Annotated in this window: 61 protein-coding genes (1 of these 61 running past the window's edge); 41 read left to right on the top strand and 20 right to left on the bottom strand. The window is 58.4% G+C overall.

Annotated features, from left to right (window positions below; genetic code table 11):
- The 3 genes from RBB76_RS17880 to RBB76_RS17870 form a co-directional block, all read left to right on the top strand.
- Positions 1–853 carry the 3' portion of a dienelactone hydrolase family protein gene (locus RBB76_RS17880; RefSeq protein ID WP_433963451.1) on the top strand. The gene continues 104 nt to the left of window position 1, outside the view, so the window shows 853 of its 957 coding nt (coding positions 105–957); the start codon falls outside the window, past its left edge; its stop codon occupies positions 851–853.
- 2 nt (positions 854–855) lie between these two features.
- A complete protein-coding gene (locus RBB76_RS17875) occupies positions 856–1,545 on the top strand; it encodes a peroxiredoxin-like family protein (protein ID WP_429629050.1) in 690 nt (229 codons plus the stop codon).
- A 191-nt stretch (positions 1,546–1,736) separates the two neighbouring features.
- Complete coding sequence (locus RBB76_RS17870; RefSeq protein WP_429629049.1) at positions 1,737–2,600, top strand: IclR family transcriptional regulator domain-containing protein; 864 nt, start codon at positions 1,737–1,739, stop codon at positions 2,598–2,600.
- A gap of 26 nt (positions 2,601–2,626) precedes the next feature.
- Here the strand turns inward: RBB76_RS17870 and RBB76_RS17865 are convergent, their stop codons facing one another.
- Entirely contained in the window at positions 2,627–3,187 is a 561-nt protein-coding gene (locus RBB76_RS17865) for a DUF1697 domain-containing protein (protein ID WP_429629048.1), read from the bottom strand.
- Between the two features lie 12 nt (positions 3,188–3,199).
- Positions 3,200–4,111 (bottom strand): type I phosphomannose isomerase catalytic subunit, encoded by a 912-nt coding sequence (locus RBB76_RS17860; protein WP_429629047.1) that lies wholly within the window; start codon positions 4,109–4,111, stop codon positions 3,200–3,202.
- Positions 4,112–4,240: 129 nt separating this feature from the next.
- On the opposite strand from RBB76_RS17860, the gene RBB76_RS17855 reads away from it, so the two are divergent.
- From RBB76_RS17855 to RBB76_RS17840, 4 genes are all read left to right on the top strand, one after another.
- Positions 4,241–5,230, top strand: a complete 990-nt coding sequence (locus RBB76_RS17855; protein WP_429629046.1) for an acyl-CoA desaturase — start codon at positions 4,241–4,243, stop codon at positions 5,228–5,230.
- A gap of 159 nt (positions 5,231–5,389) precedes the next feature.
- Entirely contained in the window at positions 5,390–5,890 is a 501-nt protein-coding gene (locus RBB76_RS17850) for a DUF3011 domain-containing protein (protein WP_429629045.1), read from the top strand.
- 60 nt (positions 5,891–5,950) lie between these two features.
- Positions 5,951–6,727 carry a HipA family kinase gene (locus RBB76_RS17845; RefSeq protein WP_429629044.1) on the top strand — a complete coding sequence of 259 codons (777 nt, stop codon included), beginning with the start codon at positions 5,951–5,953 and terminating at the stop codon, positions 6,725–6,727.
- Positions 6,705–7,091 carry a DUF3037 domain-containing protein gene (locus tag RBB76_RS17840; protein ID WP_429629043.1) on the top strand — a complete coding sequence of 129 codons (387 nt, stop codon included), beginning with the start codon at positions 6,705–6,707 and terminating at the stop codon, positions 7,089–7,091. The genes RBB76_RS17845 and RBB76_RS17840 overlap by 23 nt, the downstream gene beginning before the upstream one ends.
- A 22-nt stretch (positions 7,092–7,113) precedes the next feature.
- On the opposite strand, the gene RBB76_RS17835 is transcribed toward RBB76_RS17840, so the two are convergent.
- Positions 7,114–7,833: a class I SAM-dependent methyltransferase gene (locus tag RBB76_RS17835; protein WP_429629042.1), complete on the bottom strand. Its 720-nt coding sequence runs from the start codon at positions 7,831–7,833 to the stop codon at positions 7,114–7,116.
- Between the two features lie 126 nt (positions 7,834–7,959).
- On the opposite strand from RBB76_RS17835, the gene RBB76_RS17830 reads away from it, so the two are divergent.
- The 4 genes from RBB76_RS17830 to RBB76_RS17815 all read left to right on the top strand — a co-directional run bounded on the left by RBB76_RS17830 (position 7,960) and on the right by RBB76_RS17815 (position 11,077).
- A complete protein-coding gene (locus RBB76_RS17830) occupies positions 7,960–8,886 on the top strand; it encodes a sensor histidine kinase (RefSeq protein WP_429629041.1) in 927 nt (308 codons plus the stop codon).
- Between the two features lie 85 nt (positions 8,887–8,971).
- Entirely contained in the window at positions 8,972–9,658 is a 687-nt protein-coding gene (locus RBB76_RS17825; protein WP_429629040.1) for a MarC family protein, read from the top strand.
- A gap of 45 nt (positions 9,659–9,703) precedes the next feature.
- Complete coding sequence (locus RBB76_RS17820; RefSeq protein ID WP_429629039.1) at positions 9,704–10,447, top strand: response regulator transcription factor; 744 nt, start codon at positions 9,704–9,706, stop codon at positions 10,445–10,447.
- Positions 10,448–10,546: 99 nt separating this feature from the next.
- Positions 10,547–11,077, top strand: a complete 531-nt coding sequence (locus RBB76_RS17815) for a GNAT family N-acetyltransferase (protein ID WP_429629038.1) — start codon at positions 10,547–10,549, stop codon at positions 11,075–11,077.
- Between the two features lie 22 nt (positions 11,078–11,099).
- Here RBB76_RS17815 and RBB76_RS17810 read toward each other — a convergent pair whose 3' ends face one another.
- Complete coding sequence (locus RBB76_RS17810; RefSeq protein WP_429629037.1) at positions 11,100–11,582, bottom strand: response regulator; 483 nt, start codon at positions 11,580–11,582, stop codon at positions 11,100–11,102.
- Positions 11,583–11,785: 203 nt separating this feature from the next.
- Between RBB76_RS17810 and lptF the strand changes: the two genes are divergently transcribed.
- Positions 11,786–14,173, top strand: coding sequence for an LPS export ABC transporter permease LptF (gene lptF, locus RBB76_RS17805; protein ID WP_429629036.1), 2,388 nt, complete (start codon positions 11,786–11,788; stop codon positions 14,171–14,173).
- A gap of 254 nt (positions 14,174–14,427) precedes the next feature.
- Positions 14,428–14,967 (top strand): hypothetical protein, encoded by a 540-nt coding sequence (locus RBB76_RS17800; protein WP_429629035.1) that lies wholly within the window; start codon positions 14,428–14,430, stop codon positions 14,965–14,967.
- A gap of 65 nt (positions 14,968–15,032) precedes the next feature.
- Here the strand turns inward: RBB76_RS17800 and RBB76_RS17795 are convergent, their stop codons facing one another.
- A complete protein-coding gene (locus tag RBB76_RS17795; protein ID WP_429629034.1) occupies positions 15,033–15,530 on the bottom strand; it encodes an SRPBCC family protein in 498 nt (165 codons plus the stop codon).
- A complete protein-coding gene (locus RBB76_RS17790; protein WP_429629033.1) occupies positions 15,496–15,846 on the bottom strand; it encodes an ArsR/SmtB family transcription factor in 351 nt (116 codons plus the stop codon). Before RBB76_RS17790 ends, RBB76_RS17795 begins: the two co-directional genes overlap by 35 nt.
- 156 nt (positions 15,847–16,002) lie before the next feature.
- Between RBB76_RS17790 and RBB76_RS17785 the strand changes: the two genes are divergently transcribed.
- On the top strand, positions 16,003–16,719 hold the full coding sequence (locus RBB76_RS17785; protein WP_429629032.1) for an FKBP-type peptidyl-prolyl cis-trans isomerase: 717 nt from the start codon (positions 16,003–16,005) through the stop codon (positions 16,717–16,719).
- 34 nt (positions 16,720–16,753) lie between these two features.
- Positions 16,754–18,586 (top strand): ABC transporter ATP-binding protein, encoded by a 1,833-nt coding sequence (locus RBB76_RS17780; RefSeq protein WP_429629031.1) that lies wholly within the window; start codon positions 16,754–16,756, stop codon positions 18,584–18,586.
- Positions 18,587–18,691: 105 nt separating this feature from the next.
- On the opposite strand, the gene fliS is transcribed toward RBB76_RS17780, so the two are convergent.
- From fliS to RBB76_RS17765, 3 genes are all read right to left on the bottom strand, one after another.
- Entirely contained in the window at positions 18,692–19,156 is a 465-nt protein-coding gene (gene fliS / locus RBB76_RS17775) for a flagellar export chaperone FliS (RefSeq protein ID WP_429629030.1), read from the bottom strand.
- Positions 19,157–19,169: 13 nt separating this feature from the next.
- On the bottom strand, positions 19,170–20,549 hold the full coding sequence (gene fliD, locus RBB76_RS17770) for a flagellar filament capping protein FliD (protein WP_429629029.1): 1,380 nt from the start codon (positions 20,547–20,549) through the stop codon (positions 19,170–19,172).
- A 145-nt stretch (positions 20,550–20,694) separates the two neighbouring features.
- Complete coding sequence (locus tag RBB76_RS17765) at positions 20,695–21,534, bottom strand: flagellin (protein WP_429629028.1); 840 nt, start codon at positions 21,532–21,534, stop codon at positions 20,695–20,697.
- A gap of 265 nt (positions 21,535–21,799) precedes the next feature.
- On the opposite strand from RBB76_RS17765, the gene RBB76_RS17760 reads away from it, so the two are divergent.
- From RBB76_RS17760 to ogt, 4 genes are all read left to right on the top strand, one after another.
- Entirely contained in the window at positions 21,800–22,078 is a 279-nt protein-coding gene (locus tag RBB76_RS17760) for a flagellar FlbD family protein (protein WP_429629027.1), read from the top strand.
- Between the two features lie 26 nt (positions 22,079–22,104).
- On the top strand, positions 22,105–22,890 hold the full coding sequence (locus RBB76_RS17755; RefSeq protein ID WP_429629026.1) for a flagellar motor protein: 786 nt from the start codon (positions 22,105–22,107) through the stop codon (positions 22,888–22,890).
- Positions 22,887–23,645 carry a flagellar motor protein MotB gene (locus RBB76_RS17750; protein ID WP_429629025.1) on the top strand — a complete coding sequence of 253 codons (759 nt, stop codon included), beginning with the start codon at positions 22,887–22,889 and terminating at the stop codon, positions 23,643–23,645. Before RBB76_RS17755 ends, RBB76_RS17750 begins: the two co-directional genes overlap by 4 nt.
- Positions 23,646–23,859: 214 nt before the next feature.
- Positions 23,860–24,408, top strand: a complete 549-nt coding sequence (gene ogt, locus RBB76_RS17745) for a methylated-DNA--[protein]-cysteine S-methyltransferase (RefSeq protein WP_429629024.1) — start codon at positions 23,860–23,862, stop codon at positions 24,406–24,408.
- A 216-nt stretch (positions 24,409–24,624) separates the two neighbouring features.
- Here the strand turns inward: ogt and RBB76_RS17740 are convergent, their stop codons facing one another.
- Positions 24,625–24,771 carry a hypothetical protein gene (locus tag RBB76_RS17740; protein ID WP_429629023.1) on the bottom strand — a complete coding sequence of 49 codons (147 nt, stop codon included), beginning with the start codon at positions 24,769–24,771 and terminating at the stop codon, positions 24,625–24,627.
- Between the two features lie 132 nt (positions 24,772–24,903).
- Between RBB76_RS17740 and RBB76_RS17735 the strand changes: the two genes are divergently transcribed.
- The 11 genes from RBB76_RS17735 to fdhA all read left to right on the top strand — a co-directional run bounded on the left by RBB76_RS17735 (position 24,904) and on the right by fdhA (position 35,908).
- A complete protein-coding gene (locus RBB76_RS17735) occupies positions 24,904–26,382 on the top strand; it encodes a hypothetical protein (protein WP_429629022.1) in 1,479 nt (492 codons plus the stop codon).
- A 597-nt stretch (positions 26,383–26,979) separates the two neighbouring features.
- The gene (locus tag RBB76_RS17730; RefSeq protein WP_429629021.1) at positions 26,980–27,552 is read left to right on the top strand and encodes a hypothetical protein; all 573 of its coding nucleotides are present in this window, start codon (positions 26,980–26,982) and stop codon (positions 27,550–27,552) included.
- 98 nt (positions 27,553–27,650) lie between these two features.
- Positions 27,651–28,283 carry a non-canonical purine NTP pyrophosphatase gene (locus tag RBB76_RS17725; protein WP_429629020.1) on the top strand — a complete coding sequence of 211 codons (633 nt, stop codon included), beginning with the start codon at positions 27,651–27,653 and terminating at the stop codon, positions 28,281–28,283.
- A gap of 9 nt (positions 28,284–28,292) precedes the next feature.
- Positions 28,293–28,679 carry a VOC family protein gene (locus RBB76_RS17720; RefSeq protein WP_429629019.1) on the top strand — a complete coding sequence of 129 codons (387 nt, stop codon included), beginning with the start codon at positions 28,293–28,295 and terminating at the stop codon, positions 28,677–28,679.
- Between the two features lie 166 nt (positions 28,680–28,845).
- Positions 28,846–29,649: a succinate dehydrogenase gene (locus RBB76_RS17715; RefSeq protein ID WP_429629018.1), complete on the top strand. Its 804-nt coding sequence runs from the start codon at positions 28,846–28,848 to the stop codon at positions 29,647–29,649.
- A gap of 317 nt (positions 29,650–29,966) precedes the next feature.
- Positions 29,967–31,742, top strand: coding sequence for a succinate dehydrogenase flavoprotein subunit (gene sdhA, locus RBB76_RS17710; RefSeq protein ID WP_429629017.1), 1,776 nt, complete (start codon positions 29,967–29,969; stop codon positions 31,740–31,742).
- 277 nt (positions 31,743–32,019) lie between these two features.
- A complete protein-coding gene (locus tag RBB76_RS17705) occupies positions 32,020–32,220 on the top strand; it encodes a hypothetical protein (RefSeq protein WP_429629016.1) in 201 nt (66 codons plus the stop codon).
- A 96-nt stretch (positions 32,221–32,316) separates the two neighbouring features.
- Positions 32,317–33,066 carry a succinate dehydrogenase iron-sulfur subunit gene (gene sdhB / locus RBB76_RS17700; RefSeq protein ID WP_429629015.1) on the top strand — a complete coding sequence of 250 codons (750 nt, stop codon included), beginning with the start codon at positions 32,317–32,319 and terminating at the stop codon, positions 33,064–33,066.
- A gap of 391 nt (positions 33,067–33,457) precedes the next feature.
- A complete protein-coding gene (locus RBB76_RS17695) occupies positions 33,458–33,943 on the top strand; it encodes a nuclear transport factor 2 family protein (RefSeq protein WP_429629014.1) in 486 nt (161 codons plus the stop codon).
- A 264-nt stretch (positions 33,944–34,207) separates the two neighbouring features.
- A complete protein-coding gene (locus tag RBB76_RS17690; RefSeq protein WP_429629013.1) occupies positions 34,208–34,603 on the top strand; it encodes a GlcG/HbpS family heme-binding protein in 396 nt (131 codons plus the stop codon).
- A gap of 108 nt (positions 34,604–34,711) precedes the next feature.
- Entirely contained in the window at positions 34,712–35,908 is a 1,197-nt protein-coding gene (gene fdhA / locus RBB76_RS17685; RefSeq protein ID WP_429629012.1) for a formaldehyde dehydrogenase, glutathione-independent, read from the top strand.
- Between the two features lie 91 nt (positions 35,909–35,999).
- On the opposite strand, the gene RBB76_RS17680 is transcribed toward fdhA, so the two are convergent.
- Positions 36,000–36,200 carry a hypothetical protein gene (locus RBB76_RS17680; protein WP_429629011.1) on the bottom strand — a complete coding sequence of 67 codons (201 nt, stop codon included), beginning with the start codon at positions 36,198–36,200 and terminating at the stop codon, positions 36,000–36,002.
- Positions 36,201–36,543: 343 nt separating this feature from the next.
- Between RBB76_RS17680 and RBB76_RS17675 the strand changes: the two genes are divergently transcribed.
- Positions 36,544–37,776 carry a dipeptidase gene (locus tag RBB76_RS17675; protein ID WP_429629010.1) on the top strand — a complete coding sequence of 411 codons (1,233 nt, stop codon included), beginning with the start codon at positions 36,544–36,546 and terminating at the stop codon, positions 37,774–37,776.
- 13 nt (positions 37,777–37,789) lie between these two features.
- On the opposite strand, the gene RBB76_RS17670 is transcribed toward RBB76_RS17675, so the two are convergent.
- Positions 37,790–38,089, bottom strand: a complete 300-nt coding sequence (locus tag RBB76_RS17670; protein ID WP_429629009.1) for a putative quinol monooxygenase — start codon at positions 38,087–38,089, stop codon at positions 37,790–37,792.
- A gap of 248 nt (positions 38,090–38,337) precedes the next feature.
- Here RBB76_RS17670 and RBB76_RS17665 point away from each other — a divergent pair, with 248 nt between their 5' ends.
- Both RBB76_RS17665 and RBB76_RS17660 read left to right on the top strand, forming a co-directional pair.
- The gene (locus RBB76_RS17665) at positions 38,338–39,087 is read left to right on the top strand and encodes a peptidylprolyl isomerase (RefSeq protein ID WP_429629008.1); all 750 of its coding nucleotides are present in this window, start codon (positions 38,338–38,340) and stop codon (positions 39,085–39,087) included.
- Positions 39,088–39,167: 80 nt separating this feature from the next.
- Entirely contained in the window at positions 39,168–39,689 is a 522-nt protein-coding gene (locus RBB76_RS17660) for a peptidylprolyl isomerase (RefSeq protein ID WP_429629007.1), read from the top strand.
- A gap of 67 nt (positions 39,690–39,756) precedes the next feature.
- On the opposite strand, the gene RBB76_RS17655 is transcribed toward RBB76_RS17660, so the two are convergent.
- The 6 genes from RBB76_RS17655 to RBB76_RS17630 form a co-directional block, all read right to left on the bottom strand.
- Positions 39,757–40,020, bottom strand: coding sequence for a hypothetical protein (locus tag RBB76_RS17655; RefSeq protein ID WP_429629006.1), 264 nt, complete (start codon positions 40,018–40,020; stop codon positions 39,757–39,759).
- Positions 40,021–40,362: 342 nt separating this feature from the next.
- The gene (mdh, locus tag RBB76_RS17650) at positions 40,363–41,292 is read right to left on the bottom strand and encodes a malate dehydrogenase (RefSeq protein WP_429629635.1); all 930 of its coding nucleotides are present in this window, start codon (positions 41,290–41,292) and stop codon (positions 40,363–40,365) included.
- 161 nt (positions 41,293–41,453) lie between these two features.
- Positions 41,454–42,854: an NADP-dependent isocitrate dehydrogenase gene (locus RBB76_RS17645; protein WP_429629005.1), complete on the bottom strand. Its 1,401-nt coding sequence runs from the start codon at positions 42,852–42,854 to the stop codon at positions 41,454–41,456.
- Between the two features lie 87 nt (positions 42,855–42,941).
- Positions 42,942–43,709, bottom strand: coding sequence for an SIMPL domain-containing protein (locus RBB76_RS17640; RefSeq protein ID WP_429629004.1), 768 nt, complete (start codon positions 43,707–43,709; stop codon positions 42,942–42,944).
- An 83-nt stretch (positions 43,710–43,792) separates the two neighbouring features.
- Positions 43,793–44,686, bottom strand: a complete 894-nt coding sequence (locus RBB76_RS17635) for a hypothetical protein (RefSeq protein WP_429629003.1) — start codon at positions 44,684–44,686, stop codon at positions 43,793–43,795.
- Between the two features lie 96 nt (positions 44,687–44,782).
- Complete coding sequence (locus tag RBB76_RS17630) at positions 44,783–46,213, bottom strand: glutamine synthetase family protein (RefSeq protein ID WP_429629634.1); 1,431 nt, start codon at positions 46,211–46,213, stop codon at positions 44,783–44,785.
- A gap of 253 nt (positions 46,214–46,466) precedes the next feature.
- Between RBB76_RS17630 and RBB76_RS17625 the strand changes: the two genes are divergently transcribed.
- From RBB76_RS17625 to RBB76_RS17615, 3 genes are all read left to right on the top strand, one after another.
- Entirely contained in the window at positions 46,467–47,525 is a 1,059-nt protein-coding gene (locus tag RBB76_RS17625) for an aldo/keto reductase (protein ID WP_429629002.1), read from the top strand.
- 217 nt (positions 47,526–47,742) lie between these two features.
- Positions 47,743–48,690, top strand: a complete 948-nt coding sequence (locus RBB76_RS17620; RefSeq protein WP_429629001.1) for a carbon-nitrogen hydrolase — start codon at positions 47,743–47,745, stop codon at positions 48,688–48,690.
- A 130-nt stretch (positions 48,691–48,820) separates the two neighbouring features.
- On the top strand, positions 48,821–49,594 hold the full coding sequence (locus RBB76_RS17615) for an SDR family NAD(P)-dependent oxidoreductase (protein ID WP_429629000.1): 774 nt from the start codon (positions 48,821–48,823) through the stop codon (positions 49,592–49,594).
- 36 nt (positions 49,595–49,630) lie between these two features.
- Here RBB76_RS17615 and RBB76_RS17610 read toward each other — a convergent pair whose 3' ends face one another.
- A complete protein-coding gene (locus RBB76_RS17610; protein WP_429628999.1) occupies positions 49,631–50,032 on the bottom strand; it encodes a tautomerase family protein in 402 nt (133 codons plus the stop codon).
- Positions 50,033–50,460: 428 nt separating this feature from the next.
- Here RBB76_RS17610 and RBB76_RS17605 point away from each other — a divergent pair, with 428 nt between their 5' ends.
- Genes RBB76_RS17605 through RBB76_RS17590 form a run of 4 tightly spaced genes read left to right on the top strand, consistent with a single transcriptional unit; the run spans position 50,461 to position 53,871 of the window.
- Positions 50,461–51,510 carry an agmatine deiminase family protein gene (locus RBB76_RS17605; protein WP_429629633.1) on the top strand — a complete coding sequence of 350 codons (1,050 nt, stop codon included), beginning with the start codon at positions 50,461–50,463 and terminating at the stop codon, positions 51,508–51,510.
- Entirely contained in the window at positions 51,507–52,160 is a 654-nt protein-coding gene (locus tag RBB76_RS17600; RefSeq protein WP_429628998.1) for an HD domain-containing protein, read from the top strand. The genes RBB76_RS17605 and RBB76_RS17600 overlap by 4 nt, the downstream gene beginning before the upstream one ends.
- 37 nt (positions 52,161–52,197) lie before the next feature.
- Complete coding sequence (gene tadA / locus RBB76_RS17595) at positions 52,198–53,088, top strand: tRNA adenosine(34) deaminase TadA (RefSeq protein ID WP_429628997.1); 891 nt, start codon at positions 52,198–52,200, stop codon at positions 53,086–53,088.
- 9 nt (positions 53,089–53,097) lie between these two features.
- Positions 53,098–53,871: an SDR family NAD(P)-dependent oxidoreductase gene (locus tag RBB76_RS17590; protein WP_429628996.1), complete on the top strand. Its 774-nt coding sequence runs from the start codon at positions 53,098–53,100 to the stop codon at positions 53,869–53,871.
- 112 nt (positions 53,872–53,983) lie between these two features.
- Here the strand turns inward: RBB76_RS17590 and RBB76_RS17585 are convergent, their stop codons facing one another.
- The gene (locus RBB76_RS17585; protein ID WP_429628995.1) at positions 53,984–54,484 is read right to left on the bottom strand and encodes a DinB family protein; all 501 of its coding nucleotides are present in this window, start codon (positions 54,482–54,484) and stop codon (positions 53,984–53,986) included.
- Positions 54,485–54,546: 62 nt separating this feature from the next.
- Here RBB76_RS17585 and RBB76_RS17580 point away from each other — a divergent pair, with 62 nt between their 5' ends.
- Complete coding sequence (locus RBB76_RS17580) at positions 54,547–54,801, top strand: glutaredoxin family protein (protein ID WP_429628994.1); 255 nt, start codon at positions 54,547–54,549, stop codon at positions 54,799–54,801.
- Positions 54,802–54,967: the final 166 nt, after the last annotated feature.

Below are 54,967 nucleotides of genomic sequence, written 5' to 3'. Positions count from 1 at the left end.
CGAAGCCTCCCCGCGCCATCATGAATACGTCCCTCTCAAGCACGGTGACCGCACCGTCCAGGCCTTCGTCGTATACCCCGAAGTCAAAACCAAAGCTCCCGTCGTCATCCTCATCCATGAGATCTTCGGCCTCAGCGACTGGGCCAAAGAGATGGCAGACGAATTAGCTGCGCAAGGCTTCATCGTCATCGCCCCTGACCTCCTCACTGGCTTCGGCCCCAACGGCGGCGGCTCTGAGGCCTTCCCCGATCAGGACGCCACCGTGAAAGCCGTCTCAGGCCTCGATGCCGCCGTCGTCAACGCCGACCTAGACGCAGCAGCGGACTACGGCAAGAAGCTCCCCGCAGCCAACGGCAAAATCGCCGTCACCGGCTTCTGCTGGGGAGGAGGGAAATCCTTCGCCTTCGCCGCACATCGCAAAGATCTCTCCGCCGCCTTTGTCTTCTACGGCCCCGGTCCATCAGACGTGACCACAATCACCGCACCCGTCTATGGCTTCTACGCCGGCAACGATGCACGCATCGGCGCCACCATCCCCGCAACCACAGCCGCGATGAAAGCCGCTGGCAAAAAGTATGAACCCATCACCTACGACGGTGCAGGTCACGGCTTCATGCGCGCCGGCGAAGATCCCGGCAACACCGTGCCCGGCAACAAAACCGCCCGCGAACAGGCCTTCGCCCGTCTCGTCACTCTCATCAAGGAGATGAAGGCCGCCCCCGTAGCCGCCAACGCCAGTCACAACAAAACCGTAGCGCAGCAGTCACAACCCGCCACTTCCTGCCACGCCAAAACGAACGTTGCTGAAAGCCCGACCACCACCAAAAACCTCGAGACAGCTGCAATAATGTAGTTGTGACCGCTGCTCTCAACATCTCGCTTCAGGACCAACTGGACCGCATCACGCAAAATACACGCGCCCTCGTTCAGCCCGAGCGCCTCGCCATCTCCGAAAGAGCAACCGAGGATCTCTTCAACACCGGCATTGAGGACCGAACACTGAAAGCCGGGGCGCAAGCTCCGGCTTTCACTCTCGAAGATGCTCTCACTCACAAACCTGTCCGTTCCTCCGACCTACTGGCCCTCGGCCCACTCGTTATCAACTTCTTCCGTGGCCGTTGGGATCCTTACTGCGTCACCGAACTCGAAGCCTGGCGCGATCTGCACACCGACCTCCGCAAGCGCGGCGCCATCTTCGTCGCCATATCCCCTCAAACCACTCGCCAAAACGCTTTCACTCTCGAGCAGCACGGCCTGCAATATCCTCTGCTCGCCGACCCCGGCGCTACCATCGCAGACCAATTTGGCATAGCCCACACCATTCCTCAAGAGCTCCGCAGCTACTATCAGTCCATTCTTATCAACATCCCCTTCAACAACTCCGGCCTCAGCTATCACAACGCCACCGAGGCCAGTTGGCGCCTTCCGCTCCCCGCCGTCTTCGTAATCGACCAAACCAACACCATCCTCTTTGCAGAAGCCCACGCTGACTTTCGGGTTCGCCCCGAACCAGCCGATGTGCTAGCCGTTCTCGACCAGCGTTAGACCCTCCTGTCGGAGAACCCCACAAAAGGTCCGTCGCTCTGCCCCCCATGCTTGCGATAAATGGAGAAATGCCGCTTCAATATCGAAGCCCGATTCTCGCAGCATCTTGCGATATCGAATCCGTGCGTTTATCGTAGTAATAGTCCGTCTATCGAACATTGCGTTTGATAACGTCACGGAAAGGGACCCGCATGAGCCTCACCCCCCGCCAAACCCTCGCATCGCCCGACTCCTCCCTCCCGCCCGCTCCTCCGGCAACACCCAAACCCACACCCGCTTCATCCCTTGATATCTTCACAGGCGACCCCAACTTCATGACCTCGCTCGCCCGCGGTCTCATTGTCATCCAGGCGTTCACTCAGCAGTCTCCGCAGATGACCATCTCGCAGCTCAGCGTGAAAACCGGTCTCTCTCGCGCCGCAGTGCGCCGTTGCCTCTACACCCTCACCAAGCTTGGCTTTGCCGGCGCAGAAGACGGTTCACGCTACTCTCTCCGTCCGCGCATGCTCACCCTCTCCCACACCTACACCGCATCGAACACCCTCTCCGCCGCTGCCCAGCCCATCCTCGAGCGCATGTCCGCCGCCCTCCGCGAGTCCTTCTCTGTCGCCACTCTCGACGGCGAAGACATCGTCTACATCGCTCGCACCCAGGTCAACCGTGTCATGGCCGTCGACCTGCACATCGGCAGTCGTCTTCCCGCCTACTGCACCAGCATGGGCCGCGTGCTCCTCGCCTACCTCCCCACCGAGCAGCTCGAGCAGTACCTCGCCAAAGCCGCACTCACCCCGCACACCACCCGCACCATCACCTCAGTCGAAAAGCTTCGCCTCGCCCTGCGCAACGTCCGTCGCAACGGATATGCGCTCGTCGATCAGGAGTATGAAGTCGGCCTACGCTCCCTCGCCGTCCCCGTCTATGCCGCCTCGGGCCGCGTCGTCGCCACCCTCAATCTCAGCGGCAACGCCCCGCGCCTCTCCGTCCTCGAGATGCAGAGCCGTTTCCTCAACCATCTTCGTAACGCCGCCAACGAGTTAAGCGTCTTCCTCAACTAGCTCTCGACTCGACCAGCGCAACCGAATCAGGACGACATCTCCGCAAGCTTCAAAACCGTGCGCCAGTTCCTCATCGTGCTCACGGTCTTCAGCTTCGAATCGAAATAAGCGTTCGTCAGCTTCGTCTTTGCCGCCCCAGTCACCAGCTTTGCGTAAATATCTCTTCCCACCACCACGTACTCATCCGGCGCCGACCGCGCAGGATCCAGCCCGGCAACTAAATCCGCACTTGGCCGATCTGCCAAAAATAAAACATGCAGCATCTCTTCCCCAGCCCCAGCCTTCAAAAATGGATTTCCGCGGACCACTGCATCCAGCTCTGAGGCAGTCCGCAACACCACCGGCACCTTCAACCCGAACCGATCCTCCACCTGCTTGGCAATCACGCGATCGAGTTGCTTCACCACCTTGTCCTCCGCGCAGAAGACAATATTCCCACTCTGGATATACGTCACCACTTCGCCGCATCCTGCCGCCGAAAAGAGTCCCACCAACTCTTTCATCGGCAGCATATTCTTCCCTCCAACATTGATGCCGCGCAGTAGAGCAACGTATTTTGCAGGAGTCTTTGCGCTTCGGCTGGTCATAACATCACCCTTCTAAACCGGAGCCACACATCGTGCGAACGACACTCCGGAATTCGTCTCCACAACAACATTGTCGTCTCCCATCGGAACGACCACAGCCTTCCCGGGAATCAACTCCAACTCACCATCGGGCGTCCTTACCACTCCTCTGCCGGTCAGCCCAACCAGGCATCCAACTCCATCGAGCGACACAGTCTCTTCCTTCGTCGCGCCAAGCTCAAACCGATCCACAACAAAATATCTCTGCTCGATCAGCCGCGTAAACCCATCCATCTTTCGCGGCGCAACCTTCCCCGCCTGTGTCTTAGGCTTGATCACCTGCAGCCCCTTCTCCAGATGCAGCTCCCGCGGTCTCCCGTAGTCATACAGACGATAGGTCACATCGCTCGTCTGTTGCGTCTCCAGCAACACCACACCCGGCCCAATGGCATGCACCGTTCCCGCATCCACAAAGAGCATGTCTCCTACCGACACAGGCACATGCTCGAGCAGCGTCTCCATCGTCCCGCTTTCTACCGAAGCCGCAACTTCCTTCGCCCCGACGCCCGGCTTCAATCCCAACGCGACCGTTGCCCCCGATTCCGCCTCCAGCACATACCAGCACTCGGTCTTTCCCCGAGTCTCTCCCATCGCCTTCGCCTGCGCATCATCCGGATGCACCTGCACAGAAAGCTTATCCGCCGGGAACAAGATCTTCACGAGAAGCGGAAATTCGCCACCCATCTTTTCCCCAACCGAAGCCAGCGTTTGCCCTTTAAAAGGTCCCGTCTCCACCAAACACTGCGGCCCCGTCAGCCAAGCCTCGCCTACCAACTCGTTCGTCCCGGTCTCGTCATACCAGGGCTTCAGATCGCTCTTACCCCAAACTCTTTCGCTAAACCACGGCTTTAAGCTAAACGGTGCAACTTTAGTCCCAATTGTCATACTTCAAGCCTATCAACTCCCACCTTTGGGTGGCATTACAAAAGTCTTACACCACGTCTCCCGTTACCCCTGATAGCGTCAGTATCAGCAGCTGAGAAATACCCGAAACACAAGGACAGCGACCAAATTATGACTCCCATCACCACCATCGAAGAAGCCCCGGTAAAAGCGCCCAAACTCGCCGCCGCCGTTCCAGCCGTCGCCGAAGTCACCCAGAAGGTCAAACAGGACCTCCGCATGGGCCGCGAACACCAGCAGGGCCGCATCAACTGGATCACCACCATCGCCATGGGGCTCTTCCACGTCGGAGCGATTGCTTCCCTCTTCTTCTTCTCATGGAAAAATCTGGCCGTCTTCTTCGTCATGTACTTCTTCGCGATCAACATCGGCATCGGCGTGGCTTATCACCGCCTCCTCACCCATCGCGGCTACAGGGTTCCCAAGTGGGTCGAGTACTTCGTCACCATGTGCGGCTGCCTCGCGCTTGAGGGCGGTCCAATCTTCTGGGTAGCCACCCACCGCGTTCATCATCAGAACTCCGACCACGAAGGCGACCCCCACACTCCGCACGACGGCACCTGGTGGGCTCACGCCGGCTGGATTCTCTCCGGCCGAGCCCTGCACTCTGAAACTGCCCTCCTCGGCCGCTACGCTCCCGATCTCACCAAGGACCCCGTCCACGTCTGGTTCAGCAAGTATCACTACGTCCCTCTGGTAGTCACCGGCCTGCTCCAGGTCGCCCTCGGCGCAGCCCTCGCGCCCGCAGGTCACCACTTCGCAGGCGCCCTCGGCATGGTTCTCTGGGGAACATTCCTCCGCGTCACCATCGGCCTTCACGCCACCTGGCTCGTCAACTCCGCCACTCACCTCTGGGGCAAGCGTCGCTTCGAAACCAAGGACGACTCCCGCAACAACTGGTGGGTGGCCATGCTCACCGGCGGCGAAGGCTGGCACAACAACCACCACGCCCATCCTGTCAGCGCACGTCACGGCCTCGCCTGGTACGAGTTCGACATTAACTACTACTGCATCTGGGTTCTCAGTAAACTCGGCCTCGCCGAAAAGATTCAGATCGCCAAATTTGATCCCCAAAATCCCAAACCAGCCGGCGTGATCTAACCGACCGATCAACAAAAATTGAAAGGCCGTCATCCTCACAGGTGACGGCCTTTCAATTTAACGCATCCAACCTCGACAAGCATTCAAGGCCGGGATATCCTCATCCCGAAACGCAATCGCTTCAAGGGCCCTGACAATCCAAATGTCGAAAGAGGCAAGATGACGCGCACAATGAATCTTCTCGTCGTAGCTGCAACTCTCATCGTAGCCGCTTGTATCGCCCCCAAACAGGCATCCGCACAGCCTGGCTATGGTCCTCCGCCGCGCATCACCTGCTCCTCCAATGACGGCAACAGAAACTGGTGCGACATCGGCCCCAGCCGCGACGTCCGCCTCGTGCGCCAGATCAGCGGTTCTGCTTGCGTCAAGGGCAGCACCTGGGGCACCGACCGCCGCGGACTCTGGGTCGACCGTGGATGCCGCGCTGAGTTTGTCGTCGCCGCTGGCGGCCCACCCCCGCCGCAGTATGGAGCGCCGCGCATCGTTACCTGCTCCTCCAATGACGGCAACAGAAGGTGGTGCGATATCGGCCCTAGCCGTGACGTCCGACTCGCCCGACAGATCAGCGGTTCCCCCTGCATCCAGGGCAGCACCTGGGGCACCGACCGTCGCGGCCTTTGGGTTGACCGCGGATGCCGCGCCGACTTTAAAGTCCGCTAAACCATCCTCCGAGGGAGCCGCTTTCACTCAGAGCGGCTCCCCCGGCTACACTAAGCAGCAATGCTTCGCACCATCCGCGCCACTCAGTACGTCACCGCTCTTCGCGAAGGCGGCTCTCTTCCCGCAATTGTCGAGGCTGACGACCTCGGCCTCTACGTCATTAAATTTCGCGGTGCCGGCCAGGGCCCACTCGCTCTCGTCGCCGAGCTCGTCGCTGGCGAAATCGGTCGCACCCTCGGCCTCAATATTCCTGAACTAGTCTTCGCCCAGGTCGACCCAGCCCTCGGACGCAACGAACCCGACCAGGAGATCCGCGACCTCCTTCGCGCCAGCGTCGGACTCAACCTCGCTCTCGACTATCTCCCCGGCTCCTCGATGTTCGATCCCGCAGCCGGCAACAAAGCCGACTCGCACACCGCCTCCCTCGCCGTCTGGTTCGACGCCTTCGTCCTGAACGTAGACCGTACCGCTCGCAACGCCAACCTCTTGAACTGGCACACTAAGCTCTATTTCATCGACCACGGCGCAGCGCTCTACTTTCACCACAACTGGCCCGATGCCGACCGCCTCGCCGACTCCCCCTTCGCCGACGTCCGCCACCACATCCTCCTGCCATGGGCCGCAGGCCTTGAGCAATCCGCCGCTCACGCAATCAGCCGTCTCAATCCCGAGGTCATCGGCGAAATCCTCGCGCAAGTCCCCGACGAGTGGCTCCAATCAAGCCATCCCACCCCCACAGAAGCTCGCGCTGCCTACCTCAATCTCCTCACCCGTCGTCTCGCCGCATCCCCCATCTTCACCCAGGAGGCTATCCGTGCTCGCGCCCATCTCATTTGACTACGCAGTCATTCGCGTCGTCCCTCGCGTCGAGCGCGAAGAGTTCATCAACGCAGGCGTCGTCGTGTTCTGCCTGCAGCAGCGCTTCCTCGAAGCCCGCATTCACCTCGACGATCAACGACTCCTCGCACTCTGGCCGGAGATCGATCTCGATCTGGTTCGCAACCACGTCGAAGCCTTCCCTCGCATCTGTGCCGCAGACCCGACAGCGGGTCCCATCTCGCAGCTCAGTCAACGCGAGCGCTTCCACTGGCTCGTCTCTCCCCGCAGCACCATCATCCAGGTCTCCCCCGTCCACACAGGCCTATGCGACGCTCCCGAAAACCTGATGGACAATCTAGCGCGCCGTTATCTGAACCTCTAGAACCGGCAAATACACTCAAACATCACGAGGCACGGTGCAACCTGTACGCCCGACTCTCATCCTTCGGGTCTGCCACCAGCTCCGCCACCCGATCCTCCTCTGACATCGCAATCGCCTCACACCACACCATCTCAAATCCGTCTTCAAAGACCGCCGCCTGCTCCGGCTTTTGATAGACCACTTCGAGATCGCATGGGCTCTCGGCAAATCGACTCCTCAGCCTCTCAACCAGCTTCCGCATCACCTGCCCTTGAAACGGGTTGTATAGATACACCAGGCAAGGCCCCGCCGGCCACTCCAGTTGCAACGCATCACCACATACAATCCGTATCGGCGACAGCGCCTTACCAGCCTTCGTCCAAACCTCTACATTTTCCTGTGCGAGTTCAGCCAGTCCCGTATTCAACTCCACCCCGACGACCTCGCGAAATCGCATCTCCGACGCAAGCAGCACCGCGCGTCCCTTCCCACATCCGAAGTCGATAAACGTGTAATCCCCGACATCATGCGCAGGCCGTGATTCAAGCCATTTCTTCATCGCTCCTCGAAAGCGTGAAGGTGGGACCGCCGCGTATCCCGCAATGAATCTGTCGTTGGCATGCCCGACCGCCAGATCATGCCCGGGAATCACTCCATCGGTCATCGTTCCGTGATGTACATCAAACGGATGAGCCCCCCGCACCTCAGGCCGCCTCAGCTTGCGCCCCATGCTCTTGGCCGCCGATGTCACCGTTCCTGCCACTCCACGATTTTCCAACGACCACCGAACCTTGTCCAAGACTCGCACTGCCACCTCGCCTAAAACATCGCTCTCCACAAACCAGGCCGCACCCAGCCCAGAGACTCACCAGTTATATTCTCATGTAGCATGAACATCACCCGACGCCGCGGAGCCATCGCCACCTTCATCACCCTGGGCGTCCTCACCGTCGGCCTCGCCGTCACCCTCAACATCACCTGGATCGTCCTCAACAAGCGCACCCTTGCCATCGCCGTCCTTGGTGTCATCCTCTTCTCCGCGCTCATCGCTTTGGTCGTACTCAACACCGTCTTCCTCATCCGCGAAATCCGCCGCAACGAGCGACAGGACACCTTCCTCAACGCCGTAACTCACGAGCTCAAAACTCCCATCGCGAGCATCCGCCTCTATCTCGAAACCCTCCAGCGCCGCCCCATCGAAGAGACCCAGCGCCAGGAGTTCTACAAGATCATGCTCTCCGACTCCGATCGTCTTCTGGCCACCGTCGAGCAGGTCTTGAAGGCCGGCCAACTAGGCCAGCGCCACCGCCAGCAAAACCGCACCATCATCAACATGCACTCGCTCGTCGCCGACTGCATCGCCATCACCCTCCAGCGCCACCATCTCTCCTCAGAAAGCATCGTCCTCGAGCCTGTTCCAGGCGCGATCCGCCTCTACACCCAGGGCATCGCCGAAGACCTCCGCACCGCCGTCATCAACGTCCTCGACAACGCCGTGAAGTACTCCCCTGACGGCGTCGAAATCCGCTGCTCTCTCGCCATCACCAACTACACATGGGTCGCGCTCAAGGTCACCGACACAGGAGTCGGCCTCCCTGCCAACCAGTTCAAACGCATCTTCAACCGCTTCTACCGCGTCCCCGGTCGAGCCATGGCCAAGATCAAAGGCACGGGCCTCGGTCTTTTCCTCGTCCGAAACATCGCCCGCCAGCACGGTGGCGAAGCCATCGCAACGAGCCCCGGACCAGGCCTGGGAACCACCATCACCATCACGTTGCCCCTGGCCACCCCCAATTCTTCCGCTGGCAGCATTTAACTCAAGCGAGCGACACGACCTCCATCGATGGCTCGACGTACAATCCATAAAAGCTCGTAGTTATCCCAAAACTTCGTGATCTCCCATGCCTATAGTCTGGAAATACTTCGCCTTGGGATTCAGCGCGCTCCTGCCACTCATCAACCCTCTCGGTTCCGCGCTCATCTTCCTCGGTCTCGTCGGCGCTGCTCCCATCGACATCTACCGCGGCCTTGCCCGCCGCGTCGCCATCAATACCATCATCTTCTTAGCCGTTATCGAACTCATTGGTTCGTATCTGCTCGGCTTCTTCGGCATCTCTCTTCCCATTGTTCAGGTCTCTGGAGGCATCGTCATCGCAATGATCGCCTGGGACCTCCTGAATCAAAAGGACAGCAGCGCCCCCAACCCGGAAAAAACCCAGGCCGCTCTTCCCGCTGTTACCTCCGAAGAAATTTACAGCCTCCGCCAAAAAGCCTTCTACCCCTTTACCTTCCCGATCACTGCCGGTCCAGGTTGTATCGTGGTCATGCTCACCCTCAGTGTTCACAACCAACAGACGAGTATCGAGGATAAGGTTCTCGCCCATGTAGGCCTGTTTATTGCGGCAGTCTTCCTCGCTGGCCTCATCTATTTTTGCTACGCGTACGCGCCCAGAATCGCCCGCACCATCTCCCCCTCCACCGCCCACGGAATCCTTCGTGTCGTCGCCTTCATCCTTCTCTCCATCGGAGTTCAGATCGCATGGAACGGCCTCAGCAGCCTGATCGAAACGCTTCTACATAAATCGTGACCAGAAAAGTAACAAATAGATCCAAGTCAGCAAACCGGAAGACTCATGACCGAACCCAACGCCCCCCTCATCGTCCTCGTTGAAGACGAAGACCATCTCGCTCAGGGACTCCTCTTCAACCTCCAGGCCGAGGGCTACCGCACTCACCACGAATCCGACGGCGACTCCGCCCTCGCGTACCTCCTGACACCGCCAGAAAACATTGCAGCCATCGTTCTCGACGGCATGCTCCCCGGCGCAGACGGCTTCACCATCGTCCGAGCCCTGCGCGAAGCCCAACGCTACACGCCGATCCTTATGCTGACCGCCCGCGCGCGTCCCGAGGAGGTCCTCGAAGGCATCGAAGCCGGCGCCGACGACTACCTGGCTAAGCCCTTCGACCTGAACATCCTCCTCGTTCGCCTCAAATCCCTCCTCCGCCGCACCGCGTGGCAGAAAACCGCAACCCCAGAAACCCCACCGCCAGCCCTCGACGATCAGACCAACGAGTACGCCTTCAATCACCGCACCATTCGATTCGACACCCTCGAACTCATCGCACCCAACCGCACCACCCACCTCACCCTCATGGAGGCCGATCTCCTCCGTTACCTCACCCAACGCGAAGGCCAGATCGTCTCGCGCAAAGACATTCTCGAAGATGTCTGGCGCGTCCACGAGGACACAGACACCCGCGCCATCGATAACTTCATCGTTCGCCTCCGACGCTACATTGAAGACGATCCCGCCGATCCCCAACACCTCGTCACAGTCCGCGGCGTCGGCTACCGCTTCCTCGCGAACACTTAGGGCATCCGCAAACATCTAAACGCTAAGAGAGCCCAGACAATCGTCATAGAAAAAATCGATAGACTGCTTCCGAATCCTCCGTAAAACCAGTCAGGAAAAATGAGCCTTCTTCAAACAGAGAACCCTGTCGACGGTCTGCGACTAGCCACCATCGATGACACCGCCCTGCTGGTCCCGTTCATCAACCGCGCCTTTGCCCCCGACAACTACTTCAAGCGCACCGAACGTACCAATCCCTCGCAGGTCGCAGAGTATCTCCGAAAGGGCTTCTTCCTGCTGCTCGAAGACACAGTCGGGTTGCTCGGTCTGATCTACACCGAACTGCGCGAGGACAACCGTGGCTATATCGGAATGATCGCGATTGACCCGGACCGCCAGGGCGCCGGAATCGGAACGCGTCTACTGCAGATCGGCGAAGAGTTCTGCCGCGAACAAGGCTCCAGCGTCATCGAGATCTCCGTCGTTAATCTCAGACCAGATCTTGTCGCGTGGTATCAGCGGAAGGGATATCGGGTTGTCGGCGAAGCGCCGTACACCCGCCCCGAGATCCTCATCCTGCCCTGCCACTTCATTCTCATGGAAAAAACGCTAGCTCCGACACCGACCGGGGGCACAGGTAACCCCAACTAACGCCACCCGCACCGAAGGAAGCCTACCGCGCCTCCTTCCACCTCCGCGCCTCTACCGGCGCAAGAATCCGATGCACCGTGCTCAGCAGTTCCGGCAGCCGAAACGGCTTCGCCAGAAAGCTCCACCCCTCCTGCTCCAGCCGCAGCTTCTGAGCCGCATCCACCATCCCACCCGAAATCATCAGTACCGGTAGCTCACTCCGAATCTCCTTCAGCTCCTGCGCCAACTCCATGCCTGACCTTCCCGGCATGTACAAATCGGTCACCAGAAGATCGATCTCCGGCACACTCCGAAAGATCTGTGCGGCCCGCTCCGCATCGCCAGAGCTGAAAACTCCATATCCTTCATGTTCTAGAAATGTCCGCGTCAGCGCACGCATATCCGGATCGTCATCCACCAGCAAAATCCTGCTCGGCGAAAGCTCAGCGGCACGACGCTCAGAGGTAAAAATATCTAACGCCATCAGCGAATCATCGTATTCCTGAATCTCGGTTGTAACGTCCATCACGTGTCAAAACACTCATCTCGCACAGGCCGCTCCGGGACGTGCGACGTCCTCTCCTTCAGTACGTGCTCTCTAACATGGACTCTACAACCAGCCCCCGAGTTGCCTCGCCTCAAACTCCTCACTTAACTCCTTCCCTCTCAATCAGCAACTTTCCGCTCCCGCGATACACTTGAAACCAGGCAAGCCAAGCAACAAAACAAATGCGCATCATCACCCGCTACATCCTCCGCGAAGTCACCTCGCACGCCCTCCTCGGCGGAGCCCTCTTTACCTTCATCATCTTCATGCGCGATCTCGGACGCATCCTCGAGTTCGTCGTACGCGACTCCGCCACAGCGGGAGACGTCGCGCGCATCATCGCCTTCACTTTGCCGCCAGCTCTCACCGTCACCATTCCCATGGCGGTCCTGGTAGGCATCCTCCTCGGCCTCTCCCGCCTCGCCGCCGACAGCGAAATCACCGCCATGCGAGCCAGCGGCATGGGCGCCATCGACTTCGTCCGCATCGTCTCCATCGTCTCCGCGGTCGCGTTGGTACTTGGCCTATTCAACTCCCTCTACCTCGCACCCCGCGCCGCCAGCGGCCTCATCGCCCTGGGCGAGTCCCTCAAATCTTCCCAGGCTTCCTTCGAGGTCCAGCCCCGCGTCTTCTACGAAGAGTTCAAGGACCGCGTCCTCTACATCCAGGACGCCACCCCCGCCGCAGGCGCCGCCCTCTGGCACCACGTCTTTCTCGCCGACCTCACCGAACCAACCGATCCCCACATCATCACCGCAGACCAGGCCGTCGTCGTCAACGGCACGCCCAACACTCCAGACGCCCAGACCATCCGTCTCCACCTCATCAACGGCGGTCAGCACGACACCTCCTCCACCGATCCCAACCAATACAACATCTCCACCTTCACCAGCACCGACGTCCCCATTGAGACCGAAGCTCCCGAAGACGCTCACCTCGGCCGCATGAATACGCCCATCCAGGCGCTCTCCCTCGCCGAGCTCTGGCGCAACGCCAACGCCATCAAAGCCACCAGCGGCCGCGAATCCTCCATCTACCGCATCGAGTTCAACAAGCGCTTCTCCTATCCCTTCGCCTGCCTCGTCCTCATGCTCGTCGGCGTCCCTCTCGGCATCTCCTCCAAGCGAGGAGGAAAATCCACGGGCTTCGTCCTCACCATCCTCCTCGTCTTCATCTACTACTTCCTCTCATCAGTAGGAGTAGCCTTCGCCCAATCCGGCAAGCTCTCGCCCTTCCTCGGCGTCTGGGGAGCAAACCTCCTCTTCGCCGCTGCCGGAGCCCTCCTTCTCTATCAAATGTCTCGCGGAGGCATCGCCCTCAGCCTCGTCTCCACCATCGGCATCTGGCTCAGCAAACTCGTCACTCGCCTCACCAGCAACGGTCACGAGTCCGCCAACGTCAGATCAAGGCATGACATCGCCACTCTCCTCCGCCGCTTCCGCAGCATCTCACGCATCCAGTTCCCTCTCCTGCTCGACGACTACGTCATGCGCGAGTACGCCACCAACTTCGCCATCGTCCTCAGCTCCTTCTCCACTCTCTTCCTCATCTTCACCTTCTTCGAACTCATCGGCCCCATCTTCAAAAACCGCACACCACTCATCACCGTGGGCGAATACCTCGTCAGTCTCATCCCATACATCCTCTACAACGTCACGCCACTCTGCGCCCTGGTCGCGGTCCTCGTCACATTCGGCTCCCTCAGCCGCACGTCCGAGCTCACCGCGATGAAATCCAGCGGCATCAGCCTCTACCGCATCATCACGCCAGTTCTGATCGTCACGATCCTCATCTCAGCCGGCCTCTTCATCTTCGACGAGCTCTACCTCCCCGCCGCCAACCGCCGTCAGGAAGCTCTCCTCTCCATCATCAAAGACAAGCCCACCCAGACCTTCTCCCGCCCCGACCGCCAATGGATCTCAGGCCAGACCAACAACGCCGGCGAACCCTACCGCATCTTCTACTACCAATACTTCAACGCAGAAAAAGACACCTTCGCCAACCTCACTGTCTTCGAGTTCGACCCCGCGACCTTCACCCTACAACGCCGCATCTTCGCCGCCTCTGCCCAGTGGGACCCCCACGTCAACAACTGGGTCTTCGACAACGGCTGGCAGCGCACCTTCTCCGGCGAAACCATCGCCAGCTATCAGCCCTTCACCGTTGCCACCTTCCCCGAGATCCGCGAGCAGCCCACCTACTTCAAAAAGGAGTACATCCCCTCGCAGGAGATGAGCTACACCGAACTCTCCCGTTACATCACCGATCTCAAACAATCCGGCTTCGACACCAAACGCCTCAGCGTACAACTCAACAAAAAAATCGCATACCCACTCATCACCCTCGTCATGGCTGTCCTCGCCATTCCCTTCGCCTTATCGATGGGCAAAAAAGGCTCCCTAACCGGTATCGCCACTGCCATCGGCCTTGCGATTACCTATTGGGTCGTCGCCCTTATCTTCGAATCCCTCGGCAACGTAAACACCCTCCCCGCGCTCCTAGCCGCATGGACGCCCGACCTCCTCTTCGGCATAACCGGCGCCTACTTACTCCTCCGCACCCCCACATAGGTCCACTCTTGTTCTCTTGTTGTCATCCGCGAAGGGATCTGCGGTTGTCCCTGTCTCTGCTTTTGTCCTGCTCGCGATCCGCACAGACTCGTCATCTCCACCGAAGCCGTCCACAGTCTCATAGTGAGCATCTCAGTGGAGAGACCCCGCATTTGCGACCGCTTTAGCAGTTCGCACTATCCAGCCTGCTCTGCACCGCTGTAGAATCCTAGCGCGGTTCCGCTCCCAATCTTTGAGTCAGATAAGGAGACGAAATGCGCGCTACCACTGCAATTCTTCTTTTAGGAACCTGCTTTTTCGTGGGCATCGACTGCTACCCGCAGGAGTCGTGCTCTGCTTACTTCGCCAGCGTGAAGATGGAGGAGGTGGTGAAGCCTTTCAAGTCGGCGGCGGAACTCGCCCACCATGTTCTGCTCATAACTCCTTCAGAGAATTGGCGTCACCTTGTCTCCGGTGACGTTGAGTTCGTTCTGAAGTGTGGTTCGCAACAAGACGCAGCAGACTTATTCGCAGCCCTTCGGAATACATCCCTTCATTTAGTTGACGCCACAATTGCAGAAGCAGATCAACACTTTATTCGGGTCCGTTGGGATCAACCCTACAGATTCGACATGCCTCTCACTGCCTATAGATTCAACTTCGATATACCGCTAACCGCGGTACCTCATCCTGGCGAAAAAGTTATCATCGATGGGACATACTCCTCTTACAGCCAGGAGCCATTTCAGATCAACATGACGAACGCGTCAATTCATCCAGTTCCTCCCAAGCCGATCATCCATCCCAAGCAATAAACGTTTGGAACTGTGTCACGCAGCCGCAGCGGACCCACCCATCCGCCGCGCCACGCTCTTTTTCATCAAGCCTCGATCGCCGCGGCCAGCTTGCCGAACAAGCTCTCCCAGCCCATCGCATGACCATCTCGCGAACTCTCCGTAGCGAACTGTTCATGCCGCAACCGAATCTCCGTTCCACCCTCGACATCCCTCAGGAAAACTGTCACCATCGACGTCTCCGCCGGAGCCCAACTTCCGTTCCACGTAAACTGCAGCAGCTCGTTCGGAATGACCCTTAGATACTCCCCGCGAACCGCAACCTGACGCTTTCTGTCTTCCTCGGTCATTCCCTCCTTGGCACACATCATCCCCTGCGATAAAACTTCGTAAGTTCCCCCCTCACGCACATCGAGCGTAGCGCTCACAAAATTCATATCTCCCGGCGCGTGCCATTTCTGCAAGATCTCCGGCCGCGTCCACGCCTCGTACACTCGTGCCCGGCTCGCCCGAATCACTCGTGTCAACTCAAGTTTCAAAGCGCTTCCCTCATTCTTCTTCTGTTCCAGCTCCAGAGTTGCCATTCCGCACATCCTCTCCCGGCGTCTCCGCCGTCTCCAGGTAATTCTGAAGGGCATCCAACTGGCCCGTCCAGAAAGTTTCGTAGTAGGCAAGCCACTCCTGCGCTGCCCGCAAACTATCCGCATTCAACTGCACCATCCGAAAGTTGCCCTTCTTCTCCCGCCGAATCAGATCCGCCCGTTCCAGCACCTGCAGATGCTTCGACACTGCCGCCAGTGACATGTTGTAAGGCTCTGCAATCTGCCCCACCGTCCTGGCCTCCCGGCTCACGTCCCGCAGAATCGCGCGACGCGTAGCGTCCGAAAGGGCATGAAACACGGAATCCAAAGAAGCAACCGACAATTCAACCATGCGGTTGAATATAGCCCAAAACCAAAAACTATTCAACCAAATTATTAAATAGTTTTGGCGCTCAGACGAAAATCCCCTACTGTTCACCTCTGCCAAGCCCAAACGTCCTAAACTGGAACCACAATGATTGCAAAGTTCCCCTCGATCACCCTTCTGGCCGCTTTAGCCACGGTCGCCACAGCCCAAACCACGCCGAAAGCAACCACGACCACCCCGCACCACACCACTACCGCCGCAAAGACCGCAACCACGCCCCCAAACATCCCCAAAGTAGTCGGCATTCCCAAGCCTCTCTTCACCCTCAAGTACATCGACACCAAAATCGGCACCGGCGCTCCCGCCGCCGAGCGCAAGTACTACACCGTCCACTACACCGGCTGGCTCACCAACGGCACCAAATTCGACTCCTCCTTCGATCACCCCGGCGGCGAACCCATCAGCTTCCCCTACGGCGCGCGCCGCGTCATCATCGGCTGGGACACTGGATTCCAGGGCATGCACGTCGGCGGCAAACGCCGCCTCTTCGTCCCTTACCAGCTGGCCTACGGCGAAGCCGGACGCCCCCCCGTCATTCCGGCCAAGGCCGACCTCATCTTCGACGTCGAGCTAGTCGCCATGTCCGACACCCCGCCCCAGCCAAAGACACCTCCAGCTCCAGCCGTACAGCCGAAACCTGCGGACACGCCCTCGCAGCCCACAACGACTGCGCCATCCAAGCCAGCTACCGACACGCCACCCGCGCAACCCACAACTCCACCAGCTCAGCCAACCAGTCCTCCGGCTCAGCCCACCACCCCTCCGGCCTCATCCAACAACCCGCCGCACCCTGAGACCCTATAGCCTCATCTGATCCAAAGGACACTCAGAAACCAAGATGCTGGAACGACTTAAACCGCTAGCACCCTACCTCAGGCGATACCGAAAGAATCTCGCCTGGGGCGGGGTTGCGGTCATTCTCTACAACACCATCAAGGTACTCATCCCCCTCGTCATCGGCCACGCCATTGACGACATGCAGCACGGCATCACCGAAGCCAAGGTCATCCACCACACTCTTCGCCTTCTCGTCATCGCCGTTCTCTCCGCGATCTTCCTTTACATCACCCGCCAGGTCATCATCGGAGCCTCCCGCGAGATCGAGTTCGATCTCCGCAACGATCTCTTCAGCAACCTCGAGCGTCAGGCCCCCAGCTTCTACCACACCCATCGCACCGGCGACATCATGGCGCGCACCACCAACGACCTCAACGCCGTCCGCCAGCTCCTCGGCCCCGCGATCATGTACAGCGCAAACACCATTGTCTTCACCGCGGCCGCGCTGCCCTTCATGTACCGCATCAGCCCGAAGCTCACCTTCTTCGCCTTCGTGCCTCTCCCCATAGCGTCCGTGCTCGTCCAGTACTTCGGCAACCGCATTCATCGCCGATTCGAGCGCATCCAGGCCATGTTCTCCGACATCTCCGCCAAGGCCCAGGAAAACTTCTCCGGCGCACGCCTTATCCGAGCCTTCGCCCAGGAAGACGCCGAAATCGCCTCCTTCGAAACCGCCAACCTCGAATACATCAAGCGCAGTCTGCACCTCGTTCGCCTCATGGCGATGCTCTGGCCCACACTCGAGTTCGTCCTAGGCCTCTCGCTGATGATCACGCTTCTGGTCGGTGGCCATGAAGTCGTCTCCCACCGCATCTCCGTTGGCCAATTCACATCCTTCAACGTCTACATGGTGCAACTCACCTGGCCCATGATCGCAGTCGGCTGGGTCGTCAACCTCTTTCAGCGCGGCACCGCCTCCATCGTCCGCATCGACGAGCTCCTCAAGCAGCAACCCGCCATCGCCGACGACCCCGCACTGATTCACGCAACAAATGACGACCCATCACTGATTCGCGCAACAAACATAGAGTGTCATCCTGAGCGAAGCCCGAAGGGCGAAGTCGAAGGACCTGCATTTGCCATCGCCGGCGAAATCGAGTTCCGCAACCTGACCTTCGCCTACCCGGACGCCCCACCAGTCTTGAAGGACATCAACCTCCGCATCCCAGCCGGATCGTCACTCGCCATCGTCGGTCCCACCGGCTCCGGAAAATCAACACTCGTCGGCCTGATCCCACGCCTCCACGATGCCGCTCCCGGCATGGTCCTCGTAGACGGCGAACCCATCCGCTCCTACCCACTCGCCGACATCCGCAGTCAGATCGGCTTCGTCCCGCAAGAGACCTTTCTCTTCTCGGACACCATTCACCAGAACATTGCCTTCGGCAGACCCGACGCCTCCCAGGAACAAGTCCAGGACGCAGCTAGCATCGCGCACATCGCAACCGAAATCCTCGAGTTCCCGAAGGGCTTCGAAACCATGGTCGGCGAACGTGGAATCACCCTCTCCGGCGGCCAGAAGCAGCGCACCGCAATCGCCCGCGCCGTCATCCGCGAACCGCGCATCCTCATCCTCGATGACGCCCTCGCCAGTGTCGACACCTACACCGAAGAGCGCATCCTAAACGGCCTCCGTCAAGGCATGGACACCCGCACCACCGTTTTCATCTCTCACCGAATCTCTACCGCGCGCAACGCCGATCAGATCGCCGTCCTCGTCGCAGGCCGCATCGCAGAACTCGGAACCCACGAGGAACTCATTGCCCGCAACGGCTACTACACCAGCCTCTTCGAAAAGCAGCGCCTCGAAGAAGAACTCGCCGTAGCCACCTAGCTAATCAGCTGAATCCAGAGCAAGCAACTCAGGCGGCGAGGAGATAAGGCGATCCATCCCACCGACCCGCCGCTGACTCGCTGGCCTACTCAATTCGCCAAAAAACTAAGCTGACCAACCCGAAGCCGCAATCTCACCACCTGGCACATACACCTCCGCCTGCGGCACAAACCTCTCCTCCCGTGTCCGCAACTCTCTCGGCAGAACCCTCCCGGCTTCCGGATCGCGTGCCACAACAACCCACGCCTCGCGAACGTTGCGAACAAATCCAATCACCTCTTCAAACTGCTCCTTCGACTCCAGGTGCGAAGCCTCTAGCGTCATCGTGAACATCGTTGCATAAAAGTCCGCCAGCGACGCAGCAACCGCACCACCAAGATCCGGACGCAACCGCGCCTGAAGATACGTCAGAATATCGAGCACCTTCTTCACCGCGATACGCCGCCCACGCGCATCGTCCTCTTCTACACACTGCACCGAGCGATAGAGGAAGCGTATCGCGCCATCATAAAGAGCGATGATCAGTTCAACACCCGTCGCACCCGACAAACTCTGATCCTGGTAGCCCATCTTTGCTCCTCCGTTACTGCTGTGCATTTGGGTTGAAGCCCGTCAGGGAGTCAAAGACCGAGTTAACCTCATCGAGCTGCTCGGGAATGGACTGCAAAATCTGGTTCGCAGTATTCAACTCATCCGTCAGCTGCGTCTTCTGTGTCGCCAAAATCGCATTTTCATTTGTAATATCCGCATTGAGCGCCGTCTCCTGACTGCTGTTCTGCTGCTGAGCAAGAAAGATCGCTCCATTCGGAGCCTGCGTCCCAAGATTGTCCAGCGCAGTCGACAACGTCTGGCCGAAACTATTCGAGTTCTGCAGAAAACCAGTTACGTCGGACAGATTGGAGTTGAGAACACCGGTAAGCGTGTCCGTATCCAACGTTAGCGTCCCGTCAGTATTGACGGTAAGTCCCAGCTGGGTAATATTGCTGATCGAACCACTTGCCGTGCCCGAGAAGATAGACCCCGTGAGCGACTCCTGCAACTGAGCGATGATGGGACTTCCCAGGAGCGGAGCAGAGCTTCCCCCCGACGCACTTTGCTCCTGCGTATTGATATCTCCTACGACGGTGTTATACGCCGAAACAAAGCTGCTGATCGCCGTCGCGATATCTGTGGTGTCATCCGTAATCTGGACCTGCACCGGCGTCGCAGAGGCAGCCAGCAGTTGAAAGGTCACTCCCGGAATCACATTGGTTACGGTATTGGATGGAGTTGTGATTGACACCCCATCGACCGTCAGTTGAGCATCCTGTCCCGCCTGGCCCGGCTGACCCGCCTGGCCGTCGCTGAATGAGATCGCAGTGCCGCTGGTCGAGTCAGTCAGGGTCCCCGTAATCGCACTGAGCTGCCCCGCCGCGCCGCTGGTTCCGCTGACGATCGACAGTCGCGTCCCCGAAGAGTCCGTGACCACACTCGCCGTGACGCCGATAGCCGCCGAATTGATCGCTGAAGCCAGGCCCGCGAGGGTGTTGCTCCCCGCAGTGCTGGTGTCGAACACCTGACCCTGTATCGTCACCGTGCCGGTAAGCGTATCGCTCGCACTCGATACCGTAGTCGAAACATCGGTCGAGGTCTGCGCTAATTGTCCGACAACGATAGTGTGACTGCCTGCCACAGCCGTCGAGCTGGCAGAGGTAAGACTCAGCAGATCGGTATTCGAGCTGGAGCCCTCCTTCTCCGCGAAGACGCCTTCAAAGTCCGTGAGCTTCTGCAGACTCGTGGAGAGTGTAGAGAGATCGGTTCCAAGCGAAGACAGCGCCGTATCCTGGGCCTTCAGAGCCGTAAGTTGATTCTGCCATGGAGTCTCAATCGCCTGGTTCGCCGCTTGAATCTGCGACACGGTCGTCGCCACGTCGAAACCCTGACCGCTCGTTGCCGACCCAAAACTTAGTCCAACAGTACCCATGTCACCGTTCCGTTCTTTCTTCGCACGGGCAGGAAGCAAGCGCCGTGCCAGAACTGAGCTTCCAAGATTAGAAGCACCTAACAATCACAAAAACGAAAGAACGGCGGCCGCGCCTCTTCGCGTGGCCACCGTCGCTTTCATCCGCTTATTGCAGCAGCTTCAGAATCTCCTGCTGTGAGCTATTCGCCTGGGCAAGAGCGCTGATACCGGTCTGGCTCAGCACCTGGAACTTCGCCAGATCGCTCGTCGCCTGACCGAAGTTGGTCGAAAGAATCGCGCTCTGAGCAGAGGACAGGTTCACCTCTTCCGAACTGGCCACGTTGGCGGCCGCGTTCAGCTGGTTGATGTTTGCACCGATCGCGCCACGCTGTGCCGAAATATCGGCGATAGCCGTCGTGATCTTGCCAAGCGCAGTCGTCGCTGCAGTCTGTGAAGTCAACACCTGAGCCGAAAGATCCACACCGGTTCCGGCACCAACGTTGGCCGTAGTAAGAGCTCCAACGGTCGCCGCAATCGTTGTGGTTCCCGCAGAGGTTCCATCGCTGACCGTGAAGTCAGTCGCAGTTGCGCCGAACACGGCCGTGCTGTTGAAGTTCGTGGTGCTGCCAATGTTGCCGATCTCAGTCAGGATGCTCTGAAACTCGGTGTCGGCAGCAGTCGACTGAGCAGCAGTCAATCCACCGTTTGAAGCCTCAGTCGCCAGCGTAACGGCGCGATCGAGAAGGTTGGTCACCTGAGACAACGCACCATCGGCAGTCTGCAGCAAGCCCACGCCGTTCTGCGCATTCTGCGCAGACTGGGTCAGCGCAGCTTCGTTCGCAGTGAGACCGTCCGCGATCGAAAGACCGGCCGCGTCATCCGCGCCGCTGTTGATGCGCGAACCCGAGGAGAGCTGCTGGAGAACATTCTGGAGACTGTTCTGCGTCTGGTTGAGGTTGTTCTCAGCATAGGTTGCTGCAACGTTTGTAAGAATGCCCAAGGACATGTGGAAACGCTCCTGTACTGCTCGGTTTGAGTTACCGCGACGCCAGCCCCGGGTGTCCGACCGGCGAACTCACCACTCTGTCAAAGCAGATGTGAGATCCGGTTCACCATGCGGTAGGCTCCGCGTTCTCCCACCTCATCGGCGTCCCTCGCGTTGACTTTACGCAAATCTCATTTCGCTCCATCGTCATCGTCACCTGCCTCCTTCTTCCTATTGGCCGCAACTTCCCTGCCGATGAAAGATCCGGGAGGAGTCCTTCACACACATGATCCAACTGACACGCCTCAACGGTAGTCCTCTCGCCGTAAACTGCGACCTCATCAAATATGCAGAAGCCGCACCCGACACTGTCCTTACCTTAATCACCGGCGAAAAGCTCATCGTCCTCGAACCCTGCAGCGAAGTCTCGCAACTCACTCTCGAGTTTCGAGCCGCAATTTTACGCAAGGCCTGGCCCGAAGCCGCACAGGCTCTCGTCGCAAAGTCCGTACACGACGCCGACCTGATTGCTCGTAATCACGACCGCAAAGCCGCACAGGAATAGTCACCTAACCCTGGAAGAGGAGACCCATGGACATCGCCAGCATCGGCGGCATCGCTCTCGCCCTCATCGGCATTCTCGCCGGCATGATGGTGGAAGGCGGCAGCATCGCCCAGATCACCCAGCCCACCGCGGCCATGATCGTCATTGGCGGCACCGTCGGCGCCGTCATGCTCCAATTCCCAATGAACATCTTCCTCGCCGCCATCAAAGCCGCGCTGAAGGTCTTCCTTCATAAAGGATCTAACGGCGAAGCGACCCTCGCCCAGATCGTCACCTTCGCCAACAAAGCCCGCCGAAGCGGTATCGTCTCCCTCGACGCGGATCTACCGTCCGTCTCCGACCCCTTCCTCCGGCAAGCTCTCATGCTAGCCGTCGACGGCACCGAACCCGCAGAGGTCCGCAAGATCATGCAGCTCGAGCTCGACAACAAATCCGAGATCGAAGAAAAAATCCCCGCTGTCTTTGAGGCCGCCGGCGGCTACTCACCAACGGTCGGCATCATCGGCGCCGTCCTCGGACTCATCCAGGTCATGAAAAATCTCTCCAACATCGACGAGGTCGGTCGCGGCATCGCCGTCGCCTTCGTCGCCACCATCTACGGCGTCGCAATGGCCAATCTCATCTGTCTCCCCGCCGCAGGCAAGCTCAAATTTCGCCACCGCGAAGAGCAGATGATCAAGGAGATGATGCTCGAAGGAGTCATCTCCATCCTCGAAGGCATGAACCCGCGCATGATCGAAACCAAGCTCCGCACGTATCTCTTTGAATCGCACCCTCCGAAGTCTGGTAAATCCACTGAGGCGAGAGCATGAGCAAGAAAAAACATCCCGAGCACGTCAACCACGAACGCTGGCTGGTCTCCTACGCAGACTTCATCACGCTGCTCTTCGCCTTCTTCGTCGTCCTGTTCGCCTCCAGCCAATCCGACAAGAAGAAGCAACTCAAGCTTTCCGAGGCTATGCAAACCGCATTCACTCCCCTGGGCACCTTCGACGCCCACTCGAAGACTCCGCCGCTCACCGACATCAACGCCTCAGCCATCACTAACTCGATCCCATCACCGATCGTGCGCCCCCTGCCCTCCGCCAGCACTGAGAGCCTGAAGGAGACCGAAGCCCGCCTGCGCAAGCTCATCGCGGAGCAGGTCGCCGCTGGCGGCATCCCTCCCGGCGGCATCGCCATGCGCATCACTCCCGACGGCCTCGTCATCTCTCTTCACGAAGCCGGGTTCTTCCCCTCCGGCTCCGCCGAGGTCCGTCCGGCATCGATCCCCATGATCTCGATCCTCGCCAACACCCTGCCCGCAGGCCCCCTCCGCGTCGAAGGCCACACGGACAACGTACCCATTCACACCGCACAGTTCGCCAGCAACTGGGAGCTCTCCACCGCGCGATCGACAGCCATCGCACGCCTTCTCCTCGAACACGGTCCAATCGACCCAGCCAATCTCGCAGCAGCAGGCTACGCCGAGTTTCATCCCGTCGCCAGCAACGCCACCGAAGACGGCCGCACCCAAAACCGCCGCGTCGACATCATCCTCCTACGACACCCCGCAGTTTCTCAATAACAGCTTGCGCACAGTTTCAGCCGACGCCGCGGCGGATGACAGGCAGTGATCGCGCCCGAAAACCGCGAGTTTCGCGAAGCTCGTCGTGAGAGACTTCGTTCATGGAACCGACCGAGAACGAGACGGGAGGAGTGCTCTTCGTGCATCGGATCACTGCGCCTGACAACCAGGTCGGCGCGCCGAGCACAAACAAACTATTCAAATCGAGGAGAACATGCCGGAACCTCCTAACCTCCTGACAGATCGATTCGACACACCCATCGGCGAGATGATCATCGTAGCCGATCATGACGGAAACCTACGCGCTGTTGAATGGACAGATCATGAGGAGCGCCTGCAAAAGTCCCTCCGGATTCACTACGGCCGCAACGGATTCAAGCTTGAGCCGGCCAACAATCCATCTGGCTTATCCGACGTGATCAAGCGTTACTTTGCAGGAGACCTCGCCGCGCTAAACGAACTCCCCGTACGAACAGCGGGCACACCATTCCAACGCGAGGTCTGGCGCGCACTGCGAGAGATCCCGCACGGCACAACCGTCTCTTACGGAAACCTTGCCAAACAAATCGGCAGACCGAACGCCGTCAGAGCAGTCGGTCTCGCCAACGGTTCCAATCCAATCGGAGTCGTCGTGCCTTGTCACCGCGTCATCGGATCCAACGGCTCCCTTACCGGCTACGGAGGAGGCATCGAGCGCAAACGCTGGCTTCTCGAGCATGAAAACAAACACCAGCCCGCGAACCTTCCACTCAAACTCATTTGAGAATACAATCGCAACAGCAAAAAAAATAATTCTCCGTGCACACGTATCTTCTGCCCTTGTTTCTTCGTCAAACCTCACAAAGATGCAAAAAACTCTGCACCTCTTCGCGACGCTGCTCTGCCTCCTGACTCTTCTCGTCAGTGCAGCGACCTGCGTAAGCGTTGCACCACCAAAGCAGTCCTCATGCGATCAATGCCCGAAGCAGTCGCCCCTCGATCAACACACTCCCGCCTGCTGTAGCGCACAACAAGAACAACCGTCGGCAATCGCCTCCACACCGGTCGAGCCGCAGATCCAACTCCAGGCAGTCACCGTCGTCGCATCTTTCAATGCGATCTCTACCCCGCTGACAGCGTCGGTCATACATTGGACCGCTCCGCCGCCACTCCGTTCAAGTACTCCCCTTCGTATCTGATTTCCTCTTGATCTCAAGCCGCGTCACAGCGTCCTCCACGCTGTCCTCTGACAACGCACGCATCAAGACAAGGAATCTCCATGCGCTCCATCCTGCAAGCGGCCCTGCTTCCAATATTTCTGTTAACCCCATCTCTCACTCTGTCGCAGACAGATCAAGCCCCCATGCCCAACATGCCAGGCATGCAAATGAACTCCCCTGAAGCAGCAGACAGGAACATGATGAAGCCGCCATCGAATCTCATCGACACCATCCTCAACCACACCACCTCCGGCACCAGCGCCGAACCCGCCTCAACACCAGTCCCCATGCTCATGCACAGCTACCGCGGCTGGATGCTCATGCTCCACGGCACCGCCTCCATCTCCGACACGCAACAACACGCCACATCCGACCCACTCAGCCCCTCCCCTGACACCTGCACACAGTTCAATCTCTCCTGCTCCGGCCAAGTTGGCCGCGGCGGCGACAAGCTCTTCTCCACTAACTGGATCATGCCCATGGCCATGCGCCAGCTCGGCGATCACGGCCAATACGGCCAGCTCACCCTCCGCACCATGCTCTCCCTTGAACCCGCCACCATCTCCGGCCGCCAGTACCCCGAGCTCTTCCAGCAAGGCGAAACCGCCTTCGGCAAACCCATCATCGACGGCCAGCACCCGCACGACTTCTTCATGGAACTCGCCGCCCTCTACGACGTCCGCCTCGGCAAACAAGCCCTCCTCAGCTTCTACGCGGCCCCCGTAGGCGACCCCGCCATCGGCCCCACCGCCTACCCGCACCGCCTCTCCGCCTCTGAAGATCCCATCGCCGCCCTCGGCCACCACCAGCAAGACTCCACCCACATCGCCTTCAACGTCTTCACCGGCGCCCTCACCTGGCGTTGGCTCCGCTTCGAAGAGTCCGGCTTCCACGGCGCCGAACCCACCGAGCAGCGCTGGGGCTTCCAACCCTCCCCCAACGGCCACGCCGTCGACAGCTACTCCTCCCGCATCACCTTCGCACCAACAAAAAACATCGCCGCCCAATACTCCATCGCCCACATCGTCAGCCCCGAGGCCCTCTACCCCAACGAAGACCAGCAACGCCAAACCGCCTCCATCATGTACAACCGCCCCTTCGGCACTCACCACAACACCACCAGCATGCCCGGCATGGACATGACCACCACAGCAACCAACAACTGGTCCACCACTCTCCTCTGGGGCCGAACAAAATCCCTAACCGACAACACCAAAGAAAACAGCTACCTCCTCGAATCCCTCTTGAACTTCCGCACCCGCAACTATGTCTGGACACGCATCGAAAACGCAGGCCGCTCCAACGAACTCCTCATCCCACCCGGCTCCCCACTCCCATCCAACTTCACCGAATCTCCCCTCGGCCACGTCGCCGCCTACTCCTTCGGCTACGACCGCGACTACCGCATAGCCCCACATCTCCTGGCCGCACCCGGCGCACAATTCACCACCTACACCACACCCGCTCCCCTCATCTCCATCTACGGAGCCCACCCCTTCGGAGCAGTAGCCTTCGTTCGCTTCCGCATAACGCAATAGCACCTACCTCAAGCAGGAGTGCATTTTCCTTTCTTGTTGTCATCCCCGAAGGGGATCTGCGTTTGCCTTTCACTTCACGCGGCAAAAAATCGTCATCTCGATTTGCGCTAAGTAGCCGGATGAATCTCTTCGTCGCTAGAATTGACTGATGAAGGGCAGCGTTTATTTGTACCTCGGCCACACTCAACTAACTCACGGATCATTCGAGGATCTTCGAAAGCTAGGAATTGTGCCTCAGGAAGGTCTGACCCTTGATGTCCACAACCTTGACGCCGATGAGAGGGATAGACCGACATACCTGTGCGCCAAGGGCACTCTGTATCGCGATTCAAACGGCAATTGGCACGCCGAAATAGACCAGAACAGTTTTTCTTCTATTTTGCGATCGGATGTTGAAATGGACGGACTTCAGGACATGTCGGCACGCTGAGCAAAAGCCCGCAATGCACGGATATCTTACGGAGACTTACTCGGTGAGAGTTCGAAGGCCCTACTGCTCGTATCGATATCAATGGACGGAGAATCGACTCTCGGCCTCATGTATCGTTGAGTCAGTTTTCCAGCGCATCTCTATTCTTTTCTTGTGGTGGTACTTTCATGAAATCCTCGTACCGGAGACGTCTGCCGTGTTTCACTCTGTTGCTGATTCTTCTTACCGTGGGCTGTGCGCAGCAGGTGGTGGCACCGCCACCACCACCGCCTCCACCGCCGCCTTCCGTGATCTCCCAAGTCACAGCCGCCAAAAAGATCTTTCTTTCCAATGCGGGTGTTGACCACGGTTTCAACCAGATCATACCTGGAGGACCGAATGTCACCTACGACGAACTCTATGCGTCCCTCAAGCAGTGGGGCTACTTCCAGTTAGTCGACTCTCCGAGCCAGGCAGATCTTATCTTTGAGATCGGCTCAAGCACCATCGTCCATGAGTACATAATAAAGCCCGGTGGGAACGCGAACATAGCCAGTGACACAACGGAGGCCTACATCCCGACCCTCACCCTGTCTATCTTCGAGGCTTCAACTCATGATCCAGTCTATTCAATCGTCATGCCTGCCGGCCTCGGGAGCAACAAAGCAAAGACCGCGATTGCCTTCACACAATCCATCGGTGTACTGACCGACAAGGTCAAGGCTCTGGTAGCCGTTCCTGCACCACCGCAAAATCCCTAGCGTTGGAGGCAAAGCATAACCATTTTGGGTGTTGTTCAAAGTCATAGAAATAGCGATGATCGGATGAGCGAAGTGATGTCTAGACTGTTGACACAATCATGAATCTCTTCGTCGCCACCACCAACCCAGGCAAGCTCCGGGACTTCGCCGCCACAGCCTCTCCCCAGATCACACTCACTCCCCTGCCCAACCTAAAACAAATCCCCGCCCCCGCCGAAGATGAGCCCACCTTCGAAGGCAACGCCCGCCTCAAGGCCATCTTCTACTCCCACCACGCCCCCAACGAAATCGTCATCGCCGACGACTCTGGCCTCGAAGTCGACGCACTCCATGGAGCCCCCGGTGTCCGCTCCGCCCGCTACGCCGACGACCACCACTTCACCGAACCAGCGAACGCCACCACAGACGAGCGCAACAACCTCTACCTCATCTCCAACCTCACCGACATCCCTCTCACCCAACGCAGCGCCCGCTACCACTGCGTCCTCGCCGCCGCACGCAACGGCCACATCCTAGCCATCGGCCACGGCGCAGTCGAAGGCGAAGTCCTCACCGCCCCCCGCGGCACCGACGGCTTCGGCTACGACCCACTCTTCTACCTCCCCGCCCAAAACAAAACCATGGCCGAGCTCGACATCGCCACCAAGCTCACCCTCAGCCATCGCGGCCGAGCCTTCGCCGCCCTCATCGCCGAGTTAAACTCCGGACTCCACTCCCACTCCTCGCGATAAACTCGAGCCATGCTCCCAACACTCTCCATCGATCACCTCGTCTTCCGCGTCCGCGACATCCCAGCTTCCAAAACCTTCTACCGCGCCCTCTTCGGCGCACCCGTCTTCGAAAACGAAGACCTCTTCCTCTACCAGATCGGAACTAACACCCGGCTCTTCTTCACCAAGGCCACCAGTCCCGCATCCACTCCCTACGACAAGGAACACGTCGGCCTCAACCACATCGCCCTCGGAGTCGAATCCCTCCCACACCTCGAGCAGATCCACACTCACCTCCAATCCGCAGGCATTCCCAACAGCGGCATCGGGATCGACCCCCACGGCAAACAGAACTACATCTGGCTCAACGACCCTAACGGCTTCCGCATCGAGTTCTACTGCACTCCTACGTCGTAATAAGCCGTCGCTTTTCACCACCCGAATAAAAATCGCACAAACATCACGATAACCGCACAAAACCCGGCACTTTCCTTGACGCTGCCAATCCCGCAGCGGAATAATCGCGATGCTGCACTTTTCCACTCCACCCCAAGTGCATCCATCACGATCTCAAGGAGTCCCCATGGCCACCGCCGCCCCGCCAGCACCTCCTGCCCCTAAGCCCCTCAAAGGTGTGCAGCCCCTCCGCGCCGGCCAGGGCAACTCCTTCCTCTGGCACAAGCTCCACTCCCTCTCCGGCATCGTCCCCATCGGCGCCTTCCTCGTCGAGCACATCATCTCCAACTTCGAGACCCTCAACGGCCCCCTCGCCTACGCCCAGCAGGTCAAGTTCCTCAACTCCCTCCCGCTCGTCCGCGTCCTCGAGTGGGCCTTCATCTTCATCCCCCTCGCCTTCCACGCCCTCTACGGACTCTTCATCGCCTTCCGCGGCCGGGTCAGCATCAACGTCTACCCCTGGGCCTCCAACTGGATGTACGTCTCCCAGCGCATCACCGGCGTCATCGCCTTCCTCTACATCGTCCAGCACGTCTGGCGACAGCGCTTCAGCGGCATCTCCCTCCCCGAGAACCCCGGCGCCGCCTTCCATAAAGTACAGGTTGAACTCTCGAACCCCTGGATGCTCGCCATCTACGTCATCGCGATGATCGCCACCACCTGGCACTTCGCCTACGGCATCTGGCTCTTCGCTGCCAAATGGGGCATAACCCCCGGCGAAAAGGCCCGCAAGAAGTTCGGCTACGTCTGCACCGCCTTCGGCCTGGCCCTCTGCCTCATGGGCCTGGCCAGTATCTACGCCGTCGTCTGGAAGTACCCCAACGCCCCCGTCGACGTAATGCCCGCCCAACCCGCCGGCATCGACCTACCCGCACCAATAGTCCCACCAGCAAACTCCACCAACCCCTCTCAGCCAGGTGAGGTTAGATAATGCAGGCGATCGCATTCGTGCTAATCGCGATTTTTACGTTGGGAGTTATATGGATTCTTGTTTGTGAGTTCAGAATCAAGCGGCAAATAGGTAAAAAGAACTTCCCTCAACCTCAGACGCTTATGGGCACAATTTACAGAAAGAAAAACTTTCTTGCGATACACGAACTACTGTTCCCTCAAAGCGAACTCAGATGGCAATACAAACTGGCGAACAAGATCGTGATGTGCTCGATGGTTGCTCTGCTCGTAACAACTCTGTTCATTCACTATCACCAAAGATAAAGCTCTAGTACGCGCAGAAGCTAGGAGTCTTACATGGCAGCAGCAACACCAAGAATCATCGTAGTAGGCGGCGGCCTAGCCGGACTAGCCGCCGTCATCAAGATCGCCGAAGCCGGCGGCAAGGTCGACCTCTTCTCCATCGTCCCCGTCAAGCGCTCCCACTCCGTCTGCGCCCAGGGAGGCATCAACGCCGCCAAGGACCTCAAAGGCGAAGGCGACTCCGTCCTCAAGCACTTCGACGACACAGTCTACGGCGGCGACTTCCTCGCCAACCAAACCCCCGTCAAGAACATGACCGCCCAGGGCCCGGCCATCATCGACCTCCTCGACCGCATGGGCGTGCCCTTCAACCGCACCCCCGAAGGTCTCCTCGACTTCCGCCGCTTCGGTGGCACCCTCTACCAGCGCACCGCCTTCGCCGGAGCAACCACCGGACAGCAGCTCCTCTACGCCCTCGACGAGCAGGTCCGCCGCTACGAAGCCGAAGGCAAAGTCACCAAGTACGAAGGCTGGGAGTTCCTCTCCGCCGTCCTCGACTCCAAAGGCGCCTGCCGCGGCATCACCGCCATGGATCTCCGCACCATGGACACCCGCACCTTCCCCGCCGACGCCATCATCGTCTGCACCGGAGGCAACGGAGCCATATTCGGAAAGTCCACCAATTCAGTTGTTTGCACCGGCTCAGCTCAATCAGCACTTTACCAACAGGGAGCCTTCTACGCCAACGGCGAGTTCATCCAGGTCCACCCCACCGCCATCCCCGGCGAAGACAAGCTCCGCCTCATGTCCGAGTCCGCCCGAGGCGAAGGCGGCCGCGTCTGGGTTCCCAAAGACAAGAACGACAAGCGCGTAGCCAAATCCATCCCCGAGGCCGACCGCTGGTACTTCCTCGAAGAGTGGTACCCCAAGTACGGCAACCTCGTCCCCCGCGACGTAGCCACCCGAGCCATCTTCAAAGTCGTCTACGAGCATGGCATGGGCATCGACGGCCAGCCCATGGTCTATCTCGACCTCACCCACCTCCCCGCCGAACGCCTCAACAAGCTCGAAGGCATCCTCGAGATCTACGAAAAGTTCGTCGGCGACGACCCCCGCGAAGTCCCAATGAAGATCTTCCCCGGCATGCACTACACCATGGGCGGCCTCTGGGTCGACTTCAACCAGCAGACCAACATCCCCGGCATCTTCGCCGCAGGCGAGGCCGACTACTCCATCCACGGAGCCAACCGCCTCGGCGCCAACTCCCTCCTCTCCTGCATCTACGGAGGCTTCGTCGCCGGCCCCCAAGCCATCGCCTACGCCAAAGCCCTCCCCGCGCAGGAAGGCGACGGTGGCCACGCCGCCGAACTCCAGCGTCAGAAGGAGTTCAACAGCCTCCTCCTCAACAACCCCGGCACCGAAAACCCCTTCAAGATCTGGCGCGAACTCGGCGAGACCATGACCAAGCACGCCACCATCATCCGCTACAACGCAGGCCTCGACGAAGCCGACGCCAAGCTCGTCGAGCTCCTCGACCGCTACCGCAACATCAACCTCTCCGACAAGAGCCAGTGGGCCAACACCAGCTTCGCCTTCACCCGCCAGCTCTGGAACATGCTCCAACTAGGCCGCGTCATCGTCCAGGGCGCACGCCTCCGCGACGAGTCCCGTGGAGCCCACTACAAACCCGACTTCCCCGACCGCAACGACGAAAAGTTCCTGAAAACGACCAAAGCCAGTTTCAAAAACGACGCCCCCGCCTTCGAACTAGAAGACGTGGACATCAGCCACATCAAACCCCGCCCCCGCCGCTACGACGCCACCGCCTAAACCTATGAGTTCGTTCGAGAAACCCAATATGTGCTGCGACGAGATGCGATCTGCACTGAATGATAACGACTCAGGATTTTCAGTTATCTCGAACGATGGTGAACTTTGTGTCCGTATGAATTTAGGAGCAGGAAGTTTATCGACTCGCAGGAATGTGTGTTTTGCAAAAGTGAAATTCCTCGTAGCGGCATTGAGTGTTTTCTAAACAAGGCATAGCAGTAGAAAGAAACAAAAATGACGAGTCTCCCAAAATCCCGCGAACCCCATCTAATCGGGCATGGAACGCATAGATCTCGTCTACATCACTCTGTCCGTCATATTCGCAGCCGTCATGGCGTATATGTATCTCTACACCACGCACCTTCACCCCAACGAGCGGACCATGGCCCTCAAAGGCCGTCTTCCGATCAGCAAAGAAGAGGGCATAGCAGTCGCCACACTGGAAAAAGAACGCCTGCACAAAACCGGCAGCTTCTAGCTCCATCCTTAGCGACTGCGATCCTCGGCAACAAACGCCTCCAGCTCACCCCCACGCCGAAGGCACAGGATATCTGCAGGCCCTAAGGAGCATCGAATGGCAACCAGCACCATCAAAGTCGAGATCAAGCGCCAGCCCACCCCGGAAGCCCCCTCCATCACCGAGAAGTTCGAGATCCCCTACCGCCCTGGCATGAACATCACCTCGCTCCTCGGCGAAATCGCGCTCAACCCCGTCGACGTCTCCGGCCGCGCCACCACGCCCGTCACCTACGACTCCAACTGCCTCGAAGAGATCTGCGGCTCCTGCGCCATGCTCATCAACGGCAAAGCCCGCATGGCCTGCTCCGCCCTCGTAGACAAACTAGAGCAGCCCATCACCCTAGCCCCGCTTTCAAAGTTCCCCGTAGTCCGCGACCTCGCCGTAGACCGCTCCGTCCTCTTCGAAAACCTCAAGAAGGTCAAAGCCTGGGTTCCCATAGACGGCACCTACGACCTGGGTTCCGGTCCCAAGCAAGCCCCTCAAATACAAGAACAGCGCTACCCCCTCTCCAACTGCATCTCCTGCACCATCTGCATGGAGGTCTGCCCCCAGTTCAACGACGTCACCAACTTCGTCGGCGCCGCCACCATCGCCCAGGCCAAGCTCTTCAACATGGACCCCTCCGGCTCCGTCCTCAAAGAAGAGCGCCTCCGCGCCCTGGCCGGAGACGGTGGCATCCAGGAGTGCGGCTTCGCACAAAACTGCGTCCAGGCCTGCCCCAAACAGCTCCCCCTCACCGAAGCCATCTCCGACATGGGCCGCGACGTCTTCATCCAGCAAGTAAAAGACCTCTTCGCCCGTTAGAGGAATGTCTCCCACGCTTAGACGCCGTCATCCTGAGCGCAGCGAAGGATCCCTGTATTCTTCGGAATCTCGCGGTTCCTATCTTTCGCATGGTGGCCCATATCTCCATTCTGAGATGTGGGCATTCGCGTATGTGAACCGCCTTCCCCCACGCGCCACAAATCTTCGGGTGCCCCATCCATCGCAGTCTCACCGCGATGGGTGGGAATGTAAACTCTTCCTCATTGGTTTGGAAACCGAGATGTTCTCTCCGCTTCGCAAGCGAGGGTAAACCGCTTGCAATAACTTTGTAAAATAAAACACTTACAGCACAGCGAACGGCTCGCAGCGCAATCCCTCCATCCGAAAACCTCATAAAATCGTCAAAGTGGTCCGCCACTTAGGAGATTTTTTGACACGACGCACGTGCATCACCCATGCAATCGCGGCCCTTGCATTCACCATCTTTGCCAAAGCATATCCCGGAATAGCCCAACAGCCGCTCTCCGGCGAACAGCAAAAAGTCGTAAACGTCATGACCACGTTCTTCGCGGCAGCACACGACGATGACCTTTCGAAGTTCCACTCCATCGTCGCCCCAGACGTCTATATCTACGACAATGGAGTTCGCTTCAACGGTGACTCCGTTATGGCTCTCATCAAGACCGCACACGACGCCGGCAAGCGATATGAGTGGCATGTGACCGAACCCGATGTCCACATCGACGGCAGGAACGCCTGGATCGCCTACGTCAACAGTGGCACCATCACAAGCGGCTCAGTCACCACCAACCAGCAATGGCTTGAGTCTGCCATCCTCCGGAAGCAAGCCGGCAACTGGAAGATCGTCTTCATCCACAGCACCCGCGTTGCCTCCGCAACACCAGCAGTGCGCTGATTAACGCTCTTCAACAAAACCCTGAGGTCGATGCGTTGTACTTTCCGCCGGGTGCCGGATGCCCCATTCATGCAATCTCATCGCGTGAGTGGGCTTTCGCGCAGCGAACCGCTCTCCTCCCCCGCTACAAATCTCCGGGGGCCCCATCCATCGCAGTCTCACCGCGATGGATGGGAATGTAAAATTCCGTCCACTCACGTCAAAACCCAAGCCACTCCCCCGCACCACAAGCGTCAAACCGATAAGCTCGTATCAGGAGAAAAAATGATCCAACTAGCAGACGCCCGCCGCATCATCGCCGCAGCCGAAAAGAAAGCCGAAGAGATCGGCCAACCCATGAACATCGCAGTAGCCGACGCCGGCGGCAACCTCATCAGCCACGTCCGCATGGACAACGCCTGGCTCGGCTCCATCGACATCTCCATCAAGAAAGCCTGGACCTCCCGCGCCTTCGACATCGCCACCAAAGACCTCGCCGAGCACTCGCAATCCGGCAACCAGTTCTTCGGCATCCACGCGTCCAACGACGGCAAGGTTATGATCTTCGCCGGCGGCATCCCGCTCAAGAAGGAAGGAAAAGTAGTCGGTGCCATCGGCGTCAGCGGCGGCTCCGGCGAACAGGATCACGCGGTCGCCGAAGCGGGCGCAGCAGCTCTTTAGATTTTTCTCGGAACAATAAATCACCAACCATCTAAGGGAGCGCTCAAGCGCTCCCTTCCCGCTGCATCAAACCACCTGCACGCGTATCCAATCAGCAGAGGTAAAGTCATGGCAGAAAATAGCGGCGTAGTATTCCTCGGACAGAACAAAGTTGAAGTTCAGTCCATTGATTTTCCCAAGTTGCAAAATCCCGCCGGCAAAAAGATCAACCACGGCGTCATCCTCAAAGTCGTCTCCACCAACATCTGTGGCTCCGACCAGCACATGGTCCGCGGACGCACCACCGCGCCCACCGGCATGGTGCTCGGCCACGAGATCACCGGCGAGATCATCGAAGCCGGTTCCGACGTCGAATACCTCTCCGTCGGCGACCTCGTCACCGTCCCCTTCAACGTTGCGTGCGGCCGCTGCCAAACCTGTCGCGAGCAGCAAACAGGCGTCTGCCTCAACGTCAATCCCGGTCGCGCCGGCGGAGCCTACGGCTACGTCGACATGGGTGGCTGGGTCGGCGGCCAGGCCGACTACGTCATGGTCCCCTACGCCGACTTCAACCTCATCAAATTCCCTGACAAAGCCCAGGCCATGGCGAAGATCAAAGACCTCACCATGCTCTCCGACATCCTCCCCACCGGCTTCCATGGAGCTGTCACCGCCGGCGTAGGCGTTGGCTCCATCGTCTACATCGCTGGAGCAGGCCCCGTAGGCCTCGCCGCAGCAGCCTCCGCTCAGATCCTCGGTGCCGCACTTGTCATGATCGGCGACATGAACGCCGACCGCCTCAAGCACGCCGCCAGCGTAGGCTTCACACCCATCGATCTCACCAAAGGCGACAACCTCGGCGAGCTCATCGCCGCAGTCGTCGGCAAACCCGAAGTCGACGCCGCTGTCGATGCAGTAGGCTTCGAAGCCAGAGCACAAGGCAAGGACGGCGCAGAAGCTCCCGCGACCGTACTCAACTCCTTGATGTCAGTAGTGCGCGCCGCAGGCGGCATCGGTATCCCCGGCCTCTACGTCACCGAAGATCCCGGCTCACACGATGAAGCCGCGAAGCAAGGAAATCTCAAGATGCGCTTCGGCCTCGGCTGGGCAAAATCTCACCGCTTCTTCACCGGCCAGACGCCCGTGCTGAAGTACAACCGCCAACTCATGCAGGCCATCCTGCACGATCGCCTGCCCATCGCAAAGATCGTCAACGCAACCGTCATCCCGCTCACCGACGCCCCGAAGGGATATCAGGACTTCGACTCCGGCGTCGCAAAGAAGTTCGTTCTCGATCCACACGGCCTTCTCGGCAAAGCTTCATAACCAGGTTCTTCGGAATCCACCGCTTAAACTAACAAGGACGCACCACCGGCCCGCGGTGCGTCCTTGCCTCGTTACCACTCAGCTCAAATAACTACTTCGAGAAAATCGAATTCCCCGGAGTCGTCTCTTCGTTCGAGTGGATCCGGTTTTGAGCACGTTTCGCGCTCTCCATGCCAATGTGATCCAACTTCTTTTCTTCCGTCTGTCCAACCTCTGTGGCCGTAGCGCCCTCTTCAATCGCTTCGTGGGAAGGACGGGCTCCGGACTTGGTAGAATCAAGACCCTGTGCCATACATCACCTCTACGTAAGACAGATGGCATCGCAAAGCAGCAGGTTGCTCTTATACCCAGTACTCGCGAACATCAAAAGAAGCCAAAAAAAATCCAGGAAATGTGGCACATTTTTCATCGCTCGAGAATGTGGTGCAACAACACCACGTTAGCCACGCAATTCCCCACACTCACGCCACAAAAACACCACACCAAACACCCACTTTTCTCAAAATCCCCCGCAAAACATCACGCTTCACCACGCACAAAAAAATAACAAAACTGCACCGCAAAACCCCAAGTAGATCGAAAACACCCACTTGCTACAATCGGCTAATCCGTGACCGAAAGAGTGGCGACCCAACATGCAAAAACGCGGCATCTTCGTCTCTGCACTGCTCACCCTCGCCATCCACGCCCCTGCACAAACAGAATCCCAAACAAAATCAATGACTGATCCACAAGCCGTCCATCAATCCGCCATCGTCATCGACACCCACGCGGACACCCCTCAACGATTCGTCGATGAACACTGGGATTTCACCGATCCCCTTAACGGCGGCATGCTCAACTATTCAAGCGCGAAACAGGGAAACCTCGACGCCCAGTTCTTCTCCATCTGGGTCGACCCCAGCCAGTACCCCGCCAACGCCAGCGCCCACCGCACACTCTCGCTCATCGACGGCACCCTCGAGCAAGTCCGCAAGCACCCCGATAAACTAGCCCTCTGCGTCTCCGCCGACGACATCATCGCCACCCACTCTCAAGGAAAATTCGCTGTCCTCATGGGCATCGAAGGCGGTCACTCCATTGAAGACGACCTAGGCCTCCTCCGCGACTACTACCGCCTAGGCGTCCGCTACATGACCCTCACCTGGTCCAACACCAACAACTGGGCCGACTCTTCAGGCGACATCGACGACGAAAAAATCCCCCACCACAACGGCCTCACCCCCTTTGGCAAACAAGTCGTCGCCGAAATGAACCGCCTCGGCATGATGGTCGACATCTCCCACGTCTCCGACAAAACCTTCTGGGACGTCATCGCCACCACCCGCACCCCCATCATCGCGTCCCACTCCTCCGCCCGCGCTCTCACCCAAGCCGCACGCAACATGACCGACGAGATGCTACTCGCGATGAAGAAGAACAACGGCGTCGTCATGGTCAACTTCTTCCCCGCCTTCATCGACGAGAACTGGCGCAAAGCCTGGGCTGCGCAAGAACCCGAGCGCAGACAAGCGCAAAAAGCCCTCGAAGCCGAATACAGAACCAAAGGCTTACCAGTCCCCTACACCGCCTCCGACAAGATCGATCGCGAGTTTGCCGCAAAGATCGGCCGTGCTCCCTTCAACTCGCTCATCAATCACTTCGACCACGTCATCAAGATCGCCGGCATCGACCACGTCGGCATCGGCACTGACTTCGACGGCATCCCCGTCCCACCCGCCGGCATCGACTCCGCCGCGGACCTTCCCAAAGTCACCGCAGCCCTCATGGCTCGCGGCTACACCGCCGACGACATGCACAAACTACTCGGAGGCAACCTGCTCCGCGTCTTCCGCGAGGTGCAAGCTGCCTCCGATCACAACCCATAAATCGCAACGAACGTTAGACCTTCTCCGCAATCAGATTAATCTTATGAATCTTCGGAGCCTCCGAAAACAGCGTCTCAGCATTTGCCATCAGCGCCTTCGCAATCTCGCCGTTCAGATGCGCATCGCGTCCCGCCTCATCGTTGAACGTGTCAAACACTCCGAAGAACCCACCCTTATCTTCCTTAAATCCATACCAATGCACGGTCCCGGCCTCAGCCTTTGCCATCTCCGCACCTTGCTTCAGGAAAGCCTCCACATCCGCCTCTTTCCCCGGTTTAGCCTTCAACTCAGCATATAACGCAAACTTTGCCATTTCGTAATTTCCTCCAGCCAGTGAGATGCGCGAAGGCTGTTTTGGATACGAGCTTTCCTCTCTTCCAATCGAAATGACAAAAATAAGACCGCTCCGAGACGATGAGGAGACAGAAAATTCCCGCCCACTAGAAAAATTCTCCTCATCTATCTCGCCGAAACGCATCTTTATCAGAGGCGCGGCGCAACCCACCAACATTGCTCCTACCGCCCGTCTGCGTTAACCTGTTTGTTGGAGCTACAAACCGCATGATGCTTCGCACTCTCGCACTCTCCCTGGCCCTCGCCGTCTCTGTCCAGGCACAGTCAACCCCAGCGCAATCGACTCCTCCGCCCCCGGCAGATGCTCTCCCCGACGCTCCCAGCACCACCAGCAACGTCAAACCTCCCGTCGTCCCCACCGGTCCCACCGCCGTCATCGACACCACCATGGGACGTCTCACCTGCAAGCTCTACGACAAGCAGGCTCCCCTCACCGTCGCAAACTTTATTGGCCTGGCCGACGGCAGCAAAGACTGGACCGACCCTAAGACCCTCCAGAAGATGCACCACCAGCCCTTCTACAATGGCACCACCTTCCACCGCGTCATTCCCAACTTCATGATCCAGGGCGGCGACCGCGTCGGTGACGGCACAGGCGACCCAGGCTACTTCTTCCAGGATGAGATCGACCCCTCGCTCACCTTCGACCAACCCGGCATTCTCGCAATGGCCAACGCTGGCCCCGGCCCATCCGGCGGAGGCACCAACGGCTCGCAGTTCTTCATTACTGAAACCGAGGTCCCGCAGCTCAACGGCAAGCACACCATCTTCGGCCAGTGCGACGCCCACACCGTCCTTCTGGTCTCCTCCATCGCGCGCGTCGAACGCAACTCAAGCGACAAGCCACTCACTCCGGTCGTCATCACTCGCGTCACCATCGTGCGCGACGGCGAACCCATGCCTCCACCGCCAGTGGCACCCGCAGCCCCAGCCGCCGCTGCTGCGCCACCCAAATAATCTTCCGGCCTCCGCGATCTCAACGGGAACGCCTCTCATCTAACAAAGCAATCAACCCGCTACCGCAAGGAGAATTTCGAATGCCCACCAAACCTGGCACCTACGCCACATTCAAGACCAGTGAAGGAACCGTCGTCTGCGAGCTCTTCGAGAAGGACGCACCCGAAACCGTAGCCAACTTCATCGGCCTCGCCGAGGGCACCAAGGAGTGGAACAGCCGCAGCAAGAAAGGCGCCAAGCTCTACGACGGAACCATCTTCCACCGCGTCATCCCTCAGTTCATGATCCAGGGCGGTGACCCAGAAGGCACCGGCATGGGAGGCCCCGGCTACAAGTTCGCTGACGAGACCAAGGGCTCCAAACACGGCTTCCAGGAGAAGGGCAAGCTCGCCATGGCCAACGCTGGCCCCAACACCAACGGCTCACAGTTCTTCATCACCGTCGCCGACACCAGCTGGCTCACCGGCAAACACACCATCTTCGGCGAAGTAGTCGAAGGCTACGACGTAGTCGAGAAGATCAGCAAAGTCAGCAAAGACGGCATGGACCGCCCCAAAACCCCAGTAGTCCTCGAATCCGTCACCATCGAACGCGTAGCCTAAAACTTTCATTGCAACATATAAAAAGCCCGCTCAAATCGAGCGGGCTTTTTAAGCTCCTCATTAAAATTCAACGGCAGGGTTCTACAAGCTCCCCATAGTTTGCGAACTCGTCATAGAGGAATGTTCCCTTGTCCACGTCGAGAATCAAATCGCTCGAGGTGATTCGCCCCCACCACACCTGGATAAAGAGAAGCTTGTCATCAATCCAATTCGCCGCGAAATCCTTATCGTCATCAGTGAACCTAGCCTGCAGCGCAGCCGCGCCGCCTGCGCGGTTGCCTATATACAGTGTCGTGGTTCGAGGCCCACTTTTGGAGTAGTCAGGGCTCACACTAATGAACCATCGATTCCCCTCCGGAGAAAAAACCCTGTTCCCAGAAGTAGCAACCTTAGCCGAAGCGTCCAACCGCGTCAGGCTAATCCTTTTTTGAATGAATGCAGGAGCCGATCCATAGGTCACCTTTTGGTCTCGGCACGCCCCTGGAGTCTGCCCAAAAGTCCAAGTCGCAAGAAAGAAGTTCAGTGAAGCGCAGCATAGGAACTTCAACATTGGACCATTATGACCCAACCTCACGCGCCAAATCATTCTCGTATCATTCCTCGCTATTCGAAAAGAAAGCCCGCTCGATAAGTGGGCTTTTTTCGTCGTGTTATTCGCACTAGCCGCGATCTACTAAGCCACCCCTATCACAGTGCAAAGCTCCTTCACCGAATCCGCACTCTTCTGCAGCGCGGCCTGCTCCTCCGGCGTCAGCTTGATCTCAATAATCTGCTCAAGCCCCTTCGCACCAAGCTTGCACGGCACACCAACATACAGTCCCGAGATCCCATACTCCCCCTGCAGATAAGCCGCACAAGGCAGGATCTTCTTCTTATCCTTCAGAATCGCCTCAACCATCTCAACCGCCGCAGCGCTCGGAGCATAGTAAGCCGACCCCGTCTTCAGATGCTTCACGATCTCCGCACCACCATTGGCCGTGCGCGTCTCCAACTCTTTCAACCGATCGGGCGCAATCAACTCCGTAATCGGAATTCCCGCAACAGTCGAGTAGCGCGACAACGGGACCATCGTGTCGCCATGCCCACCAAGCACAAACGCCGTAACGTTCTCCACCGACACCTGCAACTCCTCTGCAATAAATGTGCGGAACCGAGCCGAGTCCAACACCCCAGCCATTCCAATCACGCGCTCGCGAGGAAACCCGGCATGCTTGAACGCCGTCTGCGCCATCGCATCCAGCGGATTCGATACCACGATGATGATCGTATTCGGTGACGCTTTCACCACCTCACCCACAACCTTCGACATAATCCCATGATTCGTCGTCAGCAAATCATCGCGGCTCATCCCAGGCTTACGCGCAATCCCAGCCGTAATCACCACCACATCGGAGTTCGCCGTATCCGCGTAATCATTGGTTCCGATGATGCTGCAATCGCGCTTCTCGATCGGCATCGCCTGCAACAGATCAAGCGCCTTCCCCTGCGGCACACCCTCGACGACATCAAGCAAGACCACGTCGGCAAGCTCCTTCGCAGCGATCCAGTGCGCCGCCGTCGCTCCCACATTGCCCGAACCAACAATCGTTACTTTTTTCCGCATCATCTCTCCCTTATCTTGTCGCTAAAGCTCTCATCTCTATTCTAGAGTCCCCACAGAACCTATGCGTTCAATATCGCCCACGGTGAGCGAATACCGCACCAAACTTCGGCCCAGCAAAACGGGGACAGTCCCAACAAATGGAAACCGTCCCCATCCTTTAACTACATGTTCTCGATCATGCGTGTTGCAAACTCACTCGTCTTCGCCTTCGTCGCACCCTGCATTCCACGCTCGAAGTCGTACGTCACGAACTTCTGCCCAATCGTCTTCTCCATCGAAGACTCAATCAATCGCGCCGCTTCAGTCCAACCCAGAAAATCAAACAGCATCACCCCTGAAAGAATCACCGACCCCGGATTGATCACGTCCTTGTCCGCATACTTGGGAGCCGTTCCGTGGGTCGCTTCAAACACAGCATACCCATCGCCGATATTCCCACCCGGCGCAATCCCCAAACCGCCAACCTGCGCTGCCGCCGCATCCGAAATGTAATCTCCATTCAGATTCGTAGTCGCCAACACACTGTAGTCTTCAGGGCGCAAAATAATCTGCTGGAAGATCGAATCAGCGATCCGGTCATTCACCAGAATCTTGCTCTTCCACTTCCCGCCGCCATGCGAATCACCAATAGAAGAAATCACCGATTTCACCTCAGCAATCACTTCCTCACCAAACTCCTTCGCAGCAAACTCAATCCCCGGTTCAATCAACGCGGCGTTCTCCTCCGCAGTCAACTTAGGATTCGCCTCCAGATTCCCCAGAATCCAACTCTCCCGCTCTGTCACCGTCTGGTCGCGGAACTCTTGCGAGGCGACCTCATAGCCCCACTCGCGAAACGCACCCTCAGTGAACTTCTGAATATTCCCCTTGTGCACCAGCGTCACCGTCTTGCGTTTGTTGTCCAGCGCATACTGAATCGCCGCCCGCACCAACCGCTTCGACCCCGTAATCGAAATCGGCTTCACCCCCACACCCGAGTCCAGCCGAATCTTTTTCTTAGTTCCCTTCAGCATGTCATCGTTCACAAACGCGATGAACTTGTCAGCCTCAGGCGTTCCCTGCCGAAACTCAATCCCCGCATAAATATCCTCCGTATTCTCGCGGAAGATCACGACATCCAACTTCTCCGGGTGCTTCACCGGACTCGGCACACCAGCGTAGTACTTCACCGGCCGCACACACTGGTACAGATCCATCAACTGCCGCAGCGCAACATTCAGCGAACGAATCCCACCACCCACAGGCGTCGTCAGCGGCCCTTTAATCGACACGCGAAAGTCCACCGTTGCTTTCACCGTGTCATCCGGCAACCAATTCTGCGTCTGGCGATAAGCCTTCTCCCCAGCCAGTACCTCGTACCAAACCACCGACCGCTTCCCACCATAAGCCTTCGCTACCGCAGCATCGAACACCCGCTGCGAAGCCTTCCAGATATCGCGGCCCGTTCCATCCCCTTCGATAAACGGAATAATCGGATGATCGGGAATCGTAAATTTTCCGCTGTTGTACTCGATCGCCTGCCCGTTCGTCGGCACTGGAATTCCGTTGTAGCTCGTTTGCATCGTCATCATCTCCGCAGAAGAAATCGAAGACCGAGGCTAACATTCGCGCAAGGCGAGTTGCAAACGGTATGCGGCACTGCAGTCCGTTTATCGAACGAGATAATAATCTACGGTCGAAACCACCCGCACTTTCTTCATAATGCTCGCGTCCGCATCTCCTCCCCCACCACCCTCATCAGGCGCCGCCCCGCTTCCCGCAGGGGAGATTGAAAACACTCCCTGGTTCGCCGAACGAATCGACCCCACCTGGCTCCCCGAATCCGCCGCAAACCTGTCCGCCGAAGCCCGCGCATTCCGAGTCGCCTCAGTAATCATGTCCGGCTTCAACGCATTCAACCCCGTAAATTCATACCGAATCCCACCCTGCTGCCCATTCGTGCCGCCCACAACGATCCCCGCCTGCACCAGGTCCGCCGTCTTCTGCCCTGCCTTCGAAATCTTGTCCACATCCTTCGACTGCACGGTCACCGTCTGCTCCACGATGTATCGCGGCCCCGTGTTGTTCCCGCCATACTCATTCGCCAGCTTGTCGGTCACTTTGATCTGCCCCACGGTGATCTCTCCAGGCGCAATCCCCTGCCCAGCAAAAAACTTCAGCACCGCCGTCTTATCTGCTTCACTTTTGGCAAACACCTGCGGCAGGTCATTGCCTGCCTCTTTGAAGCTCACCGGCCAGGTCGCCATATCGGACTTCACGGTCCTCTCCACCAGTCCCTTCACTGTCACATACCGGTCCGCCAACCTGATGTCCTTAATCTCCGACCCCAGAATCCATCCACCCGCCACCAACCCTAGCAGTAGACAGATTCCAACAACCGCAGCGGGAGCAAACAACGAAGATCGTTCCGTCTCCAAGTGAACCCTCCATCCAACAACAGCAGCAGAATGCAACAGCACGATCCCTGTGTCAACGACGAGTCCGGCATATCTTGCTTGAATTAACTCTGACGATCCAGACCGGGGACGAAGAGGATCATACCGTCGCACTTCCCTCCCTGGACTGGAATGATGCCTGTAGAAATATGGCCTTCCGAAACATCGGTCAACGGGCCTTCAAGGTTAAGCGTAGAGCCGTCATCCATTAGGAATCTCGCACTCACTATATTGCCGATGACACTACTCGAAGGCGTGGATCGCGTCGCGCCCGAAGTGAAACACGGAGATCCCTGTACCTTGATACTGCCTGTGAGCAAAACGTTGCTGAAATAGTTCGAAGCTTCTCCGTTCCCCGGATTCGTCACGGTGCCGCCCTGCTGCAGCGTCACTTGAAGTGACACTGGCACGGCCTTCGGGACGCCACTCGTACTGGCCTGTGAGGTCCCTGTTCCAACATAGACTCCGCTTACCAATGGAAACGATGTCGCTGTGAATGTCCCTGAAAATTTCGCATCGCATGGGGGCGTATTTATCGCAGTCACGCCCAAAGACACCGTGTAACTGCCGGACCAGGGCTCTCCGCTTTTCTCAGGAGCCGTACCCTTGATTGATATCGTGCTAAGAGAAGAGTTTGCTGGAGTCGCCGTAAAACTCCCATCCGCAGCAAGAATCCCTGCTGCCACGTCCCCAAATTCGAACGCAGCCCCAACGTTGTCGCAGAAATTATTGCCGAAACCGCCCGCGATCACTTGATCGCCAGTCACGTCGAAGGTCATCGCAAGTCTGACCCCACTCGGCAAAAGAGGAGGAGCAGACAAAATCGCATCCGTCGGCATCGGCCCTACAAGAAGCCAATTTCCCGCCAATGGGCTTACAACCGCCGGTGTACTTCCCCCACCGCAACCAATCAGCAACGATCCAAATACCACAAAAGAAAACAAGGCCCGAACGTTCATATCGATACGAACTCTAGCACGCTCCACATCCCACGCCCACCAAAAAGAAAAAGCCGATGATCTCTCATCGGCTTTCACTGAAATTTGTATCGCAGCCTAGAAGTTATTCCAGAGCAGCTGGTTGTAAACATCGTGATGGAACTGCACCTCAGGCGCCTTCACAATCGTCCCCAGCAACCGAGCACACCGATCCGCCGAAGCCTGCTTCAGATCCGCATACCGACCCTTCACATCCTCGCCCAGCAGTGTCGTCGTCCACTCCGCACCGCGGAAGTTCTCCAACGCCGTGTAGACATTGTCTGGCAGATACCGCTCCGCCTGCCGCAGGTTCTTGATCCTCGAAGTCTCCCCATGCAGTCCGCTCTTGAAGATCGAATACAGCACCAGATAGGGATTCGCATCCGGCCCAACCGAACGAACTTCAACGCGCGCCGACTTCTCATTCCCAATCGGAATCCGCACCATCGATCCGCGATCCGTCGCCGAAGCCTTGATCTGATTCGGCGCCTCAAAGTGAGGATCCAGCCGGCGATAAGCATTCACACTCGCGTTCAACAGCAGGCAGATATCGTTGCCATGCGTCAAAATGCGATCCGTAAACTGCCACGCCAGCTTTGAAATCTTCTCCTCGCCCTTCGGATCCCAGAAAAGATTCTTCCCGCCCTTAGTAATCGAGACATTGGTATGCATGCCGCTACCATTCACACCGACAACCGGCTTCGGCAGAAAGCTCGCCGTCATTCCCATCTGCGTCGCCACCTGCCGACAGATCAGCTTGTAAAGCTGAATCTGATCCGCAGCAGCCACCACTTCTCCATAGCTGTAGTTGATCTCAAACTGCGAAGGCGCAACCTCAGGATGGTCCTTCTCATTCTCGAAGCCCATCGCCCGCTGCACTTCCGCCGTCGTGTCGATAAACTCTCGCAGCGGATCGCCAGGCAGCGAGTGATAGTACCCGCCCTTATTCACATACTCGAAGCTACCCGTCTCGTGATAGCTCCGCTCCGCATCGATCCCCTCAAACAGAAATCCTTCAATCTCATTCGCAGCATTCAGCGTATAGCCCTGCTTATCGAACAGCTCCTGCGAAAACGACTTCAGCACCCCGCGAATATCCGCGCTGTACGTCGCGCCGTTCTTATCGATCACCTCGCCGAACACCATCACCTTGCCCGCGCCGAACACATCCGCCGGCGCCCAGTAAAACGCGCTCCAGTCGATCCCCAGCCGCAGATCGCTCTCCCGCTGCGCCGTAAATCCGCGAATCGACGAGCCATCAAACGTCAGGTTGTCGTAGCTCTTCACCAGAAATTTCTTGTCGTAGTCCAGCATGTGCAGGCGGCCTTCAAGATCGCTGAACAGAACCGTCACAGCCTTGATCCGCTTCTCGTCGGTCAGGTACTTCAGCCGCTCCTCTTGAATCACATCGGCCGCAACACGCTTCCTGCGCTGCTCCTTCGCCGCCAGGTTCAGGTCCTCAAGTTCGCCGTAGGAAAGCTCCAGAAAATCACGAAATTCGCTCAAAATAACACTCCTTCTGCAATGAGATACACGTCTTGCTGCAACTACTGGGAAAGATGTTTTTAGGTGATTGGAAGAGGGCGTGCCTGACCGTGATCTGACCGCTCTACAACTCAAAACTAACAGAAAATTCACCGACAAAAAAGCCGCAAACGCGAAAAGTCAAAAGGGAAGCCCCTGTATCTCGCTACCTTGAATCACGCAGCCCTGCCATAACGTCTAATCACTTGTGGCCGAACCTCTCGGCAAAAGGATGTCCATGCAATACAAGACTCTCGGCGACACCGGCCTTCTCGTCTCCACGCTGTGTTTCGGCACCATGACCTTCCACGGCGGCACCGGCCTCTTCCGCGCCATCGGCACCGTAGACCAGGCCGGAGCCGACGCGCTCATCAAGGCCTCCATCGACGCCGGCATCAACTTCTTCGACACCGCCGACGTCTACTCCGAAGGCGAGAGCGAAAAGGCCCTCGGCCAATCCCTCAAGACTCTCAACATCCCCCGCAGCACGGTCGTCATCGCCACCAAGGCCTTCGGCCGCACCGGCCCCGGCCGCAACGACGTCGGCGCCTCCCGCGGCCACATCATGGACGCCGTCGACGCCAGCCTTCGCCGCCTACAGACCGACCACATCGACCTCTACCAGATCCACGGCAACGACGCCATCACTCCCATCGAAGAAACCCTCCGCGCCCTCGACACCCTCGTCCAGCAAGGCAAAGTCCGCTACATCGGCGTCTCCAACTGGCAGGCCTGGAAGATCGCGAAAGCCCTCGCAATCTCCGAGTTCAAAAACCTCGCCCGCTTCGACACCCTTCAGGCCTACTACTCCATCGCCGGCCGCGACCTCGAGCGCGACTTAGCCCCTCTGCTCGAAGCCGAAAAGACCGGCCTCCTGGTCTGGAGCCCACTCGCCGGCGGCCTGCTCTCCGGCAAGTTCTCCCGCGAAAATCAACGGCCCGCCGACTCCCGCCGCTCCGAGTTCGACTTCCCCATCGTCGACAAAGAGCGCACCTGGCGCATCCTCGACGTCATGGCCCCCATCGCCAAAGCGCACAACTGCAGCCCAGCCCGCATCTCTCTAGCGTGGTTGCTGGCAAAGCCCGTCGTCACCTCCATCATCATCGGAGCGAAACGCCTCGACCAACTCAAAGACAACATCGCCGCGGTCGACCTCAAGCTCACCGCCGACGAACTCAAGCAACTAGACGAAGTCAGCGCCCTGCCACCCGAGTACCCCGGCTGGATGCTCCCCTTCCAAAGCTCCAACCGCATCGAGCCAATCGCTCGCACAGTCCCAGTCACACCGAAGAGCTAAACCATGAGGGCACCAGAAGAAAATCAGTGTCCTCCGTCAACCAAAGTCGGGTGCCCCATATCTCGATTCTGAGATGTGGGCATTCGCGCCCCGCGCGAACCGCTTTCCATCGAGGTGCCAATCACCCAAAGATTAACCTCATGCAAATAACCCGTTCCTGGGCCTCCGACAGCATCACGTCGCACGCAAACGCCTATAAACTTAAGCAAGGATCATCATGACAACAAATAACAGCAAGACCACCCCCAACAAACGCATCGGACTCATCCAGATGTCCTGCGTTCCCGACACCGCGGCCAACCTCGACAAAGCCGCCGACCGTGTCCGCGAAGCCGCCCGCGCCGGAGCCAACGTCATCTGCCTCCCCGAGCTCTTCCGCGCCCAATACTTCTGCCAGCGCGAAGAGCACGCCCTCTTCGACACCGCCGAGTCCATCCCCGGCCCCTCGACCGAGCGACTCAGCGCCATCGCGAAGGAAGAAAAAGTAGTCGTCATCGCCAGTCTCTTCGAGCGCCGCGCCCCCGGCCTCTACCACAACACCGCAGCCATTCTCGAGACAGACGGCAGCATCAAGGGTATCTACCGCAAGATGCACATCCCCGACGACCCGCTCTACTACGAGAAGTTCTACTTCACCCCCGGCGACCTCGGTTTCAAAGCCATGAAGACCACCCAGGGCGACATCGGCACGCTCGTCTGCTGGGACCAGTGGTATCCCGAAGCCGCCCGCGAGACCTCACTCCGCGGCGCGAACACGCTCTTCTACCCCACCGCCATCGGCTGGCACCCTAGCGAAAAAGCCGAATACGGCGACGCCCAGTACTCCGCATGGCAGACCACGCAACGCGCCCACGCCATCTCGAACGGAGTCTTCGTCGGCGCAGTCAACCGCGTAGGCCACGAGCACGGCGACGTCATCCACAACGGCGTCGAGATGCTTGGCCCCGGCGACCACACGCCAAAATCCGGCCTCGAGTTCTGGGGCGGCAGCTTCATCGCCGATCCCTTCGGTCGCGTCATCGCGCAAGCCTCTCACGACAAAGAAGAGATCCTCATCGGCGAGATCGACCTCAAACTCCAGGAAGACACCCGCCGCAACTGGCCCTTCCTCCGCGACCGCCGCATCGACGCCTACAACGGCATCACCAGCCGCTTCATCGACTAGCTCGTCCCGGTCTTCGCAGTGGACGCGCGGGAATATTTAGCAACCAGAAGTGTTTGTCTACCGGGCCACCTCTTAGGTGGACCCCTGATGCAGAGACACGAATATGCTCCTGCGTCAGAAAGGAAGTTAGATGAGATTAATGGGTAAAGTAGCTCTGATTACAGGTGGCAACAGCGGCATCGGATTGGCCACCGCGAAGCGATTCCTGGAGGAAGGAGCGGACGTCGCGATCACTGGCAGAAACGAGAAGACGCTGGAAACAGCCGTACAAGAACTTGGGCCCGGGGTCCTTGTCATGAAAGCGGACGTAACAGACCGCAAAGCGATGAAAAAAGCTATCGCAACAACAGTCGAGCAGTTCGGCAATCTGGATATCCTCTTTGCGAACGCTGGTATCGGTCCCCTCACCCCGCTCGGCAGCACCTCGGTCGAGGTGTTCGAGGAAATATTGAGCGTCAATGTAACCTCGACCTTCTTTATCGTGCAGGAGTGTCTGCCCTATCTGAACGACGGCGCTTCCATCATCTTCAACAGTTCGGTCCAGAATGTGAACGGCAGGCCGGGCCTGTCCGCCTACGCAGCCAGCAAAGCGGCCGTAAGAACAATGGCGCGCGTGATGGCCTCCGAGCTTTCTCCACGCGGAATTCGAATCAATGTGGTCACCCCAGGCGCAGTGGATACCCCTATATGGGATACAGCCGTAACCACCCACGAAGAGAGAGACTCGCTCTACAAGGTTGTCGAAAGAGGCATCCCTCTCGGACGAATGGGCGACCCTCTGGAAGTGGCCAATGCCGTCGTCTTTCTCGCCTCGGATGAGTCCTCTTTCATTCAGGCAACCGAAATCGTCATCGATGGCGGAGCAACGGGCGCGCCTATGGGAGCCCCAATTTACAAACAGTAAAATCTCAATCCGCCAATAGCGGATGATCGGATCCTCCTATCTCGCTTGTACGGTTGCTACCGGTGGCGCGAGCCGGCCGCCGCCGAAGGAACTGCTCGCCCGATCGATCTCTCCAAAGAACACCATGATGTCGTTCGGATCTGTTCCAACACCTTCGAGAGTTTCGACTAAGGCCGCCAGTAGACGTTCCTTTCTAGCGGCATCAGTCCCGGACGATACAAGGACTTCGATCATCAGCATCCTCTCCGTTCGAGGTTTTGGCAAACCAGGATAGTTGAGATCAACTTTCAGGTCGCCCTGCTCAAGACAAAAAAACCGCTGGAACATATCGTCGTGCGGATACCCCGCGCTGATGCTCGCTTGGTGTATGGCCCGGGAAATCGCGTCTTTTTCGTCAGCGGCTCTACCGGATCTCATCGTCACTGTAAACAACGGCATGAAATCTCCTGATGGTGAAGGATCATGAAGGATGGTCGAGCCCAGAATCCAACAGGCCTCCCGGCGTCTCATCCAATTCACCTCCCATAGGATTCTTAACAGGACGCGATCGATGCGCATCCCACCACTCTGTCAACCCCAAACCACACAAAACCCGCTCCAATCCAGCACATTCGCGTGGCGTATCAGTTATCTCCAAACAGCTATACTTAAATCAGCGGGCTCTTTTCGCAAGCAAGCGACCGAAGCCGACGCCAGTTCATCCAAACGTGATCCAAGGCTGTTCCTTTCTCTGGAACGCCTCGGAAGTCCACCCCTAAGCCGCATGGATGGAAGACTTTGCACACTTTTTGACCGGGGGAGGGGGTACCCTCCCAAGAAGGAGCAGCCAGGTGAGCCGTACGACCGACACGCCGACCAACTACCGCATGCCCGCAGAGTGGGCTCCCCACGCCGCCACCTGGCTCGGCTGGCCCCACAACGCCGAAGATTGGCCGAGCAAATTCCAACCCATCCCCTGGGTCTACTCCGAGATCGTCCGCCACCTCTCCCGTGTCGAAGACGTCCACATCCTCGTCAACGACCTCGCTTCCGAGCGCCGCGCCACGAACCTCCTCCGCCGCGCCGGAGCCAATCTCGCCCGCCTCCACTTCCACCAATGGCAGACCGACCGCGTCTGGCTCCGCGACTCCGGCCCCATCTTCGTCAAAAACGCCGCAGGCGAACTCGCCATCACCAACTGGAAGTTCAACGCATGGGCCAAGTACGACAACTGGCACCGTGACGACCAGATCCCTCAGCACGTCTCCCAGCACTACGACATGCCCCAGTTCAAACCCGAGATCGAAGGCGTCAATGGCAAACCCCACCGCCTCGTCCTCGAAGGCGGCAGCATCGACACCAACGGCGCCGGTCTCCTCCTCACCACGGAAGAGTGCCTCCTCAGCGAAATCCAACAGCGCAACCCCGGCCTCGGCGACGAAGCCGAAACCCGCAAGCGCCTTGAGCAAGCCTTCCACGAATACCTCGGCATCGAAAAGGTCCTTTGGCTCCACAAAGGCTGCGCCGGCGACGACACCCACGGCCACGTCGACGACATCACCCGCTTCGTCGCCGAAAACAAGATCCTCACCGCCGTCGAGCCCAACACCCACGACGAAAACCACCTGCCCCTCGCCGAAAATCTCGACCGCCTCCGCTCCTTCCGCAACCTCGCAGGCAAGCCCTTCGAAATAGTCGAACTCCCCATGCCCGCGCCGGTCACCTTCGAAGGCCAGCGCCTCCCCGCCAGTTACGCCAACTTCTACATCGCAAACTCGCTCGTCCTCGTCCCCACCTTCAACGACCCCAACGACCGCCACGCCCTCAACATCATCGCCGCCTGCTTCCCCGACCGCGAGATCATCGGCATTCACGCCGTCGACCTCGTCTGGGGTCTCGGCACCCTCCATTGCCTCTCCCAACAAGAACCCGCATGAATACCATGACCGATACGACAAACACGACAGACAAAAAAAACACGACAGACCAGCCCTACCGCGCCGCCCTCGAAACCTACATCGCGACCCATGCCAAGCCGACCCACAAGTTCGGCCATCAGCCCCGCCTCTACGCGCTCACGCAACAGATCGGCCACGGCCTCACCTACGATGACGACGTAGTCTTCGCCGCCGTCTGGCTCCACGACCTCGGCGTCTTCATCGGCCACCGCCCCGAAGACGAAGCCGCGCTCAAAACCTGGGACCACGTAGCCTACGCCATCGAAAAAGCCCCCGCGCTACTCACCGAATTCTGCTTCCCCGAAGATAAAATCCCCGCCGTTCTCGAAGTCATCCGCACCCACCAGCCGCACGACAAGCCACTCACCATCGAAGCCACCATCGCCCGCGACGCCGACATCCTCGAGCAACTCGGAGCCATCGGCATCACTCGCACCCTCGCCAAACTAGGCAGCGACACCCGCTTCGAAACCTTCACCGAAGCCCACACCGCCCTCAAAAAACACCTCACAATCCTCCCCTCGCAACTCCAACTCGAAACCTCCAAAGCCCTGGCAACTCCCCGCATCGCCATCATGCAAACCTTCCTCGATACCCTCGAAGCCGAAGCCGGCCCAAACCTCTACTAGCCGCGCTGATCACAAAGCGAAGCTAAACTAGCCTGCAATGACCCCTGCGAACGAAAACGACGAAGCCTACCTCCGCAAAGCAATCGCAGAAGCCAATGACGCCGAAGCCAACGGCGAGGTTCCTGTAGGCGCCATCGTCGTCCATCAAAACAAAATCATCGGCCGCGGTCAGAACCGTGTCCTCCGCGACAACGATCCGACTGCCCATGCCGAGATCGTCGCCCTCCGCCAGGCCGGCCTCTACCTCCACAACTACCGCCTCGAAGACTGCACCCTCTACGTCACACTCGAACCCTGCGCCATGTGCGCCGGAGCGATCCTCCACGCACGCATCACCCGCCTCGTCTACGCCGCACCCGACCCCAAAGCCGGCGCCTGCGGCTCAGTCCTCTCCGTCATGAACCACCCCCAACTCAACCACAAAGTCGAAGTCACCCCCAACCTCCTCGCCGAAGAGTGCGGCGCTATCCTCACAGCTTTTTTTCGCAAACGCCGTCAGGAAAAGTCACAAGCCCGCATCCTACAAAGCGAAGCAGCGACCCGCGACGCGGCGAAGGAGGCACTCATGGCAACAAAAAAGAAGTGGTCCGCAAAGGTAGACACCGACTCAACCCATCCCGATGAGGGCCTCTTCAAAAAGAGCGCCTCTGCAATAGCCAAAGCCCTCGCTACGAAAAAAGTCTCTCCAAAAGGCCCAGCCTCCGGCATGCAGATGCTGAACTTCTACATCAACCGTGCCGGCAAAAACCTAACCCAGGAGCGCCACGCCGAACTAGAAAAAGCGAAAACCCTCCTCTCCGAAATCATCGCTAAAGAAAAACCCGAACCCGCAAAGCCAGCAAAAAAATCCGCAGCAAAAAAAGCTCCAAAGAAAGCAACAAAAAAAGCTGCTGCAAAATCACCCAGCAAAAAATCCACTAGAAAATAGGAGCCGTCAATGTCAGGTCGTCTTGCAGGCAAAGTCGCAATCGTCACCGGCTCCGGCTCCGGCATCGGCCAAGCCATCGCCATCCGCTTCGCCAGCGAAGGCGCCATCGTTGTCGTCGACTACCGCAACAACATAGAAAAGTCTCAGGAAACAGCGTCCAAAGCCGAAGCCGCTGGCGGCAAAGCCATCCTCGTCCGAGCCGATGTCACCAGCCTCGCCGACACGCAAAACCTCGTCGACCAGGCCTACCAGCAACTTGGCCGCTGCGACATCCTCGTCAACAACGCCGGCATCGAAAAAAACGCACCCTTCTGGGACGTCACCGAAGCCGACTACGACGCCGTCCTCAACGTCAATCTCAAAGGCGCCTTCTTCGTCACCCAGGCCTTCGTCCGCCGCCTCCGCGACGCGAAACTCCCGGGCCGCATCATCAACATCTCCTCCGTCCACGAGGACCTCGCCTTCCCTAACTTCTCCTCCTATTGCGCCTCAAAAGGCGGCATGCGCACGCTCATGCGCAACCTCGCCGTCGAACTCGGTCCACTCAACATCACGGTCAACAACATCGCTCCCGGCGCCATCGCCACCCCCATCAACACCAAGCTGATGGAAGACAAACCAAAACTCGACGCTCTTCTGAAAAACATCCCGCTAGGCCACATGGGCGCACCCGACGACGTCTCCGGCGTAGCTCTCTTCCTTGCCTCCGACGACGCGGCCTACGTCACCGGCTCCACCTATTTCGTCGACGGTGGCCTCATCCGCAACTATCACGAGCAATAAATCCAATCCCGACCAACGGAAGGAAGCAACACCGCAACGAACTAGCAAGTAAAGATACACACGCCATGAAGTGGCCGCCCCGCGCGTAGCGGGCCCGTCCGGCAGGACAGCTCTAGCGGGTCGAGTAGTAAGCAGTCAGGTCCGTATTCGGAGGCGTAATATCAAACGCCCGCAGCATCGTGATGATCTGCCCGCGATGATAGGTCGAGTGGTTGATCGCATGCAGCACAATCTGCCACCGGGGAACACAGAAACGCTTGTCGTCCGGCAGCACAGTCAAAAGCTCTAGCGTAAGGTCCGTCTCAGAAGCAGCATCGATCCATCGTCGATACCCATCCCACAACTCCGGCCACAATTGAACAATCTCCTCAAAAGAATGCTCAGGAGCAGAACCGCGCGGCAACTTCTCGTTATCAACTTCGGCCAATCTGCGGAGCCAAACCCGCTCAGCATCATAAATATGGCAAAAAGTCTGCAGAATGCTCGAATGAGAGGCTGCCATCCCTCTTTCCCGCTGCTCAGGCGTAAGAGCAGCACAAGCATCGAGAACCTGCTGAGTCCCCCAGGCAGAGTAGCCGGTATGCGCGAGCAGAAGCTCCTTAAGCTGCGACATATCAGAGATTCTAGTCCCGCCATTCTCCGTCCTCGGCCAGCCACCGGGTAAAATAAAACTCTATGGATCTCACCGTCTACTCCGCCTCCTGGTGCCGTGACTGTCGCGAAGCTAAGCGCTTCCTGACCACCCACAACATCCCCTTCAAAGAGATCGACATCGAGAACACACCCGGCGCCGCCGAACTCGTCATCCAGAACACCGGCAAGCGAGCCATCCCTCAGTTCGTTCTCGACGGCAAGTGGATCCAGCCCTATAAACCGAGCGAAGGCTTCCTCTATGACGAGATGTCCGAACTCTTCGGCGTCTCCCAATAATCAAACTCCTCGAACCCGCAGCAGTCACTCACGATCCACAAGCCACCCGCCCTGCCCTAAAGCTTTTTCCGTTGTCTTTGTTGTTGCAGTTGCCAGTTCTTTTGCTTGTCATCCAGTAGGGATCCGCGGTTGCCGTTGCACTTGCCTTTCCCGAGCCGTTCGCCGT

The organism is Tunturiibacter psychrotolerans, from assembly GCF_051013365.1.
Classification (GTDB): Bacteria; Acidobacteriota; Terriglobia; order Terriglobales; family Acidobacteriaceae; genus Edaphobacter; species Edaphobacter psychrotolerans_A.
Note: the sequence above shows the minus strand (reverse complement) of the source record. Positions and strands in the feature narration are given on the sequence as shown.

What these genes read in the sequence shown, in the direction of transcription:
- RBB76_RS17715 (WP_429629018.1), top strand. Translation starts at nt 28,846, where the DNA reads ATGGCCACCGCCGCCCCGCCAGCACCTCCTGCCCCTAAGCCCCTCAAA.
- RBB76_RS17660 (WP_429629007.1), top strand. Translation starts at nt 39,168, where the DNA reads ATGCCCACCAAACCTGGCACCTACGCCACATTCAAGACCAGTGAAGGA.
- RBB76_RS17605 (WP_429629633.1), top strand. Translation starts at nt 50,461, where the DNA reads ATGCCCGCAGAGTGGGCTCCCCACGCCGCCACCTGGCTCGGCTGGCCC.
- RBB76_RS17705 (WP_429629016.1), top strand. Translation starts at nt 32,020, where the DNA reads ATGGAACGCATAGATCTCGTCTACATCACTCTGTCCGTCATATTCGCA.
- RBB76_RS17820 (WP_429629039.1), top strand. Translation starts at nt 9,704, where the DNA reads ATGACCGAACCCAACGCCCCCCTCATCGTCCTCGTTGAAGACGAAGAC.
- RBB76_RS17615 (WP_429629000.1), top strand. Translation starts at nt 48,821, where the DNA reads ATGAGATTAATGGGTAAAGTAGCTCTGATTACAGGTGGCAACAGCGGC.
- RBB76_RS17725 (WP_429629020.1), top strand. Translation starts at nt 27,651, where the DNA reads ATGAATCTCTTCGTCGCCACCACCAACCCAGGCAAGCTCCGGGACTTC.
- RBB76_RS17780 (WP_429629031.1), top strand. Translation starts at nt 16,754, where the DNA reads ATGCTGGAACGACTTAAACCGCTAGCACCCTACCTCAGGCGATACCGA.
- RBB76_RS17795 (WP_429629034.1), bottom strand. Translation starts at nt 15,530, where the DNA reads ATGGCAACTCTGGAGCTGGAACAGAAGAAGAATGAGGGAAGCGCTTTG.
- RBB76_RS17765 (WP_429629028.1), bottom strand. Translation starts at nt 21,534, where the DNA reads ATGTCCTTGGGCATTCTTACAAACGTTGCAGCAACCTATGCTGAGAAC.
- RBB76_RS17610 (WP_429628999.1), bottom strand. Translation starts at nt 50,032, where the DNA reads ATGCCGTTGTTTACAGTGACGATGAGATCCGGTAGAGCCGCTGACGAA.
- RBB76_RS17620 (WP_429629001.1), top strand. Translation starts at nt 47,743, where the DNA reads ATGACAACAAATAACAGCAAGACCACCCCCAACAAACGCATCGGACTC.
- RBB76_RS17860 (WP_429629047.1), bottom strand. Translation starts at nt 4,111, where the DNA reads ATGACAATTGGGACTAAAGTTGCACCGTTTAGCTTAAAGCCGTGGTTT.
- RBB76_RS17690 (WP_429629013.1), top strand. Translation starts at nt 34,208, where the DNA reads ATGATCCAACTAGCAGACGCCCGCCGCATCATCGCCGCAGCCGAAAAG.
- RBB76_RS17810 (WP_429629037.1), bottom strand. Translation starts at nt 11,582, where the DNA reads ATGGACGTTACAACCGAGATTCAGGAATACGATGATTCGCTGATGGCG.
- lptF (WP_429629036.1), top strand. Translation starts at nt 11,786, where the DNA reads ATGCGCATCATCACCCGCTACATCCTCCGCGAAGTCACCTCGCACGCC.
- RBB76_RS17675 (WP_429629010.1), top strand. Translation starts at nt 36,544, where the DNA reads ATGCAAAAACGCGGCATCTTCGTCTCTGCACTGCTCACCCTCGCCATC.
- RBB76_RS17585 (WP_429628995.1), bottom strand. Translation starts at nt 54,484, where the DNA reads ATGTCGCAGCTTAAGGAGCTTCTGCTCGCGCATACCGGCTACTCTGCC.
- RBB76_RS17730 (WP_429629021.1), top strand. Translation starts at nt 26,980, where the DNA reads ATGAAATCCTCGTACCGGAGACGTCTGCCGTGTTTCACTCTGTTGCTG.
- RBB76_RS17590 (WP_429628996.1), top strand. Translation starts at nt 53,098, where the DNA reads ATGTCAGGTCGTCTTGCAGGCAAAGTCGCAATCGTCACCGGCTCCGGC.
- fdhA (WP_429629012.1), top strand. Translation starts at nt 34,712, where the DNA reads ATGGCAGAAAATAGCGGCGTAGTATTCCTCGGACAGAACAAAGTTGAA.
- RBB76_RS17755 (WP_429629026.1), top strand. Translation starts at nt 22,105, where the DNA reads ATGGACATCGCCAGCATCGGCGGCATCGCTCTCGCCCTCATCGGCATT.
- mdh (WP_429629635.1), bottom strand. Translation starts at nt 41,292, where the DNA reads ATGCGGAAAAAAGTAACGATTGTTGGTTCGGGCAATGTGGGAGCGACG.
- RBB76_RS17680 (WP_429629011.1), bottom strand. Translation starts at nt 36,200, where the DNA reads ATGGCACAGGGTCTTGATTCTACCAAGTCCGGAGCCCGTCCTTCCCAC.
- RBB76_RS17740 (WP_429629023.1), bottom strand. Translation starts at nt 24,771, where the DNA reads ATGACCGACGCTGTCAGCGGGGTAGAGATCGCATTGAAAGATGCGACG.
- RBB76_RS17800 (WP_429629035.1), top strand. Translation starts at nt 14,428, where the DNA reads ATGCGCGCTACCACTGCAATTCTTCTTTTAGGAACCTGCTTTTTCGTG.
- RBB76_RS17665 (WP_429629008.1), top strand. Translation starts at nt 38,338, where the DNA reads ATGATGCTTCGCACTCTCGCACTCTCCCTGGCCCTCGCCGTCTCTGTC.
- RBB76_RS17670 (WP_429629009.1), bottom strand. Translation starts at nt 38,089, where the DNA reads ATGGCAAAGTTTGCGTTATATGCTGAGTTGAAGGCTAAACCGGGGAAA.
- RBB76_RS17750 (WP_429629025.1), top strand. Translation starts at nt 22,887, where the DNA reads ATGAGCAAGAAAAAACATCCCGAGCACGTCAACCACGAACGCTGGCTG.
- sdhA (WP_429629017.1), top strand. Translation starts at nt 29,967, where the DNA reads ATGGCAGCAGCAACACCAAGAATCATCGTAGTAGGCGGCGGCCTAGCC.
- sdhB (WP_429629015.1), top strand. Translation starts at nt 32,317, where the DNA reads ATGGCAACCAGCACCATCAAAGTCGAGATCAAGCGCCAGCCCACCCCG.
- RBB76_RS17735 (WP_429629022.1), top strand. Translation starts at nt 24,904, where the DNA reads ATGCGCTCCATCCTGCAAGCGGCCCTGCTTCCAATATTTCTGTTAACC.
- RBB76_RS17825 (WP_429629040.1), top strand. Translation starts at nt 8,972, where the DNA reads ATGCCTATAGTCTGGAAATACTTCGCCTTGGGATTCAGCGCGCTCCTG.
- RBB76_RS17760 (WP_429629027.1), top strand. Translation starts at nt 21,800, where the DNA reads ATGATCCAACTGACACGCCTCAACGGTAGTCCTCTCGCCGTAAACTGC.
- RBB76_RS17850 (WP_429629045.1), top strand. Translation starts at nt 5,390, where the DNA reads ATGACGCGCACAATGAATCTTCTCGTCGTAGCTGCAACTCTCATCGTA.
- RBB76_RS17785 (WP_429629032.1), top strand. Translation starts at nt 16,003, where the DNA reads ATGATTGCAAAGTTCCCCTCGATCACCCTTCTGGCCGCTTTAGCCACG.
- RBB76_RS17600 (WP_429628998.1), top strand. Translation starts at nt 51,507, where the DNA reads ATGAATACCATGACCGATACGACAAACACGACAGACAAAAAAAACACG.
- RBB76_RS17870 (WP_429629049.1), top strand. Translation starts at nt 1,737, where the DNA reads ATGAGCCTCACCCCCCGCCAAACCCTCGCATCGCCCGACTCCTCCCTC.
- RBB76_RS17865 (WP_429629048.1), bottom strand. Translation starts at nt 3,187, where the DNA reads ATGACCAGCCGAAGCGCAAAGACTCCTGCAAAATACGTTGCTCTACTG.
- fliS (WP_429629030.1), bottom strand. Translation starts at nt 19,156, where the DNA reads ATGGGCTACCAGGATCAGAGTTTGTCGGGTGCGACGGGTGTTGAACTG.
- ogt (WP_429629024.1), top strand. Translation starts at nt 23,860, where the DNA reads ATGCCGGAACCTCCTAACCTCCTGACAGATCGATTCGACACACCCATC.
- RBB76_RS17645 (WP_429629005.1), bottom strand. Translation starts at nt 42,854, where the DNA reads ATGCAAACGAGCTACAACGGAATTCCAGTGCCGACGAACGGGCAGGCG.
- RBB76_RS17580 (WP_429628994.1), top strand. Translation starts at nt 54,547, where the DNA reads ATGGATCTCACCGTCTACTCCGCCTCCTGGTGCCGTGACTGTCGCGAA.
- RBB76_RS17815 (WP_429629038.1), top strand. Translation starts at nt 10,547, where the DNA reads ATGAGCCTTCTTCAAACAGAGAACCCTGTCGACGGTCTGCGACTAGCC.
- RBB76_RS17845 (WP_429629044.1), top strand. Translation starts at nt 5,951, where the DNA reads ATGCTTCGCACCATCCGCGCCACTCAGTACGTCACCGCTCTTCGCGAA.
- RBB76_RS17625 (WP_429629002.1), top strand. Translation starts at nt 46,467, where the DNA reads ATGCAATACAAGACTCTCGGCGACACCGGCCTTCTCGTCTCCACGCTG.
- RBB76_RS17720 (WP_429629019.1), top strand. Translation starts at nt 28,293, where the DNA reads ATGCTCCCAACACTCTCCATCGATCACCTCGTCTTCCGCGTCCGCGAC.
- RBB76_RS17855 (WP_429629046.1), top strand. Translation starts at nt 4,241, where the DNA reads ATGACTCCCATCACCACCATCGAAGAAGCCCCGGTAAAAGCGCCCAAA.
- RBB76_RS17830 (WP_429629041.1), top strand. Translation starts at nt 7,960, where the DNA reads ATGAACATCACCCGACGCCGCGGAGCCATCGCCACCTTCATCACCCTG.
- fliD (WP_429629029.1), bottom strand. Translation starts at nt 20,549, where the DNA reads ATGGGTACTGTTGGACTAAGTTTTGGGTCGGCAACGAGCGGTCAGGGT.
- RBB76_RS17635 (WP_429629003.1), bottom strand. Translation starts at nt 44,686, where the DNA reads ATGAACGTTCGGGCCTTGTTTTCTTTTGTGGTATTTGGATCGTTGCTG.
- tadA (WP_429628997.1), top strand. Translation starts at nt 52,198, where the DNA reads ATGACCCCTGCGAACGAAAACGACGAAGCCTACCTCCGCAAAGCAATC.